We start from the raw sequence: 57,671 nt of genomic DNA, 5'->3' as shown, positions 1-57,671 counted from the left end.
CCACAGCATGCTGAGCGCCGGCAAGTACACGCTGGCCAACGACGGCCGCCCGGTGGTCGACATCGCGGTGATCTTCGCGGCGAACATCAACTTCAACACGACGACCCGCAAGGCGTACCTGTCGTTCAACCCGCAGGTGACGAACGTCCTGAACAACCGCGCGACGCAGATCAAACCCCTGCAGGACAAGGGCATCAAGGTCCTGCTCTCGATCCTCGGCAACCACCAGGGCGCCGGTTTCGCGAACTTCCCGGACCAGGCGTCCGCCGCGGCGTTCGCCCAGGAGCTGGCGAACGCGGTCTCCACCTACGGGCTGGACGGGATCGACTTCGACGACGAGTACGTCGAGTACGGGAACAACGGCACCGGCCAGCCGAACGCCTCCTCGTTCGTCTACCTGGTGCAGGCGCTGCGCCAGAAGCTGCCGGCCGGCAAGCTCATCACGCTGTACGACATCGGCCCGGCGTCGACGAAGCTGCAGTACAACGGCGTGAACCTCGCCAACGTCTTCGACTACGCCTGGCAGCCGTACTACGGCAGCTACTCGGCCAACCCGGCGTTCGCCAAGTCGAAGTACTCGCCCGCCGCCGTCAGCTACACCGCCACCAGCCAGGCCACCGCAGCCAGCTTCGCCCAGCGCACGGTGACCGACGGGTACGGCGTCTTCCTCACCTACAACCTCACCGAGGCGAACACCGCGACGTACATGTCCGCCTTCACCCAGAAGCTCTACGGCAAGAACACCGTCTACACGCCCTAGAGCCGGTACTCCCACCCCGGCCGCCAGTCGAACGGCTCGGTGATCAGCTTCGCCAACGGCGTCCCGCCGCCGAGCAGGTGGTCCAGCGACCACCGGTTCGCCGAATGGGCGACCACCAGTACGACGCTGCCGCCGTACCAGCGCTTGACGTCTTCGAGGAACGATCGCGTCAGTTCCATGACGTCGTCGTAGCTCTGGCCGCCGGGGAACGGCTTGTGGACGCGCTCGGCCTTCGGGCTGAGCGCGTCCGTCGGCGCGCCGTTGAGCTCGCCGTAGTTGCACTCGCGCAGCCGCCAGTCCTGCAGATGCGGTACGGCGAGGTCGGCCAGCTCGACCGTCTGGACCGCTCGACGCAGGTCCGAGCTGAACACCACGTCGACCCCGCGCCGCCGTACTCCGAGTTCTTCCGCCTCCTGCCGCCCGCGCGCTGACAGCTCGCCCGGGAGCCAGCCGCTCGCGATGCCGTTCTCGTTGTCGAGGGTTGTCGCGTGCGTCTCATAGATCAGCCTGGTAGCCACGCTGATCAGTCAATCCGCTTTGCCTTCATTACCGGCGGGTATATACTCAAGTTACTCGTGAGTAAACGTGCGAAGGGGACCTCCGTGAGTCACTACAAGTCGAATCTGCGGGACATCGAGTTCAATCTGCTCGAGGTGCTCGGCCGGGGCGAGGTGCTCGGGCAGGGACCGTACGCCGACATGGACGTCGACACCGCGCGTGAGGTCCTGGGCGAGATCGACCGGCTGGCCAAGAACGAGGTGGCCGCGTCGTTCGAGGACGCCGACCGGAACCCGCCGGTGTTCGACCCGGAGACGCACGAGGTGCGGATGCCGGAGTCGTTCAAGAAGAGCTACCACGCCTACATGGACGCCGAGTGGTTCAAGCTGGAGCTTCCGGCCGAGCTGGGCGGTCAGCCGACCCCGCCGTCGCTGCGCTGGGCCGCGGCCGAGATGATCCTGGGCGCGAACCCCGCCGTCCACATCTACGCCGCCGGGCCGAACTTCGCGCACGTGCTCTGGCGTAACGGCATCGACCGCGACAAGAAGATCGCGCAGCACATCATCCAGCGCGGCTGGGGCGCCACCATGGTGCTGACCGAGCCGGACGCCGGCTCCGACGTCGGCGCCGGGCGCGCGAAGGCGACGCTGCAGGACGACGGCAGCTGGCACATCGAGGGCGTCAAGCGGTTCATCACCTCGGGCGAGCAGGACATGACCGAGAACATCGTGCACCTGGTGCTGGCCCGCCCGCAGGGCATCGAGGGCGTCGGCGGTCCGGGGACGAAGGGGCTCAGCCTGTTCGTCGTACCGAAGCACCACTTCGACCTGGAGACCGGTGAGCTGACGGGTGAGCGCAACGGCGCCTTCGTCACGAACGTCGAGAAGAAGATGGGCATCAAGGTCTCCACGACCTGCGAGCTCACCTTCGGCGACGGCATCCCGGCCAAGGGCTGGCTGCTCGGCGAGGTGCACGACGGCATCGCCCAGATGTTCCAGGTGATCGAGTACGCGCGGATGATGGTCGGCACGAAGGCCATCGCGACGCTGTCCTCGGGCTACCTGAACGCGCTCGAGTACGCCAAGACGCGGGTCCAGGGTGCCGACCTGACCAACCCGGCCAAGGACGCGCCGCGGGTGACGATCACCCACCACCCCGACGTACGACGTTCACTGCTGACCCAGAAGGCCTATTCGGAGGCGCTCCGCGCGCTGGTGCTGTTCACGGCGACGTACCAGGACCGTGCCGAGCAGGCCCGGTACGCCGGTGAGCACGATGTGGTCGCCGAGGGCGTGAACGACCTGCTTCTGCCGCTGGTCAAGGGCTACGGCTCGGAGAAGTCGTGGACCCTGCTCGGGACCGAGTCGCTGCAGACCTTCGGTGGCTCCGGCTTCCTGCAGGACTACCCGATCGAGCAGTACGTCCGCGACGCCAAGATCGACACCCTCTACGAGGGCACGACCGCGATCCAGGGCCAGGACCTGTTCTTCCGCAAGATCATCAAGGACCAGGGCAAGGCGCTGGGTCACCTGGCCGAGCAGATCCAGGGTTTCGTCGCCTCCGAGGCCGGCAACGGCCGTCTCAAGGAGGAGCGTGGGCTGCTGGCCAAGGGTCTCGAGGACACTCAGAAGCTGCTGGGCATCATGGGCCAGGCCCTGATGGCGAGCAACCCGCAGGCCGAGAACGGCGACCCGCGCAACGTCTACAAGGTCGCGCTCAACACCTCGCGGCTGCTGTTCGTCCTCGGTGACGTCGTCTGCTCGTGGCTGATGCTGCGTCAGGCCGAGGTCGCCCTCGAGCGGCTGGGCGGCGACCTGTCCCCGGCCGACCAGGACTTCTACAGCGGCAAGGTCGCGGCCGCGCAGTGGTTCGTCCGGTCGACGATGCCGAGCGTCCGCGCCGAGCGGATCAAGGCCGAGCTGACCGATCTCGACATCATGGATCTGCCCGAGTCCGCCTTCTGATCGGCATGGTCTGAGGCTCCTCCGGCTCGGTCGCTTGCGCGGTCCGAGCCGGAGGTTTGTTTCCCCGTCAAGGGGCATGTCTCGACCGATCGATCTGCCCCGCCATCTGCCCTTCTCCTGAAGCGGTTCCGTGTAGCAGCGTTTCTGCCCGTGGCACCCGCGTCCCTGGCTTGGCTTCCCCTGTCCGAGCCAGGGCCGCGGTTGTCGGTAAGGAACCGCTGGTCCCACGGCTGCGTCTGTGCGGATGTGAATCCGTCAGGTGGTCGTAGGCTGTCCGCGATGTCCGCCCACCTCCGCCGCCTCGCCACGCTGCTCGCCGTTCTCGTGGCGCTGCCACTGCTCCCCGCCCAGGCGGCGACGCCCGCGCTTCCGGATCAGATCGCGTCCGGCTGGCGCACCGACCACCTGTATGTCGACGCCCGCCTCCGCCCGGCGATCCCGGACTCCGAGCTGGACCGGATCCGCACCGAGTCGGCCAAGGCGGGTTTCGCGGTGTACGTCGCGCTGGTCCCACGAACGCCGTACCTGCGGGAGAAGCTGTTCGACCTGCCGACGTTGCTGCAGGCGCGGGTCGGTCAACCAGGCCTGTACGTCGTCCGCGTCGTGACGGACGACTACTGGTCGGGTGTCGAGGAGCTGTTCCGGCCCGGCGGTCTCAAGGGTCGCGACCTCAACTCGGTGAAGTCCGACGACAAACAACGCCTGCAGATTCTCGACAACCGGCCCGCGCCGCAGACCGTCCGCATCATCCAGCAGGCCGAGACGGCGTACGACGGCCGCGCGTTGCCCGCGGCTCCGGCGACGGATCTGGAGCCGCCGCGACCGCCACACACCGAGTCGTCGACCGATAAGGAGGACCGAGCCGCCTTCATCGGGCTCGGCGCCGGCGGCTTGGCCGGCTTCGTCCTGACCTTGTGGCTGGTACTGCGCCGACGCGGTCGGCGACCGAGTGCACAGCCGAAGAGCGTCGAGCCGACGTCGCATCTGGTCGAGATCCGTCGGCAGGCCGACCAGGCGATCAAGCGTGCCGCCGTTTCGGTCCGACAGCTGGAGAAGCGGTCCGGCCTCTCGCTCGAACTGCTCGATCGCCGGGACGACGCGAACCACCGGCTGGACGCGGCCCGCACTCTGCGCGCGGATCAGCCGGACGACCTGCTCGCCGTCACCGGTGCGCTGGTGCTGGCCCGCCAGGCTCGGCAGGCCGCCGACGGCGCCGAGGTTCGGCCGCCCTGCTTCTTCGATCCGACGCACCGTGCCGGGACGACCCACGTCACCTGGTCCGACGGCATCGACGTACCGGCTTGTCGCCTGTGTGCCGAGCGACTGGCCAAGGGCAAGACGCCGTACGGGCTGCGGGTCCGCCGCAGCAGTGGACTGCTCGGCCGCAGTCAGGAAGTCGTCCCGTATTGGACACTGGACCCGAAGGACAGCCCGATGGTGGCGACCGGTTTCGGCGCGTTGACCGACGACCTGGCCGAGCGTGTCTCCGGCCGGCTGGACGACGTCCGATGAGGCGCGCCGTTATGTTGCTTGTAGCAACGATATTCGTGCTGGCCGTTCCGTCGGCGGCCATGGCCGCGGTCCCGACCGATGCCCGGATCACCGCCGCGACCAAGGCTTGGGCGAGCTCGCCCTTGTCCGTCGATCCCGACTACGCGTCGGTGGCCGACACCGAGGCGATGCTCGGCGAGATCCGGTCGGCGCCGGTGCCGGTGTACGTCGCCGTCGTACCGACTGGCACGTGGTTCCAGGAGAAGGGCGATACCGCTCTCCTGGCCGGGTGGCTCGCGCAGGCGAACGGGAAGCCGGGGGTGTACGTCGTGATGGACGAGAACACGACGTACGGGGTGGCGCACGAGCTCCACGCGTACGTCTCGCGGTCGACCTACTCGACCGGCAAACAGCCGATGAGCGGTCAGCTGTCGGACTACCTCGACACGGTGAAGGTGAACGACCGGTACGACGCCGAGCCGGCTCGGACGACGCCACTCCCGCCGGAAACGCCGTACCGGTCCGAGCCGGATCGGTTCACCGTCGGTGATGCGCTCCGGAACGGATTCGGCGCGGGAGTACTCGGGCTGATGGGCGGCGCGATTCTGGCCGGTGTGGTGCTGGGCGTGGCCGCACTGGTCGCCCCAAAACGTGGAGGACGCTCGTGAAGAAGCTGACCGCTCTGATGCTGACCTCGCTGGTCATGCTGCTGATGCTGACCACGACACCGGCTCAGGCTCATCCGACGCAGACGCCTGCCGAGCGTGCCCGCGAGATCGCGACGGCTCTGCGCAAAGACGCGCTGTACGTCGATCCGGCGTACAAGACTGCTGTGCCGGAGAACCTGTTGGCCGACGTGCGCACCAAGGCGAAGGCGCTCGGCTACCCGGTCTACTCGATCGTGCTGCCGCTGACCCCGAGCGACGCGTTCCAGGGCAAGGAACGCAACGTGCTCACGCTGGTGATCGACGCCCTCGCCGAACCCGGCCTGTACGTCGTGATCGACGGTGGCAGCCGGTTCCCCTGGTACGAGGCGCACAACCTGCCGCAGCTCACCGAAGACCGGCTCCAGGCGGTCCGGGAACGAGCGCTCGACGACACCGGGTACGACGCCGGGCCGACCGAGGTGCTCGCCCGGATGTACGAGCTATTGGCTTTGCCGGCGCTGCCTCCGGCCACCAAGACGACGAAGCCGATCAAGACTGCCAGTCCGGGCAATCGGGACTCGGACTCCGACGACTCGTCGTCGGGCGGGAAGGTCGCGCTGTTCGTCGTCCTCGGTCTGGTCGTGCTGGTGGCTCTCGGGCTGGTGATCGGACTGTCGCGTCGTCGGTCAGGCGGCAGCGCCAGCGGGCCGCGGCGGGAGAAGCCCTTCAGCATTCCGCCGCACGTCGCCGCGACCGTGGCGGCCGAACAGCGCCGACGGCTGACCCGGGAGACCATGCTCGAGCTGACCACCCTCGGCTCGCAGTTGGCCGCGCTGCCGACGTCGCAGGGTGGCGGGCTGTCGCATCAGCAGGCCGCACTCGACGCTCGGCAGGCGGCCGAGAAGGTGCTCGACTCGTCCGAAGACCTCGTGGACGTGGTCGGTGCGATGGTCCTGCTGGACAAGGCCAGGCGTGAGTACGACGCCGCGGTCGCGGTCGCCGCCGATCGCCCGGTCGACGTCGTACCGGATCTGTGTGCCTTCAACCCGCTGCACGGCAGGTCGTCCGGACAGCCGACCCAGGTGAAGTCCGACGGCGCCACGCTGACGCTGCCGCTCTGCGCCGCTTGCCGCCGCGCCCTGAAGCGTGGCGAGGCTCCGGCATCGTTGCCGGGCGCCGACGGTCCGTACTGGCACGACAAGGATCTGTGGGCACGGACCTTCTTCGGTGCCGTCGGCGACGACCTCGCGGGTCAGGTGGCGCGGGGCGCCCACCGCTCCTGACCCCTCCAGGGTTCCGCTCAGGGGTGCCAGGGGGTTCGGCTCGGGGGTCTGCCTGATCCGGCGTACGGCGTCGTCCACCTACGGTCGAGGCTGACACGCTGGGAGGCGGACGATGGAGAGCAGGCAGCTGGGGGTCGCGGTGCTGGTGATTGCGGCCGGTATCGGGTTGTGGCAGTTCGCGGGGAAGGACAGCGACGACGAGCACAAGGTCGAGGCGAAGATCGACACGGTCCAGCTGGCGGCGGACAACGCCGACATCAGCATCAAGGTCTCCGATGACGACACCACGTCGGTCACGGAGAAGCGGCACTACTGGTTCTTCAAGCACGGTGATGCGTACTCGGTGGACGGCAGCACCTTGAAGCTCGACGGCGACTGCGGCTGGAACTGCACCGCGGACTACGAGGTGACCGTGCCGCGCGGTACCAAGGTGGTCGGCGAGAACGGCAGCGGCGACCTGACGTTGACCGGGGTCGCCGGGATCGACGCCGACTCGGGCTCGGGCAAGGTCGAGCTCGCCGATGTGACCGGCGACGTGAAGCTCGACCTCACCTCCGGCGACGTCTCGATCCGCAACCTCGCCGGCCGGCTGCAGGTGAAGGGGAACTCGGGTGACATCGACGCCGAAGGTCTCCGCGGCGGCGCGGTCGAGGTCGAGACCTCCTCGGGTGACATCGGGCTGGACCTGGCCGAGGCGAACGACGTACAGGTCAAAGGCACCAGCGGCGACGTCGACATCACAGCGCCCGGCGGCTACCGGGTGACCACCGATACCCGCTCCGGCGACGTCGAGAACAACCTCGGCAACGACACCGCGGGCACCCACAGCCTGTCCGCGACGACCGTCAGCGGCGACATCGAGCTCGACCGCAACTGACGTTTGCTCACCGGGTACTGGTGGCGTGTCTGACAAGTGATGGATTAGGTCGCACGCACGGAGTAGCGTCGTACACACGCGCACTTCTTTGAGGAGGCTCGGATGAGCATCGGTGTCGGGATTTTCCTGATGGTGGTTGGCGCGATCTTCGCGTTCGCCGTCCGCGACAGCTGGGACGCGGTGAACCTGCAGGTCGTCGGCTACATCCTGCTGCTCGCCGGTCTCGCGGGGATCGCGCTGTCGTTCTACATCACCAACCGGCGGCGCCGGGTGGAGACGGACGCGATCGACCCCGCGATCGAAGAGGAATACCGCGTCGTCGAGCAGCACCACCGCGACGTCCAGGAGTAGGCCTCAGCCGCCTGACAGCACCAGCTGCAACTGTGCCGGTCCGTCCGCAGTGACGCGGACCGGCACTCCCCAGTCCTGACGATGCATGTGGCAGGCGGGGAACTCGACCGCGTCCGAGTCATCACAGGACGCGGCCTGCACCGCGACATGCAGTACGCCGTCGCCCACGCGCTCGTCGATGACCAACCGCCTGGTGAGGTCCGTCGAGTCGCCCGCACCTTCCTTCAGGAGGTTGTCCGGCGTCGAGGAGACCAGGAGCCGGGTCGAAGGACCGTAGCGGTTGTCCAGCTTCTGGCCCGGCGGCGGAGTGAAGACGACCTCGAGGATCACCTCGCCGGCCGCGATGTCCATCGGCGGTCGTTGGGTCCGGGTGCTGAACTCGGACGCCTTCGCGGAGGCACCGAGCGGGATCCTCGTGAGGCGGTGTGCGGCCGACTCGACCACCAGGAGTTCGTTGCCTACGACAACAGCTCCGCTGGGCTCGGCGAGATCAGTGGCCATGGTGTCGACCGTGTCGGTCTGCGGGTCATACCGCCGTACGGCGCCGTTGTAGGTATCCGCGATCGCCACCGAACCGTCGGGCAGCACGGTCACGCCAAGCGGGTGCTGGAGGAGCGCCTCACTCGCCTTGCCGTCCCGCAGCCCGAAGTCGAACAGACCGGTCCCGACGGCAGTGTGCACCTCGGTGTCGATCCAGCGGAGCGCGGAGATCTCCGAGTCCGCAAGCCACAGGCGGTCGCCGTCTGCGGCCAGACCGCTGGTCTGGGCGAACCAGGCCTCGCGTGGGTCGCCGTCCTTCAGACCCTCGTTGGTGGTGCCGGCGGCGACCTCGGTGGTCTTGGTGATCGGGTCATAGGTCCAGAGCTGATGAACGCCGGCCATCGCGATCCACACCTTGTCCTGCCACCACGCGACATCCCACGGCGAACTCAGTACGTCGGTTCCATCGCCGTCCATCCACTGCTTCCCCGTGCCAACGAGCGTGGTGACGACGTTGGTGGTCAGGTTGATCCCGCGCAACGCGTGGTTGACCGTGTCCGCGACGACGACGTCGTACCCGACCTCCTGTGCGATCTCTGGCGGCAGTTGGGTCAGGCCGTTGGGCTCGGAGAAGGTGGGTTGCGGCCCATCGGTGAAACCACGGTGGCCGGTACCAATTCGCCGTACCAGCGTCTGGGCGTCTGGCTCGAGCTCAGCGACGCTGTGGTTGCCGGCGTCGGCCACCAAAAGATTTCCGTTGTCTAGGGCAATGACCTTCGCCGGGAAGCGCAGTACCGACTCCTGCGGCTCCGGCGCCACGTACGGCGACTTCCCGCGCGTCAACGTGCCTGCCGCCTCATGCTCCGCGATCAACTCGGCCAACTGCGCATCAAGCGCGTGCGCGTGGCCCTCCCCCGAGTACTGCGCCACGATGTAGCCGTTGGGATCCACCAGCACCAGCGTTGGCCAAGCCCGAGCCGTGTAGTTCTGCCACGTCACAAGCTCCGGATCATCCAACACCGGATGCCCAACCTCATACCGCTCCACGGCCGCCTTCACCGCGGCCTCTTCCCCTTCATGCGCAAACTTCGGCGAATGCACACCAACGATCACCAGCGCATCGCCGTACTTCTCCTCCAACGGCCGCAACTCGTCCAACACATGCAGGCAGTTGATGCAACAAAACGTCCAAAAATCGAGCAGCAAGAAGCGGCCCCGGAAGTCGGCCAGCCCCAACTCCTGACCCCCGGTGTTCAACCACCCACGACCTCTAAGCTCCGGCGCGCGCACATGCATGCCCCCATTGTCCGCCCAGCCCCAACTCCCCCCGTACGCCGCCCGCCCCTCGGACCGCTCGCTCGGACGCGGCCGACGCTAAGGGACTCTGGTTGTCAGCGGGGGAGGATGAGGGTGTCGGTGAGGAGTTTGGCGGTTTTGCGGAGGGTGGCGGGGGATGAGGAGAGGTCGGCGGCGAGGGAGTAGGGGGTGAGGGTTTCGCCGGGGCCTACTAGGCAGTGGCGGTGGGCCAGGAGCCAGACGATGGCTCGGGGCCAGGTGGAGAGGCGGGCTTTGGCCAGGAGGTCTGGGGCTTCGCGGACCAGGCGTTCGGCGATGTCGAAGGCGTCGGGGGCGTAGGCGGTGCCTAGGGTTTCGCCGGCCATGAGCCAGGCATGGGGGGCCAGGACGGAGAGGGTGGCGGCTTGGGATTTGTCGAGGCCTTGAAGGTCTGGTTGGGGTGGGGAGCCTAGGCCGGAGAGGGCTCGGTAGGCGTCTTCCAGGTCGCTGGTGGTGTCGTCCAGGAAGACGCGTTCGCCGACCGGGTCGATGATGGCGGACGCTTCCAGCGCCGGGGTCCAGACGTCCACTGCGTCGACGGCTTCCTCGACGACGTCCATCGCGAGTTGGGTGCGGTCGCCGGCGTGAGTGAGCCAGGCTTTGACGACCGTGGGGACGGCGGCGAAGTAGGTGCTGTCGGCAAGGACTTTGCGGGGTAGCCAGTAGGCCAGGAAGAGTTCGACCAGTACGGCGCTGACGCGGAGCGGGCCGCCGACGGTGTGGTCGACGGCGTGGTCGATCCAGAGGCGGACGATGTCGGCCGCGTCGTCGGGGAGGCCGGAGGCGAACGGGGACTGGAGAAACTCGTCGACCAGTTGGTCGCGCTGGCGCGGCGACAGGAGTGGTCGGATGGGTGGCCGGATGGGGCGTTCCGGCAACTGGGTCAGGCGATTCACCAGCAGGGCCGAGAAGAACTCGAAGTCCTCGGTCACGGGCGGGTCGTCGTAGTCGTTGGTTTCGCCAAGAGCCTGCAGGATGATTCCGGCGGCGGTGGCGGGGCGGACGGTGCGGATCGTGACGCGGCCGCCGCGTTGGTAGGCGTCGAGGACGCGGTCGACGGGTGGGCCGACGAAGACGTCCTTGACGATCGCGCCGATGTTGTTGTCGATGAAGACGACGACGGTGTGCGGATGCTGCTCGTCGTCATAGTCCAGTACGACGCTCAGCCCGTCACCCGTGATGTCCTCGGACACGATCGCGCTGGTCAGCCGGAAGCCGGCGATGCGGGTCACCCAGTCCTGCACCTCGTCCTCGGTGCGTAACCGGGACAAGTGGGCGCGTTGCAAGGGAAGACGTCCGGCCGGACCGACTGTGCGGGCGAGTGAGGTGAGGAGCTGGAAGGACTCCGGGTCGCGGCGTTCGCCGAGGACGCGAGCGGCGTCGGCCCAGAAGAAGCGTTCGACCTCACCGATTTCGTCGGGGCGGCCGGCCGGCCAGAGCTGGTCGGCGAGCATCGCGGCGGACCGGGCCACGGAGGCTTCGGCGATCACCGGGTGCAGGCTGCGCGGGGCGGCGGCGAGGTCGAGGGTCAGGGTTTCGAGCAGGGTTTCGAGCACGGCGACACTCGGCGTGGTGTCGACGTCGACGCCCGCCGTGGGTGCCTGGGTGGGATCAGGGGTGGAATCGACGAGGCGCAGGTGATTGCGCCGTCCGTCTCGCCCTCGGGGTGACTTGGTCACCTTCGTGAGGTTACCGCCCGCGCCCAGCCCTCCGCAGGCCTCTGCGCGCGTCCTGTGGACAACTGTTAGGACACGCCGTGATCACAAGACAACAGCCTGTACATCCCGAGGCTGCCGGGATGCACAGGCCGTGACCGACGATCAGCCCTTGAGGGCTCCGGCCATCAGTCCGCCGATGAACCAGCGGCCGAGCACGATGTAGACGATCAGCGTCGGGAAGGACGTGATCAGGGCGCCCGCCATACTGGCGGCGTAGTCGACCTTCTGGCCGCCCGACAGGGCCGCGAGCCCGAGGGTGACCGGGCCGTTGTTCTGCTGGGTGAGGAACAACGCGAACAGGAAGTCGTTCCAGACCGAGGTGAACTGCCAGATCAGCGTCACCACGAAACCGGAGATGGAGATCGGCAGGATGATCCGCGCGTAGGTCTGGATCAGTCCGGCGCCGTCCACCCGGGCCGACTCGATGATCTCCATCGGGACGACGGTCGCGTAGTAGTTGCGGAAGATCAGCGTGCAGATCGGGATGCCGTAGATGCAGTGCGCGATGATCAGCGTCGGCACTCCCCGGGTGACGTCCAGTTCGGTGAACGTCGTCCGCAGCGGCAGCATCACCGCCTGGTAGGGGATGAACATCCCGAACAGGATGAACGCGAAGACCAGGTTCGCGCCGGGGAACCGCCAGCGGGCCAGCACGAACCCGTTGGCCGAGCCGATCAGCGAGGAGATGATCGCGGCCGGGATCGCCAGTGTCAGCGAGCGGATCATGTACGGCTGCAGGACGTCCCACGCCTTGCGCCACGGCTCGAGGGTCCACGTGTGCGGCAGTGACCACTGTGCCGCCGCGGTGGTGTCCTGCGACGTCTTGAAGCTGGTCACGATCACGACGTACACCGGCGTGAGCACGAACAACAGGAACAGGATCAGCAGGATGTACCGGACGGTCCGGCTCTTGCGCGTGGAACCGTCCGCGATCACGCCACGGCTCTTCGGCGTACGACGGATCGCTGCCGCAGCCGAGCCGGTCGCATCGGTAACAGCAGCTGGCGCGCTCACTCTTCGGCCTCCTGTCGGACGGTGTAAGCCACATAAGGAATCACCAGCACGGCAACCACAGCCAGCAGCACGATCGCGATCGCGGCCGCCTTGGCCATGTCACTGCGGAGCAAGGTGTTCCACATGTAGACCGAAGGCACTTCGGTGCGGAACTGGTTCGGCCCGGTGATCGCGTAGATCAGGTCGAACAGCTTCAGCGACATGTGCCCCAGGATGATCAGCGCCGAGAGCGCGATCGGGGACAGCTGCGGGAACAGCACGTGCCGGTAGAGCTTGAACTCCGAGGCGCCGTCCACCCGGGCCGCCTCGCGCAGCTCGCCCGGGATCCCCCGGAAGCCGGCCAGGAACAGCGCCATGATGTAGCCCGACAACTGCCAGACAGCAGGCAGCGCGATCGACGCCATCGTGGTCCACCGCCCGCCGGCCGTCCACCACGGATTCTCCAGCGCACCCAGATGGAGGATCGAGAACAGCCGGTTCAGGCCGCGCGCGTCGTCACCCTGGGACGGGTTCAGCAACCAGCTCCAGACCACTCCCGAGGCGATCATCGAGACCGCCATCGGGAACAGGAAGACCGACCGGAAGATGCCCTCGCCCGGGACGCCCTTCTCCAGCAGCAGCGCCCAGAGCACGCCGAAGATCAGCGTGCCCACGATGAACGCCACCGTGAGCACGCCGAGGTTCTTCAGCGAGTTGAGGAACCGTTCCTCACCGAACAGGTGCGCGTAGTTCTCGAAGCCGACGTAGTCGGCCGGGCCCTTGCGGGCCGTGTGCCGATCGGTCAGCGACGTGTTGAACGACCACGCGATCAGGCCGTACACGAAGTACCCGAGCAGCAGCACGGTCGGCAACAGCACCAGGGCGCCGGGGCCCCAGGTTCGGATCCTTCCGTGCATGATCAGATCCCCAACTCGCAGGCCATCAGCTCGTCTTCATCGCGGCGCCGAGCCCGGTCTGCAGCTTCGCGACGTCCTGGGCACCGCTGAACTGGCTCAGCGCGGACAGGATGTCGTTGTTCTGCCCGGCGGAGCAGGCCGAACCGTGCGCGCAGGACGGGGCGATCTTGTCCTTCTTCCAGTCGGCCATCGCGGCCTGCTGGTACTTCGGGTAGTCGGCCGGGTTGGCGTCCGAGCGCGCCGGGATCGAACCCTTCTTGGTGTTGAACGCCTTCTGGCCCTCGGCCGAACCGACGGTCTTCAGCCAGCACTTGGCGCCGTCGGGGTCCGCGCCGTTGGTCGGCAGCGTGAAGGAGTCCGACAGGAACTGGAAGGTGCCCGCGGTTCCCGGGGACGGCCAGTAGGTGTACGCCGTGTCCGGCACCTTGTCGGCCAACTGCTGCGCGGCGACCCAGTCACCCATCAGCGTGTAGCCGGCCTGGCCCTTGTTCACGTACTGCAGCGCGTCCGGCCAGTCGATCGACTCGCGGTCGACGTTGGTGAAGCTCAGCAGCGTCTTGTACTTGTTCAGGGCGGCGGTCACGTTCGCACCGGCCCAGTCGGTCTTGCCGTCCCACAGCCCGTTGAACGTGTCGGTGCCCAGCTCGCCGAGCAGCACGGCCTCGACCAGCATCTCCTGGGCGAAGCCCTTCGAGATGGCCAGCGGCGCCTTGACGCCGGCGTTCTTCAGCTTGGTCAGGTCCGCGATCCACGCGTCGACCGTGGCCGGCGCCTTGGTCGCGTCGATGCTGCCCTTCTTCAGGACCGTCGGGTTCGTCCACACCACGTTCGCGCGGTGGACGTTGGCCGGGATCGAGTAGATCTTGCCGTCGACGGTCAGCTGGTCGATCAGGTTCTTCGGGAAGGCCGTGTCCAGGCCATAGTCCTTGTAGAGCCCGCTCACGTCGTCGACCTGACCGGCGTTGATGTAGTCCTTCAGCTCGGCGCCGGCGTGCGCCTGGAAGGTGGACGGCGGCTTGCCGGCCTGCAAGTCGTTGGCCAGTACCTGCTTCGCGTTCGAACCGGCGCCACCGGCGACCGCGGAGTTGACGAACTTGTAGTCCTTGCAGTCGGTGTTGAACACCGACACCAGACCGTCGAGACCGGCCTTCTCGCCGCCGTCGGCCCACCAGGTGAAGACGGTGACGTCCTTGCTGGCCGTGTCTCCGCTGCCCCCGTCGCCGCTGTTACCGCAGGCGCTCACCGCGAGAAGACCCGCCGCGCTCAGCACCGCGAAGGTCTTGCTCAGACCACCACGCATGTTCCACTCTCCGATCAAGCAGGTTGTGGCGCCGTTGACAACGATGCCCCCTTGACACCGCCCCACTCTGGGCATGCCGGACCCCGGTGTCAACGCTGTGCGCGAGCGCGTTGCGCAACCGACATCGCACCGCGCATCGCGGATGAGAGCGCGCACATATGAGCGGTTACGAGCGTTTATGTGTGTTAGTGGCTGACCACTGAGCGTTACGGACGCAGCAGAACCTTGATCGCACGGCGTTCGTGCATGGCCTTGTAACCGTCGGCGACCTCCGCCAGCGGCAGCTCCAGGTCGAAGACCTTGCCCGGGTTGATCTCCCCGTCCAGTACGGCGGCCATCAGCTCGGGCAGGTAGGCCCGGACCGGCGCCATCCCGCCGGCCAGTCCGATGTTGCGCTGGAACATCGTCCGGATCGGGACCTCGACCCCATGCGGTACGCCGACGAACCCGACCGTGGCGCCCGCCCGGGCGACGTCGAACGCGGTCTCCATCGACTGCCCGGTCCCGACGCACTCGAGCACCGCGTCCGCACCGACACCACCGGTCAACTCCAGTACGGCGTCGCGCGCCTCGTCACCGCGTTCCGAGACGATGTCCGTCGCGCCGAACTCGACCGCCAACTGCTGTCGCGACTCGTGCCGGGACAGCGCGATCACCCGCTCGGCCCCCATCCGCGCAGCAGCCAGTACGCCGGACAGTCCGACCGCACCATCACCGACCACCACCACCGTGTCACCCGCCTTCACGCGAGCGGCCCGGGCGGCGTGCCAGCCGGTCCCCATCACGTCGGACAGCGACAGCAGCGACGGGATCATCGCCTCGTCCGGCACCTCGGGAGTGGCGACCAGCGTGCCATCGGCGTACGGGAGTTTCACGTACTCACCCTGCCCACCGTCGGCGCGGCTGCTGCCGTAGCCGACCAGGTTCTGGCAGGCGGTCTGGAACCCGGCCCGGCAGTGCGGGCAGGTGCCGTCGCTGACCACGAACGGCGCGACCACGAAGTCACCCGGCTTGACCGTCCGGACGTCGGCGCCGATCTCCTCGACGATCCCGACGAACTCGTGCCCGATCCGGCTGCCCGGCTTGATCTTGTTCTCGCCCCGATAGGGCCACAGGTCCGACCCACAGATGCAGGAGGCAACGACCCGGACGAGCGCGTCGGTCGGCCCGTCGATCTTCGGGTCCGGTACGTCGCTCAGCTGGATGTCGTACGGCGCGTGGATCGTGGTGGCTCGCATAGCCACCAGCTTAGATCGTGGCGTACCGCCCGCGACGATGAACCAGCGCTGGTACGTCGTCCGCCGCCAGCTCGACGTGGACGATCTCCAACTGCACCTGGACGGCCCAGCCGACCTCAGGCGGGTCGGGAGTGGTCAGGGTGCAGCCGGCCCAGGCGCTGACTCCGACCGGGGCCGGGCCCCACTCGGTCTCGGTCCAGTCGATCATCCGGAACGGCCCGCCGGGCGCCGGAGCGACGTACCCGAAGGCATCGGCGAGCTGGCGATGCGGCTCGCCGAGCAACGCCACCACCGCAGTCCTTGCCTTGAGCAACATCTCGCACAGGTCCGAGTCCGGGTCGAGCAGCCCGATCACGGCCCCGGGATCGCCGTCGGCGACGAGCATCGACGACACCGTCAGCCCGGCCCGCTTGCCGTCGTACCCGGTGGTCCACAGGCCGACCGGCGACGGCAACCGGCCGCGCAACCGGCGGACCGGGCTCCGGTCGGACTCCGGCGGCAGGAACGGATGGTCGCCGTGGATCGTCATGGTCCGACCGTACTCGCCGCCGGTTTGGCCAGTGGCGAACGCCGGTTTTCACCAGCGGCGAAAGGCTGTCGCCACCCAACCGCGCTCTCTACTCTCAGCGCTCCGAGCAATCGATTGCCCACCCTCCGGAGGCCCCCATGCACCGCACTCTGACGTACATCCTGTCCGTCGCGGCCCTGTCCACAGCCGCGGCAGGTCTGGCCGGCACCGCCTCAGCCGCGCCCGCCTCGACCGGCCTGACCTTCTGCGACTTCACCGTCCGCGCCGACCAGACCCCGGCGTACTTCCAGGCCGACGCGTCCTCCAAGGTCGTCGCGGTCTCGGCAGCCGGCCGCGTCGTCCAGCTGAACGCCGCCGCCCGGAATGGCTTCCTGGTCGGAGCGTTCTCTCCGGAGTACACCTACGGCTGGATCCGGCAGTCCGCCGTCCAGGTCGTCGACGGGAGCTGCAAGACCTACTGAGCGACCGTCACCCGGTCGGGCAGCGCGAACTTCTCGACGGGCTGCATCGACAACCCGCTGGACCCACGGATCGACTCGACAGCGCCGTCCGGACCGAAGGTGAAGGCGTACGCCTCGCCGTACGCGCCGTAGCCGGATCCGCTGGTGACGCGCAGCTTGTCGCCGTCGACCTCCAGCGTCTGCGGCTCGGCGGCCGGGTCGGCGTTGGTCGGGTCGATCACGTACAGCCGGCCGCCGAGGACCGCGAAGTCCGTGACCCCCCACAGGCTCGCGTAGCGGCCGGCGAAGCGGTCGAGGCCGGTCGCTTCGCCGCGCTCCTTCGACCCGGCGAGGTCGATCAGCTTCAGACCACCCTCGGCGAGCTGGGTGGCCGGGCCGTCGATGGCGTTGGTGAGGACCGAGATCGCCAACCGGCGCTCGCCGTCGGTGAACGTCTTGGTGATGTGGCCCGGATACCCGCCGGCGTGGCCGAAGTACTCCCGGTCGCCGATCTTCGTGACCTGCAGGCCGAGCCCGTACCGCGGCCCGTCCGCCTCTCCCGTCGTCCAGAGCGGATGCTGCATCTCGCGCTTCGAGCGGTCGGACAGCAGCCGCTCGTCACCAGGGAAATGCGCGGAGAAGTAGCTGACCAGGTCCCGGGCGTTCCCGAAGAACCCGGTCGCGGCGGCCAGCGCCCGCGTGTCCACGTGGTCGATCGGCACCCGCACATCGGCGTACGAGAGCGCGCTGTAGCCACCGGCGTACTCACCGAGCCGGTTCGGATCGAGCTCCGGCCCCAGCCCGGTCAGGCCGAGCTTGTCGACGATCCCGGTCTGCACGAACGCGTTGTACGACGTACCGGTCGCGGCCTCGATGATGAGACCGAGCAGGCCGTAGCCGATGTTCGAGTACTTGAAGCGGTCGTTCTCCGGGAGCACCGCGGAGCCGGAGTCCCGCAGTACGGCGAGCAGTTGCGAGCGATCCGGGAAGAGGGTCCACAGCTGCCACCAGTCGGCGTCGGCGCTGTCCCGCGTGATCCCACCGGCGTGCGCGAGCAACTCGCGGACCGTGCGCTCGCCGAGCGGCGTACCGACCAGCTCGGTGACATGCTGGGCGGCCGTGTCGTCGAGCCGCACCCGGCCCTGCTCGACCAGCTGGAAGATCGCCGTCGCGGTGAAGGTCTTCGAGTGCGAGGCGATCCGGAACAGGTGCTGTTCGGTCAGCGGTACGGCGTTCTCGACGTCGGCGAGACCGTACGCCGCCCCGAACGCCACGCCGTCGTCGACGTACAGGGCGGCCTGCACCCCCGGCACCCGCTGGTAGCGCTGATTGAACGCTAGCCAGCGGTCGTAGTAGGCAAGAGCTTCGCGGAGGGTGGCGGCATCGAGAGCTTCAGGCATGACGCCTAGATTGAATGACCCGGAAGCGACTCGCAACGTATGCGCCGTCGGTATAGGTCGAATTCGCCGCCGGGTTGGCTCCGGTGCCGTGAAAATCACTGAACGCAGCCGACTGGTTCACGAAGACGGGTCCGGTCAGGTTCTCCGACAACGCGACGCCGGCGTCGAGCGCGGCCTCGCGGGCCTGGTCGAGGACACCGGCAGCGGTCGAGTAGATCCCCGCGGTCATCGCGCCACCCTCGGTGACGGTCTGCTGGAACAGCGCGATCGACTCCGCGGTGTCGGCGGTCTTGATCAGGAACGAGACCGGGCCGAAGCACTCACGCCCGAACACGTCGGTGTCCTTGGCGTCGAGCGCGACCAGCAGCGGCGTCCGGACCTTGGCCTCAGGGAAGGCCGGGTGCTTGATCTCCCGCGACTCCAGTACGACGTCGCCGTACTCGCCGGCCAGGTCGAGGCGACTGATCACGGCCTGGTTGACGATGCCGCCGAGGATCTCGACCGCGCGGGCGTCGTCGCCGAGCAGCTTGCTCATCGCACCGGCGATCCCGGCCCCGACCTCCTCGAACGACTTGTGCCCCTCGTCGGTCTCGATCCCGCCGGCCGGGATGAAGATGTTCTGGGTGGTGGTGCACATCTGGCCGGAGTACAGCGCGAGCGTGAAGGCGAGGTTCCCGGTCAGCGCCTTGAAGGCGTCGGTGGAGTCGATGATGACCGCGTTCACGCCGGCCTTCTCGGTGAAGACCGTGGCCTGGGTCGCGTTCTGCTCGAGCCAGTCGCCGAACTCGGTGCCGCCGGTGAAGTCGATCAGCTTCACCTCGGGGCGGGTGGCCAGCGGCTTGGCCAGGCCGTCACCGGCCTTCTCGACGGCCAGGGTGACCAGGTTCGGGTCGAAGCCGGCTTCGCCGAGGACCTCGCGGCAGACCTCGACGGTGATCGCCAGCGGCAGCACGGCCAGCGGGTGCGGCTTCACGACGACCGCGTTGCCGGTGACGAGCGAGGCGAACAGCCCGGGCCAGGAGTTCCAGGTCGGGAAGGTGTTGCAGCCGATCACCAGCGCGACGCCGCGGCCGGTGACGGTGAAGTTCTTCTGCATCCGGATCGGGTCGCCCTTGGCCGGCTTCTCCCAGAGCGCCTCGGCCGGGTAGCGGCTCATCTCCTCGTGCGCGTAGGCGACCGCCTCCAGCGCGCGGTCCAGCGCGTGCGCGCCACCGGCCTGGAAGGCCATCACGAACGCCTGACCGCTGGTGTGCTGGACGGCGTTGGCGAGCTCGAACACCCGCTTGTGCAGCCGGTCCAGGATCTCCAGTACGACGCCGGTGCGGCCGTCGGCTCCGGCGTTACGCCAGCCGGTCAGCCCCTTGCGTGACGCCTCGAGCAGCTCGTCCAGACCCGCCTCGACCGTCCGCGGGTAGGACACGTCCAGCTTGATCCCGAACGGCGACTCCTCGGTCACCACGGTCCCGCGCGCTCCGGGGGTCTCCACGGCGTACGTCGTACCGAGGTGGGCCTCGAACGCGGCCTGGCCGTCGGCGGCCGCCGTCTCGCCGTACACCCGCGGGCTGGGGGACTCCGGGAACGCGGAGTGGTAGCCGCGACTGTGGATCGCGGTCAGAGCGGCGTCGAGACGGTCACGGTGGGCTGCGAGCAGGTCCGAGGTCATGACGATGATGTTACAGTCAATGTCGTAATCGGGGCTAGGGTGTAACAAACCCGTCCCGAAAGCGCACCGTACGAAGGGGCACTTGGGCATGGGCGACGACCTGGCGAACCGCGTGGCCGCGGCGATGTGGGCGGAGGATTCCGCCTCCGCCGGGCTCGGCATGCGCCTGGTCGAGGTCGCGGAAGGTATGGCCTCGGTCGAGATGACGATCCGCGACGACATGGCGAACGGCCACGGCATGGCGCACGGCGGCTTCATCTTCTGCCTGGCCGACTCGGCCTTCGCCTTCGCCTGCAACTCCCGGAACCAGGTCACCGTCGCGCAGGCCTGCGACATCGTCTTCGTCGCCCCCGCCCACCGCGGCGACCTGCTCACCGCCACCGCCACCGAGCGCACGAGCTTCGGCCGCAACGCGGTCTATGACGTGACCGTCCGCCGGGGCGACGATGTGATCGCCGAGTTCCGCGGCCGTAGTCGTCAGTTGTCCGGAACCATCGTGGAGGAGCAGGCATGACGCGTGCGGCGTTTCTCGTGGACGGCGTCCGGACCCCGATCGGCCGGTACGGCGGCGCGCTCGCGACCGTCCGCCCGGATGACCTGGCCGCGCACGCCATCTCGGCGCTGCTCGCCCGGCACGCCACGCTCGACCCGGCCCTGATCGACGACGTCATCCTCGGCTGCGCCAACCAGGCCGGCGAGGACAACCGCAACGTCGCCCGGATGGCGGTCCTGCTCTCCGGTCTGCCGGTCGAGGTCCCCGGGACGACGATCAACCGGCTCTGCGGCTCCGGCCTGGACGCTCTCGCCTACGCCGCCCGGTCGATCATTGCCGGTGACAACGACGTACTGATCGCCGGTGGCGTCGAATCGATGTCCCGGGCACCTTTTGTGATGCCCAAGGCAACGACCGCGTTCTCCCGGCAGGCCGAGGTCTTCGACACCACGATCGGCTGGCGGTTCGTGAACCCGGTGCTGCAGCAGCAGTACGGGATCGACTCGATGCCGGAGACCGCGGAGAACGTTGCCGCCGACTACAACATCTCCCGCGCGGACCAGGACCTGTTCGCGCTGCACAGTCAGCAGCGCGCGGCCAAGGCCCAGGCGAACGGCCGGCTGGCCGAGGAGATCGTGCCGGTCGAGGTGCCGGGCAAACGCGGCGCGGTGACCGTCGTCGACACCGATGAGCACCCGCGCGAGACCACACTCGAAGCGCTAGCCGGGCTCAAGACGCCGTTCCGCACTCCTGGCACTGTCACCGCCGGCAACGCGTCCGGCGTGAACGACGGCGCGGCCGCCCTGCTTGTGATGAGCGGCGAGATGGTTGAGCGCCTGGGCGTCACGCCACTGGCCCGGATCGTCGGTACGGCGACCGCCGGCGTACCGCCGCGGATCATGGGGATCGGACCCGCGCCCGCCACCCGCAAGCTTCTCGCCCGCACCGGTGTCTCGCTGGACGACATCGGTGCGATCGAGCTGAACGAGGCCTTCGCCGCACAGTCCTTGGCAGTCCTGCGCGACCTCGGTCTCCCCGACGATGCCGAGCACGTCAATCCGAACGGCGGCGCCATCGCCCTGGGCCACCCCCTGGGGATGTCCGGCGCCCGTCTCGCCCTCACCGCCGCCCTGGAGCTTCGCCACCGCGATGCCGGGTATGCGCTGGCCACCATGTGTATCGGCGTCGGACAGGGCATCGCGACCCTGCTGGCCCGTCCCTAGGAGTTGTCTCATGCTCGGTGATGCCTGCCCCGAGGAGTTGCTGGACGCCGGTGAACGGCTGTCGCTCGACGAGCTGCGGGCGCGGCAGTTGTCGTTGCTCCAGGCAACAGTGCGAACGACGTACGAGAACGTGCCGCACTACCGGAAGGCACTGGACTCGGCAGGTTTCGCGCCGGGTGATCTGAAGGAGCTGTCCGATCTCGGCCGGTTGCCGTTCACCACGAAGAAGGATCTGCGCGACAACTACCCGTTCGGCATGTTCGCCGTACCGCGGACGTCGGTCGCGCGGGTGCACGCGTCGTCGGGTACGACGGGGCAGCCGACGGTGGTCGGCTACACGCAGCAGGACATCGACACCTGGGCCGACCTGATGGCGCGCTCGATCCGGGCAGCCGGCGGCCGCGCGGGCGACGTCTGCCACGTCTCCTACGGCTACGGCCTGTTCACCGGCGGCCTCGGCGCGCACTACGGAGCCGAGCGGCTCGGCTGCACCGTCGTACCGGTCTCGGGCGGGATGACCGAGCGGCAGGTCGATCTGATCCGCGACTTCGGTGCCCGCATCATCATGGTCACCCCGTCGTACTTCCTGTCGATCATCGACGAGCTGGAGCGGCGCGGGATGGACCCGCGCGACACCCAACTGCGGATCGGCATCTTCGGCGCCGAGCCGTGGACCGAGCAGATGCGCGCCGAGGTCGAGCAGCGCACCGGCATGCACGCCGTCGACATCTACGGCCTGTCCGAGGTGATGGGCCCCGGCGTCGCCCAGGAGTGCGTCGAGTCCAAGGACGGCCTGCACATCTGGGAGGACCACTTCTACCCGGAGATCATCGACCCGGTCACCGGCGAGGTCCTCCCCGACGGCTCCGAAGGCGAACTGGTCTTCACCTCCCTGACCAAGCAGGCCTTCCCGGTCCTGCGCTACCGCACCCGCGACCTGACCAAACTGCTCCCCGGTACGGCGCGCCCGAGCCTGCGCCGGATGGAGAAGATCACCGGCCGCACCGACGACATGATGATCGTCCGCGGCGTCAACGTCTTTCCCACCCAGATCGAAGAACAGATCCTCCTGGTCGAAGGCCTCACCCCGCACTACCTCTGCGTCCTCACCCGCCCCGGCCGCATGGACGAACTCACCGTCCAGGTCGAAGCAGCCCCCGACCTCACCGACCGCGCCACCGCCGCCGCCAAGCTGTCCCGCCGCATCAAGGACCGCGTCGGTGTCACCGCCAAGGTCGAGATCGTCGACCCGCACGCCCTGGAACGCTCGCTGGGCAAGGCGAAACGCATCAAGGACAACCGCTAGATCAAGGGGTCCTGGCTCGCGGCGGCCTGGGCTCTGCGGAAGGCCGGGGGCCGGATGTGCGGGCGGACGAGGGCTTCGACTTCGAAGTCCTCGAGGTCGAACTTGGCCGCGATCTCCCGGTACGACGCTCCGGTGCGAACGCGGTCGAGGACGTCCTCGACGCGGACGCCGGAGCCGGCCAGGACGGGCTGACCGCGGTACTGCGCCGGGTCCACGACCACGTCGATGTCGGAGTAGATCACGAGTCGCAGGGTGGCGGCGTACCGGTCGTCGGCCCAGCCGATGGCGGCCGAGCCGCGGCGGAGGACGCCGGGGAGACCGCCTTGGCTGTCGCGGATGCGTTCCCAGCCGGCCTCGCGGCCTTCGGCGGCGATCTCGATCAGCAGGTCGCGACCGTCGTTAGCGAGCCCTGACCAGGCCAGCGGATACTGCCGTCCGGCCCGTGATCGCAACGCCAACGCTGCCTCGCCGATCGCCTGCAACGACAAGCCGGTACGGCGGAGCTCCCGCAGCATGTGGGTCTCGACGAGCCCGGCGAAGGTCATCGTCGGTTCTCCGCGGCCGCCGGAGCCGGCTTCCAGGGCGCCTGCGCGCAGCCAGTCGCCGAGCGTCGTCGCCGGCAGCCCGAGATGTAACGCCACCTCGGCGCGCGTGTAGAGCGGCCGGTCAAACCGTGGATCCACGTCGAACCCCTTCACGCGGTGCGGGCGCAATGCCCCCAGCCTGCCAGAAATGTGTTTGCCACCGTGGGACGGCGGTGGCTACGGTGCAGCTCTACGCGGAAGGAGGTGAGTGCGATGTTGTGCCGAACCGTCGCGCTGCCCGTCCGCCGTACCTGCGGCTGAGGCCGGGCAGCTCCCAGCACTTTGGAGCTTCGCATGACCGCTGTACCACGTCCGCCACTGACTGCCCCCGAGCGCGAACAGCTGATCGGGTGGCTGGATCACCAGCGTTCGTTCGTGCGGATGAAATGCACCGGACTGTCCGAAGAAGATGCCCACCGCAACGTCGTACCGACGTCGCCCTTGATGACCCCGGCCGGTCTCGTCGCCCACCTGCGGTGGAACGAGTACGGCTGGTTCCAGCTCAGTCTGCTCGGCGTCCCTGACACCGGCCAGACCCCATGGACCGAGGGCGGCCATCCCGACGCGGAGATGCTCGTCGACGACGTACCGATCGCCCAACTGCTCGACGAGTACGACGCCGAGTGTGCGCGCTCGAACGCGGCGATCGCCGACCTTCCGCTCGACACGCTCGAACGGGGCACGGACGCCGCGCACGGCGACCCTGCGTCGCTGCGGTACGTGCTCTGCCACCTGATCGAGGAGACCGCCCGTCATGTCGGACACCTCGACATCATTCGTGAACTGATCGACGGCCGTACTGGCTACACCGAACTTTCCAAGGAGACCCTGTGAGACCACCCCTGGCCGGCGACGAGCGCGAACAGCTCGTCGGCTGGCTCGACCACCTGCGTTCGCTCGTCCGCGTGAAATGCGAAGGACTGAGCGAAGTCGACGCCCATCGCGTGGTGCTGCCGACCTCGCCCCTCACCAACGTTGCCGCTCTGGTCGCGCACCTGCGCTGGGTGGAGTACAGCTGGTTCCAGCAGAACCTCGGCGGCGTTCCCGACACGGGACAGACCCCGTGGACGCCCGACGGTCATCCCGATGCCGAGATGCTCGTGGACGACGTACCGCTCGCGCAGTTGCTCGACGAGTACGAGGCCGAGAACGCGCGGTCCAATGCGGTCGTCGCCGCAATGGACCTCGGCGACCTCGAGAAGGCCGTCGTCCGGGACAGCGGACAGGCGTCTGTGCGGTACGTCCTGTGTCACCTGATCGAGGAGACGGCCCGGCATCTCGGGCACCTCGACATCGTCCGCGAACTGCTCGACGGCGGGGTCGGCTACGAGTCGATGAGCTGACCGATTGCGAACCGGTGGGCCGGTCGTCGTGGCGTGCGTCGGCACGACGACCGGCACCGGTACCGGTGCCGCCAAGGGGTGGATAGGATGTCCGGGATCTGGCACGGGGTAGCCGACAAGAGGTGCAATGAGGGAACCCTCCGTACGCCGTTATTCCGGGCGATCGGTCGAGGAGTGGAAGGCTGCGCGCCGGGAGCGATTGCTGGCCGCGGCATTGGAGTTGTTCGGGACCGAAGGGTATCCGGCGACATCGGTGGAACGCCTGTGTACACAGGCGAAAGTGTCCACTCGGCACTTCTACCACGAGTTTCAGAACAAGGAAGCCGTGCTGCTCGCGGTGCACGCGCAGGTGATCGAGCTGACCGTGCGGAACACCGGGGACGCGATCCGGTCGACCGACGGCCGGCCGGTCCGGGAGCGGATCACCGCGGCGGTCGACAGCTACCTGAAAACCATCATGGCCGACCTGCGCCGGGCGCGGATCTCGTTCGTCGAGGTGGTCGGGACCAGCCCGGCCGTCGAGGAGCAACGGATCGCGTTCCGGGACCTGCTGATCGCGAGTGTGCGGGACGTCGGGGACAGTGCGGCGGCCAAGGGTGAGATCGAGCGCCGGGACTTCCGGTTCGCCGGTCTGAGTTTCTTCGGGGCGGTGAACGCGGTCGTCTACGACTGGATGCTCGCCGACCCGCGGCCGCCCGAGCAGAAGGTGCAGAAATCCCTGCGGGACCTGGCGATTCAGCTCATGACGAGCTGAACCGCTTGCGCAGTTCGGCGAGGGCGTCGTCCCGCGTCATCGCCGCGGCAGCGCCGTACGCCGTCTCGAATCCGTCGCCACCCAGCAGCTCCCGCAGCTGCTCGGTGGCGGCGCGGACGTCGGCGTCCGGCACGCTGCGCATCCCGCGCAGCGCGGCCGCCAGACCGAGGGTCCGGGTTCCGGCCTCCGCTTCACCGAACGCGAGGTCGATCTCGGCGGCGGTGTCGACGATCGTCGCGGTGATCGGCATGTCCGAGCTGCCCAGCGCGACCTCGACCGCCCGGCGGTTCAGCTCGCGCGCCGACTCCAGCTCGCCACGGCGCAACGCGATCCGGCCGGACTGTGCGAGCAACATCGCCCGACCGTGCGGAGCCGTCTGGTCCCAGAGGTCGCCCATCATTGTCTCGGCGCGATCGATCAGCGCCTTCGCCTCGTCCAGCCGGCCGGCCCGCAACTCGATCCGCGAGAAGCCGAACAGCGACATCGCCTCGCCCTCGCGGGAGCCGTTCTCCTCCGCGATCCGCAACGCCTGTTGCTGATCCGCCCGGGCTCCGTCGAGGTCCCCGATCTCGAGCCGGCTGATCGCGGACGCGCCGAGCAGCTGGCCGATGCCTTCCGTCGTACCGAGCTCGGCGAACAGCTTCATCGACTCGTCGAGTGAGTCCAGCGCAGCCTGGTGTTCACCGCGGGCGGCCTGGAGGCTGGCCAGTCCGCGCAGTGCCATCGAGGTGCCCCAGCGATCGCCGAGCTCCCGGAAGCCTTCGAGCGCGACTCCCAGATCGGCGTCCATCTGGACTGGTTCGCCTTCGTTGTCGCGGAACATCGCCAGCAGCAACGCGGCCATGTGCCGGGTCCACGGTTCCGGGTGGTCCCGCGCGGCCTCGAGCTCGCGGAACGCCGTCGCGGTGTCGCGCCGCAGCGCTGCCCACATCGCGTTCACGAACCGGCCGACGGCCGAGTCCCGGACGATCTGGTGCTGCCGCGACAACAGCCGGACCTGGGCGAGCGCCCGCAGCGCCTTCGGAATCATCGCCGCCTGGTCGTCCTCGGCGGACATGGTGCCGAAGGCAAGCATCATCAAGGTGATGGCCCGCTCGACCGGCACGCTCGGGCCCGGTACGGCGAGCGCTGCGCGCATCCAGCCGACCGCCTCGGACGGGCGGCCGCTCATGTTCCAGAGCTCGGCGAGCACGGAGACCATCTGCACCGAGTTCCGCGCCGAGCCGGAGTCGATCGCACTGCGCAGGGCGTCGGTCAGGTTGTCGTGGTCCGCCTTCAACCGAGCGATCCACTCGACCTGCGCCCGGGTCCGGAGATTGGGCGCGGCCTGGCGCAGCAACCGGCGGAAGTACTCGGTGTGCGCCTGCCGGAACCGATCGCGCTCACCGGCCGCCGTGAGCTGCTCGGCGCCGTACGCCCGCACCGTCTCCAGCATCCGGTAGCGCACCGACCGCTCACCGGAGACAGCCTCGACGAGCGATTTGTCGACAAGAGAAGCCAGTACGCCGAGCACCGCCTCCGCCGGGAGGTTGTCATCACTGCACACGCGCTCAGCCGCTTCCAGCGTCGCGCCACCGGAGAACAACGAGAGCCGCCGAGCGACCGCCTGCTCGTCGCTGTCGAGCAGATCCCAGCTCCACTCGACGACGGCGCGCAGGGTCTGATGCCTGGGCAGTGCGGTCCGTGAACCGCTGGTGAGCAAGCGGAATCGGTCGGTGAGCCGATCGACGATCAGCTCCGGGGTCATCGCCCGCAGTCTGGCCGCGGCGAGCTCGATCGCCAGTGGCATCCCGTCCAGCCGCCGGCAGATCTCGGCGACTGCGACGCGGTTGCCATCGGTCAGCGCGAAGTCCGGGCGGACGGCGCGCGCCCGGTCGACGAAGAGCTGGATCGCGGCGTACTCATCGCTGGAGGCATCGATCGGCGGCAACCCCAACGGCCCGACGGGATGCAGGTGTTCACCCGGAATGCTGAGCGGCTCGCGACTAGTCGTCAGCACGCGCAGTCGCGGACAGGCGGCGAGCAGGGAGTCGACCAGCCCGGCAACCTCCTGAACCAAGTGTTCGCAGTTGTCGAGCACCAGCAGGATCCGGCGGTCCGCGATCACCTCGACGAGCCGGTCGGTCGCCGCCCGGCTGGCCCGCAACTGCTTGGGCACGAGACCGGACGTGGGTACGACGTCGACGTACTCACTCGCGCCAAGAGCCGACAGTACGGCGGGCGCCACGTCGGCCGCGTCACCGAGTGGCGCGAGCTCGACGAACCAGATGCCGTCACCGCTCTGCTCCACCAGCGTCCGGCCGGTCTCGGTCGCCAAGCGAGTCTTGCCTGCGCCGCCAGGTCCGACCATCGTGACCAGGCGCGTGCCGTTGCTCAGCAGGCGGCTCAGCTCGGCGACGTCCTCACGACGGCCGACGAAGCTCGTCATCGGTGCGCGCAGGTTGCTCCGCGGCTCGGCCGGCATCGGCGCCGGGCTGGCGGCCGCGACCGGGTCGACCGCATCGCCACGCAGGACCGCGACATGGAGGTCACGAAGGCGTGCACCCGGGTCCGCGCCCAGTTCGTCGGCGAGCGTCGTACGGACTCGCTCGTAGGCCGAGAGGGCCTCGGCTTGGCGGCCATCGGCGTACAGGGCTCTGATGAGGAGCTCGTGGAGGCGCTCGCGGAGGGGATGGGTGGCGGCGAGGCGCTCGAGTTCGGTGGTCAGGTCACGGGCGCGGCCGCAGGCGACCGCGGCTTCGGCGAGGTCCTCGGCCGCGCCGAGCCGGAGCTCGGTCAGCCGGTCCGCCTCGATCGCGGCGAACGGGAGGTCGCGCAGGTCGGCGAGGGCCTCACCGCGCCAGAGCTTGTCGGCCTGGGAGAGCAGCGCGTGGGCTTGCTCCGGTTCGGAGCTGAGCCGGGCGCGGCCGCGTCGTACCAGGTCTTCGAACTGCTGGGCGTCGACGCAGTCCGGGCCGATGGTCAGCGTGTACCCGGCCGGACCGGACTGGATCGAGATGCTCGACTCGGTCACCGGAAGGCTCGAGCGCAACCGGGAGACGAGCGACTGCAGCGCGTTGGCGCTGGGCGCTCCGGTCCCCCACAGACCGTCGACCAGGGTCTCGACGCTGACCGGCTTCCCCGCGCTCAGCGCGAGCCTGGCCAGCAGCCCGCGCAGGCGAACTCCGCGGACGTCGAGCGGAGTCCCGTCGGCCGCCCACATCGCGAGAGGACCGAGCACCGCTATGCGCACCACACCAGCCTCGCACATCCCGCGGTCCGAGGACTCTGCCTTTTGTCATCTCGCTCGCTTATTGTCGACTGTCGTGACCGAACTCGCTGCGCAGACGCAGACCGCCCTCACCCAACTCGTCGCCGAACGCCAGGCCAAGGGCCGCGTCCCCTCCGTGGTGGGCGCCGTCGCTCGCGCCGGGTCGCTGGCCTGGTCGCACGGCGCCGGCTCCGCCGATCTGGCCACTCCAGGAGTCCCGCCGACCGCGGATTCGCAGTTCCTGATCGCCTCGCAGAGCAAGACGCTGACCGCGGTCGCGATCCTCGCGCTGCGCGACGAGGGGAAGCTCAGCCTCGACGACTCGCTCGAGACGCACGTACCGGAGAGCAAGCACGGCGGCGTCACCATCCGGCAGATGCTCAGCCACGCGAGCGGCATGCAGCGCGAACCCGTGGGCGACGTCTGGGACCTGATGAAGTTCCCCGACCGTGACGAGCTGGTCGCCGGCTGGAACGACGCCGACCGGATCGGCAAGCCACACCACCGGTTCCACTACTCGAACCTGGTCTACGCACTGCTCGGCGAGGTCGTCGCCCGCCTCGACGGCAAGCCCTGGTACGACGCCGTCAAGACCCGGATCCTCGATCCGCTGGAGATGCGCCGTACGACGGTCGGCATGGACGGTGGTCCGGCCGCGACCGGCTACTACGTGCCGCCGTTCTCCGACGTACCGGTGCAGGAACCGCTGCTCGACATCAAGGCGATGGCGGCCTGCGGCGGTCTGGCCAGTACGGCGGAGGACCTCGCCAAGTGGGCCATGTTCATCGCGAACCCGGTCTCCGAGGTGCTGTCGGCCGACACCCTGGAAGAGATGTGCCAGGTCCAGATCATGGCCGACACCGCCCGCTGGCAACTCGCCTTCGGCCTCGGGTTCATGCTCTTCCGTCAGGGCAACGAGCTGTACGTCGGTCACGACGGTGGCATGCCCGGTCACATCACCTCGACCTTCGTGCACCGCGCCTCCGGCACCGCCGGCATCTGCCTGCAAAGCTCCACCTCGGCCCCCGCGCCCTCGGCTCTCGCCATCAGCCTGATCGACAAGGTCCTCGAGACCGACCCGCTCCCCGTCGACCCCTGGCTCCCCGGCACTCCGGTCCCCGCCGAACTCACCGGCGTACTCGGCACCTGGTTCACCGAAGGCTCCCCGTTCACCTTCACCGTGAAGGAAGGCGTCCTGCACGGTAAGTCCCCCGCGGCGGCCGACTGGCAGGCCCCCGCCGTCTTCGAGAAGATCGCCGACGACACCTACCGCACCGTCTCCGGCCGCGAGACCGGCGAGCTCCTCACCATCACCCGCGACGCCGGCGGCACCCCGGTGAAGTTGCACTGGGCAACATACCTCTGCACCCGGGAGCCGCTGGCGTTCGCCGACATTCCGCACTGAGCCTCAGGTACGGCGGCGGTAGGCGCGGATGGCCAGTGGGGCGAAGATGGCGACCAGGCCGACCATCCAGGCGAGGGTGATCAGGAGTGGTTTCTGGATCGCGCCGCCGCCCATCAGGGCGCGTTCCAGGTCCACGAGGTGGGAGATCGGGGTGTACCTCGCGAACGTCTGGAGGAAGGCCGGCATGGTGCTGGTCGGCGCGAAGATGTTGCTGCCGAAGGTGAGCGGGAACATCACCAGGAAGGCGATGCCCTGGACGCCCTGGGCGGTCTTCATGGTCAGGCCCAGCCAGACCCAGATCCAGCACATGGACAGGGCGAAGCCGAGGACCATGACGAGTCCTAGCAGGCCGTAGCCGATGCCGTTGTCGAAACGGAAGCCGAGGGCGAAACCGGTGGCCATCAGGATCACGATCGAGAGCATGTAGCGGACGGCGTCACCGAGTACGGCGCCGATCAGCGGGGAGATGCGGGCGATCGGGAGACTGCGGAAGCGGTCGAAGACGCCTTTGGCGAAGTCGTCGTTCAGGCCGACGCCGGTTCCCATCGTGGAGAAGACGACGGTCTGGACGAGCAGGCCGGGGAGCAGCCAGGGCAGGTAGCCCTGCCAGCCCTGCCCCTGGCTCATCGCGCCGCCGAAGACGAACAGGAACAGCGTGAGGAAGATGATCGGCTGGAACGTCACGTCGGCCAGGGCCTCGGGGTTCTGCCGGATCCGGACGATGTTGCGCCAGGCAAGGGTCAGGCTCTGCTGGACCCAGGCGAACGGGCGGGACCGGTGTTCCACCGGCGGGATGTGCTCCAGTGTTGCGGTGGTCATCGGCCCACTCCTTCCAGTACGGCGGGCTGCTCCTCGGCGGCGTGACCGGTCAGGGCGAGGAAGACCTCGTCCAGGCTGGGCAACCGTAGTGACAGTTCGGTGACGGCGATCCCGGCTTCGTCGAGCCGGCGGACGACGACCGGCATCGACGTACCGTCGGTGACCGGTGCGCTGACCAGTGCGTTCACGACGTCGACGCTCGGCCGGACGCCGACGGCCTCGGCGACGATCGCGGCGACGCGTTCGAGGTGGGCAGGCTCGGACGGCCGTACGTCGAGAGTCTGCTTACCTGCTTGGGCTTTCAGCTCGGCGGGACGGCCGGACGCGACCACCCGGCCCTTGTCGAACACCATCAGCGAGTCGGCCAACGCGTCGGCCTCCTCGAGGTACTGCGTGGTGAGCAGCACGGTGGTCCCGTCGAGAACGAGGTCGCGGATCGTCTCCCAGACGCCGTTGCGGGCGTGCGGGTCCAGACCTGTGGTGGGCTCGTCGAGATACAGGATGCGGGGGTTGCCGACCAAGCTCGCGGCCAGGTCGAGCCGGCGCCGCATACCGCCGGAGTAGGTCTTCGCGATCCGCTCACCGGCGTCGGTCAGCTCGAACCGCTCGAGCAGCTTGTCCGCGCGGTCGCGGGAAGCCGTCCGGGACATCCCGAGCAGCCGGCCGATCATGACCAGGTTGCGGCGGCCCGACATGTCTTCGTCGACCGAGGCGTACTGCCCGGTCAGCCCGATGATGCCGCGCACCTTGGCGGCGTCGCGGACGACGTCGTACCCGCCGACCGTCGCGTGGCCGGCGTCGGGGCGCAGCAGCGTGCCGAGGATCCGGACCGCCGTCGTCTTGCCCGCGCCGTTCGGCCCGAGCACCCCCAGTACCGTCCCGGTCGGGACGGTCAGGTCGACCCCGGCCAGCGCAGTCGTGGTTCCGTACTTCTTGACCAAGCCGACCGCCTCGATGGCGACCTGGTTCGATGTGGTCATCGATTCCTCCCAGTGGTGTTGCTTCTCACTGGGATTACCTTGCGCCTGGTCGCTGTCACGGGCCTGGCATCGCTCTGGCAGGCCCGCGACAGCTGGTGTCAGCCCTGACTGTCAGCCCTGACTGTCAGCCCTGGATGGGGACGACCTTGTTGGCGAGCAGCGCCTGGTACGCCTCCGGGTTGTAGCGGGCCAGGTGGCCACGCGCCCGGCGGCGGTACTTGAGGATCTGCCGGATGCCGATCGCCCACAGCACGTACTGGAAGGCCAGCGCGTACTTGAAGTCACCGATCGTCTGCGGAGCTCCACCGGACGAGGCGTCCAGCAGGATCCCGACCATGCCGATGCAGATCAGCGTGGCGATGAAACCGCCGGTGTTCACCATGCCGTTGGCCGCCCCGAACCGGGTGCTCGGGTTAAAGGTCCGTGCGTAGTCCAATCCGAGCATCGACCCGGGTCCACCAGCCGCCTGGACCACGATCAGCAGCAGGAGAACCGGCATCGGGGCCCGACCCGGCCAGAGCAGGACGACGGTCCACATCAGCACCGAGCCCGCGACAACCGCCAGCACGATCCAGGACCGGTAGAACGGGAACTTGGCGGCGTACCGGCCGACCAGCGGTCCGTAGCAGAGTCCCGCGAGCACGGGGAGGATCAGCATCGCCGCCGCGGTCCCGGGCGCGACCCCCTGTCCCTGCACGAGGAACGGGTAGCCCCAGAGCAGGCCGAACGTGCTGCCGGAGAAGCTGGTGGTGAAGTGCGTCCACAGGCCCAGCCGGGTCCCCGGCTCCTTCCAGGCCCGACGCAGGTTGCTGCGGACCTCTGTCATCGACTGCTTGGTACGGCGGAGCGGTTCGTCGTACGGGCTGTTCTTGAGCAGCAAGAGGACGGCGAGACCGGCCACCAGACTCAGAACGCTCGCACCGGCGAACGTGGGCGTCCAACCGAATGCGTGGAACGCAGCGGCCATCGGAGCGGTCGAGACGATCGCACCGATACCGCCGAGCATTCCGGTCGCTTGTGACATGACTGGCTGCCGCAGTGCGGGGAACCAGGCCATGACGACGCGCAGCACGCTGATGAAGACCAGCGCGTCTCCAACGCCCAGTACGGCGCGCGCAGCGAGCGCAGCCGGGTACGAGTCGACCATGCTGAACGCGGACTGCGCGGCGAACAACAGTCCGGATGCAACGATCAGCAGCCGCTTGGAGCCGTATCGATCGAGCAGTACGCCGACCGGCACCTGCATGGCGGCGTAGACAGTCAGCTGTACGACGGTGAAGCTGGCCAACGCGGACGCGGAGATGTGGAAGCGTTCTGCGGCCTGCAGCCCCGCCACACTCATCGAACCGCGGTGCAGCACGGTGACCAGGTAGGTGAAGACAGCAGTGGCCCACACCGCCCAGGCGCGCCGTCCGCCCAGGGGGAAGAGGAGTTCGGTCACCGAATGCCCCGCAGGTCCGCCGCGGCGGAATCGATGTGGGCGACAACGAGCTCACGGAACCGCTTGGCGCTGTTCCCGCCGAGCGCCAGGATCATCTCCTGGTGCGCGATGATCGACTTGTCCATCCGGGCCGGCTGCACCTCGATGCCGGGCACACCCATCCGCACCTGGCGGTCGCGCAGACTGTTGTAGAGCTTGGCGAGAATCTCGTTGCCCGCGGCACCGACGATCGCCTCGTGGAAGGCCCGGTCGGCCTCCAGGAAGCTCTTCGCGTCACCGGCCTTGCGGTGCGCGCGCATCTCGTCGACGCGCGCCGACAGACTCTCGATCAGCTGCTTGCGGCGCGGCCAGACCTTGGCGGCCGCGTGCGTCTCGATCAGCTCACGTGCCTCGAGCACGTCGTTGATCTCCTGCGGCAGCACCGGCAGCACCAGCGCGCCCTTCTTCGGGTACAGCTTGACCAGGCCGGACTCCTCCAGCCGCAGCAACGCCTCCCGGACCGGAGTGCGGGAGACGCCGACCGCGGTGGCCAGCTCGCCCTCCGTCAGCAGCTCCCCACCGGGGTAGACCCGGTCCAGGATGGCTGCCTTCACATACGCGTACACCCGCTCAGCGGCCGGGATCTTGTCCACACCCGGCGCCGACTCGACGACCACCCGAGCGATCTCGGCGGTTTCTTCCCCCAGTTCGAACTGCAACTACCTCACCCAACGACTAGCTGTGCCAAAACATACGGTCGGTATCTCTGTTGTATCTATCCTACACCCACCAGCGGGATCCACAGCTGGCCACCGCTCGTCCCCAACTTCTCCACGAGTTATCCACAGGGTGATCCACATGATGTGGGTACTGAGCGTGAACCGCCGCACGATCGGTAGTGACAAACGCAGGGTTTCCCCTGTCTTGTGGATGAACCAGACCACTTGCCGGTCCGGGGATTTAGAGTCACCAGTGATTGCGCCTGGACCCGTCCGCTCCAGGCCCCGCCATCCTGGAGGCAGCGTGACCAGTTCTTCCCGCCCGCGCCGGTTGTCCGCCGGCCTGGCCGCCGCAGCGCTCGTGCTGACCACACTCGGCGCAGCCACCGCCGCGAGCGCCGTACCGGCCCCGACGGCTGCTGCCGAGCCTGGCCCGCTGATGAACTACGTGGTGAACACCAAGGCCTCTCCCGGTCACGTCCGGAAGGTCGAGAAGGCCGTCAAGGCCGCCGGCGGCACCGTCCTGGTCTCCTACGGGCAGATCGGCGTCGTCGTCGCCCAGTCGACCAACCCCGACTTCAAGACCGCTCTGAAGTCCGGCCGCGACGGCCGAGAGGTCCAGTCCGTCGGCGCCACCCGGACGGCGGCCGTCACCGACGGCACTACCGCGGCCTCCGCCGCGGCCCCGGCCGGTGTGGCCTCCGACCTCGAGGCGGCGGCGACCCCGGTCCCCGACCCTCGTGAGGGCGAGCAGTGGGACCTGACCCAGATGAAGGCGGACCAGGCCCACGCGATCACGGACGGCTCCCGCAAGGTCCTGGTCGGCATCAACGACAGCGGGGTGGACGACGCCCACCCTGACCTCGCGCCGAACTTCGACGCCAAGGACTCGGTGAACTGCACGACGAACGGCGTACCGGACCGGACTGTCGGCGCCTGGCGCCCGACCACCAGCGACCACGGCACGCACGTCGCCGGCACGGTCGCCGCTGCCCGCAACGGTATCGGCATCGTCGGCGTCGCACCCGGTGTCCGGATCGCCTCGGTCAAGGTGGTGAACGACAGCGGCTTCATCTACCCGGAGTACGCGATCTGCGGCTTCATCTGGTCGGCCGAGCGGCACATGGACGTCACCAACCACAGCTACTTCATCGACCCGTACGAGTACTGGTGCAAGGACGGTGCCGACCAGGGCGCGGTCCAGGAAGCAGTACGGCGGGCCGTGGCGTACGCGACCGGTCGTGGCGTGCTCGCGGTCGCAGCGGCCGGTAACTCGAACTACGACCTGGCCAACAAGACCACCGACACCGGCAGCCCGAACGACACGACCCCGGTCAGCCGGACGATCAACAACGACTGCCTGAACATGCCGACCGAGCTGCCGCACGTGATCACCGTGGCCTCCACCGTCCAGGGTGGCGCCCGCAGCGGCTTCTCGAACTTCGGCCTGAACAAGATCGACGTCGCCGCTCCCGGTAGCTCGATCCTGTCCACCATCCCCGGCGGTGGCTACGGCAAGAAGAGCGGTACGTCGATGGCCTCGCCGCACGTCACCGGCGTGGTCGCACTGATGAAGTCGGCCCACCCGTGGTGGGGCCCGCTGCAGCTTGAGGCCGCCCTGCGTAAGCAGGCCGACGACACCGCCTGCCCGGCTGTGCCGGACGCGCGCTGCACCGGCACCACGCAGAACAACGCCTTCTTCGGTGAAGGCAGCGCCGACGCACTGGACGCGGTCAAGCGCGGCTGGTGACACCCTGATCGGAGTGGGGGTCTCCCGCCCGGGACCCCCACTCACTCATAACGTCCGAAGATCCGTAGTACGTGGTCGGCGTGTTTTCGGACGTTAGTGAATTAGTCGAGGCTGATCAGCACGATGCCGGCGACGACGACGGCGGCCGCGATCGCGCGGCGCGGGCCGAAGCGCTCGCCGAAGAACACGGCGCCGATGATCGCGCCGAAGATGATGCTCGTCTCCCGCAGCGCCGCGATCGCGGCCAGGGTGCCCCGGGTCTGTGCCCACAACACCAGCCCGTAAGCCACCATTGACACGGCTCCGCCGCCCAGCCCGGACAGCACAGCAGCCCGCGGCAGCCGCAGTACGGCGGTCCCTCGCCAAGCGACGATCGCCACTGGCATCACGAACCCCTGCAGCATGAAGACCCACCCCAGGTAGGTCAGCACCGGCATCTTGTGCACCGCCAGCCCGTCGACCACCGTGTACGCCGCGATCATCACCCCGGTCCCCGTGGCCGCTGCCAACGCCGGCACCTGTCGCCGCCCGGGCCGCCCGATGAACACCAGCGCTATCAGCCCGGCCGACACCAGCAACACACCTGCCAGCACTGCAGGCGCCAGCGTCTGCTGCAGAACCACGACCGAGACCACAGCCACCACCCAGGGCGACGTACCGCGGGCCAACGGATACATCTGGCTGAACTGCCCCAGCTGGTACGACGCCAGCAACCCACCGAAGTACACCAGGTGCAGCACCGTGGATCCGACGATGTACGACCAGGTTCCCGCCGGAGGCAGTCCCTGCACGAGCACGATCCCCAGCCCGATGATCCCCGTGGCCAACGCCATCCACGCCACCCCGGCCGACCGATCGACCGCTCCGTGCGCCATCGCGTTCCACGTCGCGTGCAACACCGCAGCGCCCAGCACCACCAGGATGACCACCACTGCTTCACCCTCTCACGAGGGCAATTGGTCCGGACCCGCCATGTATCCCTGCAATCTGTACGCCGCAGCCAGCCGCTCCAGGACGTCGTCCCTACTCGCGTGGCCTGCGCGCCAGGCACCCGCTCGCCAGATCACGGTGCCGATCGCCCGGTGCAGTAACAACGTCGGCAGCGCGTCCTCCTCGGCAGCCGACAACGTCGTACCGACGCCGTAGCCCGCTCGGAAGGCAGCCACCTGATCTGGATCGAGCTCCTCAGTCGACTGGTAGAGGCCGGCCGCCAGATCGGCGGCGCGCAGGTCCAGTCCGGCGACCTCGAAGTCCAGCACTGCTGTGACCTGGCCGTCCGCCACCAGCAGATTGCCGAGCGCGAAGTCGCCGTGCACGATCTGAGCCGGCAGCGTTCGCCGTAGCTCCTCCGCTGCCGCATCGATCTCCGGCAGCCGTTCGGCGAACCATGCCGTCACAGCTCCAGGTAGCTCACGCTGAAGCTCCCGGCACAGCGCACCGAGATCAGTGATCTCCGGGCGAATCGTCGCGAGCGGACGGCGCCAATCGACAGGTGCCAACTCGTGCGGCAACTCGGCCAGTGCGGCATCGAGTTCACCGAGCGCACGTCCGGCCTGCTCCAGCTCGGCCAACGAGCGCGCTGGGTGCGCGCCCGGGAGCTGCCGGCTCAGCGTCGCCAGCCCGTACGGCGTCTCCGCGGTCGTCGCGCCGTCTGTGGTCGAAAGGGCAGCCGGTACGTCGAATGACAGGCCGCAGCGACCGAGCTCGGACAGCAGGCGTTGTTCCGCAGCCACCCGGAGCGGATCGGCGTTGCGTTGCAGGCGGTAGACGTAGGTGTCGACTCCGAAACGCACGAAGCGGACCCAGTTGTTCGACCCATGTTCGGGTGCCGAGACCGCATCGGGTTCGCCCAGACCCCAGGGCGTCAGGTCGAGTGCCACGCCGTCGAGTGTTGCCGACGGCGTGGCTTGCGGCGAACGATTTTCAGCTGCAGGTGACCTCGGGGTCGAGCCAGTCGGCGTGGTCGTAGTCGACCGAGCCGGCCGAGTCGAGGCGCAGCTCCAGCGTGGTGACGTTGGCGAGGTCAGCGGTCAGCGGTACGGCGGGGCCGGCGCCGGTGGCGTCGGCCTGGGCCAGCCGGGTGCTGTCGCCCCAGACCTCGAAGTGAACCTGACCGCGGTCGGCGACCTCGTCATCGATGCCGACGGCAACAGTCAGCGTGGAGCAACGCTTGCCCAGGTGGAAGGCGATCGAGCCGTTGGCGTGCGCGCCCAGGCCGGAGGGGTAAACGGTGCCGGCCACGGTGAGCGGCTGGCCGTCACCCGCAGGCTGCTCGCCGTTCGAGCGGTTGCGCTCCACAGGTCCCCAGCCGTTGGTCATAGCGGTCCAGGGCCGGTCGCCCAGCTTGGACTTGCCCGCAGGCGGCGGCGTACCGACGCAGGTGAGCTCAGGAGCCAGCCAGTCGGCGTGGTCGAAGTCAGGAGAGCCCTTCGGGTCGACGACGAGCTCCACGACCTGTACGCCGGTCAGGTTGGCGTTGAGCGTGACAGCGCCACCAGCACCGGTTGCAGTGGCTTGCGTGAGCCGGGTGCCGTCAGCCCAGATCTCGAACTGCACCTCACCCTTGTCACCCACCTCGTCGTCGATACCCGCCTTGGTGGTCAGCGTGGTGCACTGCGCGTCCAGGAAGTACCCGACGCGTCCAGGTGCGTGTACACCAAGGCCCTTCGGGTACACCGTGCCCGCAACGGTCAACGGCTTACCGTCACCGGCCGCCTGCTCGCCGACACTCATGTTGTGCTCCACAGGTCCCCAGCCGTTGTCGGCGTAGACCCAGGTCCCGTCGGAGAGCGTCGTACGGCCCAGCGCCGGTGGATTGGCCACCACGAACCTGCCGGCTCCGGAGCCGTTCTGTGAGCTACCGTTCCACGTCCAGCTCGCACTGGTAGCCAGAGCGACCGGACCGAGTGCAGGGTTGTTCGCAGCGAGGTGCCAGGTGACCGAACCGGTCTGACCGGCACCGACAGTGCCCAGCTGCGTCGAGCCGTCCGGAGTCGCTGTCCAGGCAGCCGGTGCGGTCAGGGAGATCTGCGCACCGCTCACCGCGGTCGGACCGTCGTTGTGCAACTGCGTCTGTACGTCGACCCGTCCCGCGGTCGACACGTAAGCCTTCGCCGGAACCGCCTCGGGGACAACCATCGGCGCCACCTCCGCCGCAGCTCCCGGCGTCACGCGGAACATTGCAGCGTCGTGTGAGCCGACCTGTGCCCGCACGTTACCCACAGAGGCCCGTACGGCGTTGCTCCACAGGTCTTTCACCGTGTACGCCGATGACGCGGGCAGTCCGAGCGCGGAGGCCGTCGTACTGATGGTGGCAGTGTTCGGTGAGCGGTTGAGCAGGACAACCGCTGCACCACCGTCGGACAACTTCTTCGACCACACCTCGACGTCACCGTCGTCGCGGAGCTTGGCACCCTGCCGACCGGCCCAGTCCTGGTTGACTGCGACCACGTCGGGATCGGTGAGCAGGTCACGCGTGGACGCGGGCATGGAGCGCAAGTCGTTGCCTGCAACGAGAGGCGCGTTCATGATCGACCAGAGGCTCATGTGCGCGCGGCTCTCGGCGTACGTGAGGCCGCTGTTGCCGACCTCGAGCATGTCGGGGTCGTTCCAGGCGTTGGGGCCGGAGTACTGCTCCAGTCCGACCTGCTGGTCCAGCAGGGACATCACACTCGACCAGTTGTTGGCGATGTCGCCAGTGGTGCGCCACATGTGACCGCCGGCGTTGGCCGCCCACAGCCATGGCTGGTTCTGACCCCACTCGCAGATGCTGTAGAGGATCGGGCGACCAGTGGCCTGCAGAGCATCAGCCATGGTCTTGTACCGCGTGGTGGCCGGGATGCCGTTCTGCTCACCACAGTTGTCGTACTTGAGCAGGTCGACTCCCCAGTTCGCCCACGACTGCGCGTCCACCGTCTCGTGGCCAAGGCTGGCCGGCAGCCCTTGGCAGGTGTAGGAACCCGCCGACGAGTAGATGCCGAGCTTCAGCCCGCGCGCGTGCACGTAGTCGGCGACCGCCTTGATACCGCTCGGGAAACGGCCCGGGTCCGCCTGCAGCCGTCCGCTCCCGTCCCGCTGCGGTGCCATCCAGCAGTCGTCGATGTTCACGTACTTGTAGCCGGCCGCCGCCATACCGGACGAGACCATCGCGTCGGCGGTGTCGCGGATCAGACCCTCGTTGATGTTGCAGCCGAAGGTGTTCCAGCTGTTCCACCCCATCGGTGGAGTGGACGCGATATCCGGTTTGGCTTGTACGGCGGCCTGTGCCGCGCTCGGGACGAGGGTCGCGGACAGGACCAGCCCGAGCAGGGAGGCGAGCAGATGTCGGCGCATGAGGGGACTCCATCTGTGGGTGGGGCGGCACTCACTGCGATGGAAGCTACACGCGTCGTGATGAGGCGACAAGACATGAAGCCCCAGAAACCAACAACTTCCGTCAGGATCGAATGGCCTCACCACGAAGGCCCCGGTAACCAACCAGATGGTTACCGGGGCCTCGCGGGCAGATCAGCTCAGGTTCAGGCTCGTGTCGTCAACGACGAACGAGGTCTGCAGCGAGCTGTCTTCGGTACCGGTGAAGGTGATGGTGGACGTCGTGCCCGCGAGGGCCGAGACGTCGAAGGACCGCAGGGTGTAACCCGTGGCCTTGTTGAGGTTGGAGTAGGTGGCCACCGTGGTGGCGCCCGCCTTCACCGTCAGCTTGTCGTACTGGACCGTGGTGGTGGTCTCAGCCGAGTCGATGTGCAGGTAGAAGGACAGGGTGCCGTGGCAGCCGGCCGGGATGGTGACGGACTGGCTCAGCGTGTCGGTGTGAGTCGTTCCGTAGCCGTCGAGCCACGCCTTCTTCGTACCACCGTGAGCCGGCTGACCGGTCGAGGCGTCGATCACGCCCGCCGAGGCAGTCCACGGTGCCGCGCTGGCGGACTCGAAGCCCGGGTTACCGAGCACCTGGCCGGAGCAGCCCCCGCCGCCACCGGTGATGGTGAAGGTGAAGGAGGTGCTACCGGACCCGCCGGCACTCGCGGTCGCCGTGGCGGTGACGTTGAAGGTGCCTGCGGCGGTCGGCGTACCGGAGATGGTGCCGGTCGACGAGCCGATCGTGATGCCACCCGGGAGGCCGGTGGCCGACCAGGTGTACGGCGCGGTGCCGCCGGTGGCCGACAGCGTGAACGACGCGATCGCCGTACCGACGACGCCGGACTTGTTGCCCGGGTTGCCGACGGTGACGCCACCGGTGCTGCCACAGGTCGGGTCAGCCGTCTGCGCCGGAACGCTCACCGCGTCCCACGCCGCCTTGACGGTGTTGAACTCGGTGCAGCTGCCCGGGAACAGGTTCTTGGCCGCGGTCAGCGTCCAGGTGCGGTACTTCAGGTACGAGCTGCTGCTCGTCTTCATCAGCATCGCGTTGTACATGATCTTGATGGCCTTCTGGATGCCCAGACCGGTCACCGTCGAACTGTTGCAGGTCGGCACGTTCGGGCTGCCGCCGCTGCCCTGGGACAGCAGCGTGAACCAGTGGTTGCCGGGTCCGGCCGCCGCGTGCACCTCGGTGCCCGGGATCGAGCTCGAGTAGCAGTTGGGGTCGCCGAGCGCCGACGGGTTGTACATGTTCCGGATCGGGCCGCTGCCGACCAGGTTGACCTCTTCGCCGACCAGGAAGTCCGGCGGGTCGTACGACGCGCCCTGGTTGCTGTAGAACTCGGTGGCCGCACCGAACGTGTCGGCGACGAACTCCTGGGTCCCCGATCCCGAGATACCACCCGGGGTGTGGTCGTCGATGCCGTGGCCCATCTCGTGCGCCAGGACGTCGATCGAACCGATCCAGGCACCGGCGGTGTTCTTGCCGATCTGGACCTGCGAACCGTCGTAGTACGCGTTCTGGTCGTTCAGGCCGACGCGGATCGGCCAGGCGCCGCCGTTGCCGTCCATGCCGTTGCGGCCGAGCCAGTCGGTGAGCATCTTCTTCTCGGTCTGTGCGGCGAAGAGCGCGTCGACACAGCCCGTCTCACGGCTGGTCCCGACCCCGTTGCCCCAGACGTCGTCCGGGCCGCTGAAGGTCGTGTTGTTCGCCGCGTCCTGGCAGGACAGGTTCGTGGTGCCCGGGTCCTTCATGGAGTAGGTGCTGCCGGACTGCGTAGTTGCCAGGGGCAACGGAGCGGGCCCGCTGTAGACACCGGTGCCGGTGCCGGCCATCACGTGCTCCTTGGTACCGAGCACCTTGCCGTTGGCCGCGTCGACGTACACCGACAAGCTCGAGGGCTGCTTGCCGTTGCTGCCGCTGACGCGGGACTGCCAGGCCAGCTTCGGCGTGCCGTCGAGTGCGTACACGGCGAGCGTCGGCGTGGTGCTGGCGGTGACCACCTTGAGTTGCTTGGTCGCGGTCGCCTTGGCGGTCGCGGCGCTGATGCCGGACTTCGTCGCGAGTTCGGGGATCGCGGCGGTCTGCGAGACCGAGGTGGCCTTGACGGCGCCTTGCGCGTCGGTGACCACGACGAAGTCACCGCCGATGACCGGCAGACCCTTGAACGTGCGCTCGTAGGGGACGTACTGCAGCCCGGACGGATCCGAGATGACCGGCTTGGCGACGAAGGCGTCGCTCTTGCCGGCATGGAGTCCGGCGGGACGGTCCGCCACCAGCGACGACGCGGACTGGGCCGCGAACGTCTTCGACTGGGCCTGTGACGGCTTGGGCGGGGGTGCCGCACTCGGCGCGGCGCTGGAGACGGTGGTCCCCAGCGCAGCAGCGGTGGCTACTGACAGGCCGAGGATCGCGAGAGCGGTGGCGGGCTTACGGGAATGCTGCAACAAGACCATCGTGTGGTCCCTTCGCGAAAATGGTGCTGGGCGGATCGCGCAACGCCGGGCCTGCAGACAGGAGCACCAATTCCCGCCTGGAACGCTCCGGCTCCCCAACCGACGTCCTACCCCTCCAACTTTCATTCATCGCCGATGGAGCGCGCGGACGGACACTATGCCTGCGCATATTCCCCGGCAAGGCGCGGAAATGCCGCTGACACCAACACGCCAAGTGGCGACGTTGTCACCCTCCGGACATCGCTTTCCCACCCCTATTGGACAGGACATACCCCGCCCAAAAAGCAGTCGGCGCGACCACGGGGGTGGTCGCGCCGAAGGCGCTCGAAGGAACTGTCGCCGCTAGAAGAGCATGGCGCGGGCGGGGTCTTCGAGGAGGCCGGCTACGTCGGCGAGGAAGGTGGAACCTTTCTCGCCGTCGATGAGGCGGTGGTCGAAGGAGAGCGCCAGGGTGGTGATCCAGCGCGGGACGATCTCGTCGTTGACGACCCAGGGCTGTTTGCGGACGGCACCGAAGGCGAGGATCGCGGATTCGCCGGGGTTGATGATCGGCGTGCCCGCGTCGACGCCGAAGACGCCGACGTTGGTGATGGTGAAGGTACCGCCGGCCTGGTCGGCCGGTGCCGTCTTGCCTTCGCGGGCGGTGGCGACCAGGTTGCCCAGGGCGGCGCACAGCTCAGGCAGGGTGAGCGAGTCGGCGTTCTTGATGTTCGGAACGATCAGCCCCCGCGGGGTGGCCGCGGCGATGCCGAGGTTGACCGCGCCCTTGTAGACGATCTCCTGGGCCTGCTCGTCGAGCACCGCGTTGATGATCGGCGTCCGGCGGGCTGCCAGCGTGACCGCCTTGGCAACGATCAGCAACGGCGATACCCGCAGGTCGCGGAACGCCTTGTCCGCCTTGAGTCTGTCGACCAGCTCCATGGTGGCGCTGACGTCCACAGTGATCCACTCGGTCACGTGCGGCGCCGTGAAGGCGCTGGCCACCATCGCCTGCGACATCACCTTCTGCACGCCCTTGACCGGCACCCGGCTGTCCCCAAGCCCACTGGCAACAGGAGCCGCCGTGTACGCCGGCGCCGCCGGCGCGGCCACGTGGTTCTCCACATCAGCCCGAGTGACGATCCCCCCAGGCCCACTCGCCGTCACCGACGCCAGGTCGATCCCCAGATCCTTCGCCAACTTCCGCACCGGCGGCTTCGCCAGCACATGAGCCGACACCCCGTTGCCCACGGCAACTGGTGGTTCGGGGGCGAGAGGCGCCGGCGGAGCAGCTGGGGCGGGTGCTTGGGCTGCCGGAGCGGCGGGAGCCGGCGGCGAGCCGGCGGACGCCGCGGAACCCTTGCGGGCCCGGCGCTTGGCTTCGGTCGTCCGCGGTCCGTAGCCGACCAGTACGGCGGTGCGACCGCCGTCGGCCGGCTCATCCGGCGCGGCGGCCGGTTCGGGTGCATCCGTCAGTACGGCGATGATCGGCGTACCGACGTCGACCGTCTCGCCCTCAGGAACCAGCAACTCGTGCACGGTGCCGGCGAACGGGACGGGGAGCTCCACCAGGGACTTCGCGGTCTCGATCTCGACGATGGTGTCGTTGAGCTTGACCACGTCGCCGGGCTTGACCTTCCAGCTGACGATCTCGGCCTCGACGAGGCCCTCACCGACGTCGGGCAGGTTGAAGCGCTGAATGGCCATCAGTACCCCATCACCCGATCGATGCCGTCCAGGACGCGGTCCAGGTCCGGCAGGTACTCCTCCTCCATCCGCGACGGCGGGTAGGGGGTGTCGTACCCGGTGACGCGCAGGACCGGCGCCTCCAGGTGGTAGAAGCACTCCTCGGTCACGCGCGCGGCGATCTCCGAGCCCGGTCCGAACGAGAACGTGGCCTCGTGCACCACGACCGCGCGCCGCGTCTTCTTCACCGAGGCGAAGATCGTCTCCAGGTCGAACGGCGAGATGGTCCGCAGGTCGACGACCTCGAGGTTGCGCCCGTCCTCGGCCGCGGCCTCGGCGGCCTGCAGGCAGGTCTTCACCATCGGGCCGTAGCAGAACAGCGTGGCGTCGGTGCCCTCGCGGACCACCTTCGCCTGGTGCAGCTTGAGCGCCGGCGGGACGGACTCGTCCAGCTCGGCCTTCTCGTGGTACCGCCGCTTCGGCTCGAAGAAGATCACCGGGTCGTCGGAGGCGATCGCCTGCTGGATCATCCAGTAGGCGTCGACCGGGTCGCCGGCCGTCACCACCTTGAGGCCGTTCACATGCGCGAACAACGTCTCGGGCGACTCCGAGTGGTGCTCGACCGCGCCGATGCCACCGCCGTACGGGATCCGGATCACGACGGGCATCTTGATCTTGCCGCCGGACCGGTAGTGCATCTTGGCGACCTGGTTGATGATCTGGTCGTAGGCCGGGAAGACGAATCCGTCGAACTGGATCTCACAGACCGGCCGGTACCCGCGCATCGCGAGCCCGACGGCGGTGCCGATGATGCCCGACTCGGCCAGCGGGGTGTCGATGACGCGATCCTCGCCGAAGTCCTTCTGCAGGCCCTCGGTGATGCGGAAGACGCCACCGAGCTTGCCGATGTCCTCGCCCATCATGATGACCTTGGGGTCGGCCTCCATCGCGGCCCGCAGACCGGCGTTGATGGCCTTGCCGAGAGTGGTCTTCGCCATCGCTCAGCCCTCCCCTTCGAACGACGCCGCGTAGGCGGCGTACTGGTCACGCTGCTGGGCCAGCTGCGGCGTCTCCTCGACGTACACATGCTGGAAGAAGTCGGTCAGCTGCGGATCCGGCAGCGCCAGGCAGCCGGCCCGGAGTTCGGCCGCGACCTTGTCGGCCTCCGCCTCGACCTCTTCGAAGAAGTCGTGCTCGACGCCCGCGTGCCGGGTCAGGTACGCGTGCACCCGCTCGATCGGATCCTTGAGCTTCCAGTGCTCGAGGTCCTCGGACAGCCGGTACTTCGTCGGGTCGTCGGAGGTGGTGTGCGCACCCATCCGGTACGTGTACGCCTCGATCAGCGTCGGCCCGCTGCCCTCGCGGGCCCGCTTCAGCGCCTGCTGGGTGACCGCATAGGTCGCCAGTACGTCGTTGCCGTCGACCCGGACACCGGGGAAACCGAAGCCGGCGGCGCGCTGGTACAGCGGGATCCGGGACTGCCGCTCGATCGGCTCCGAGATCGCCCACTGGTTGTTCTGGCAGAAGAAGACGACGGGTGCGTTGAACACTGAGGCGTAGATGAAGGCCTCGTTCACGTCACCCTGGCTGCTCGCGCCGTCACCGAAGTACGCGATCGTCGCCTCGCCGGTGTCAGCATCGCCGACGGCGTGGTCGCGCTGCTGACCCATCGCGTACCCGGTCGCGTGCAGCGTCTGGGCGCCGATGACGATCGTGTACAGCGCGAAGTTGTTGTCCTTCGGGTCCCAGGCGCCCTGGTCGACACCGCGGAACAGACCGAGCAGGTTCAGCGGGTTGACGCCCTGACAGAAGGCCACACCGTGCTCACGGTAGGTCGGGAAGACCATGTCCTTCTTGTTCAGCGCGCGGCCGGAACCGATCTGCGCGGCCTCCTGGCCGAGCAGCGACGCCCACAGGCCGAGCTCACCCTGACGCTGCAGGGCGGTCGCCTCGGCGTCGATCCGGCGGACCACGGTCATATCCCGGTAGAACCCCTTGATCGCCTCGTCGTCGAGCTCGAAGGCGTAGTCCGGGTTCTCGACGCGCTCACCCTCGGGCGTCAGGAGCTGGACGTACTCGACCTCTTCGGGAGGCTGGGAAGGACTGACCGGCACCTCGACGGGTGCGAACACTTCCGGGGGAGTCCCCGGGACAGACTCACTCAACATGCACTCCTCGGGTTCGAGCGCGGGATCGCCGCGACCGCAACGTTGCACGGGCCCGGCCTTTCCGCCGGGTGAGGCTTCGCAGGCAGGACCGCATGGATCCAGGGGTTGATGCACACCACTTGCGGCACACCGTACCGAGCAGTTGCCTGATGCGCTAACAGTCTGGACGCTCGCGGGTACGCCGGTACCGAAATCGGTCTCGACACGAGACACCAGTCCACCCACTGGTCAGGTTTTTCGCCTGCTCGCACCGCGCGTGAGCGTCGAACCGCCCGGTGTGACATGCGCCACCCGTCGATTGACCCCTGGCAGGAAAACCCTTGCGTCGCATAACGTAAGCACCATCATGCATGAACACTCCTGACGCCCGCCGGGTACACAGAGTGCACGACTGCGAGGAGGCTCGGATGGCCGCTCCTACCCCGACCACTGTCCCGGCGGCGGCCGGCAGCTCCGCCGGCGCGTCCACGGCGATGATCTGGTCGGCGCTCGCGATCGTGTACGTCGTCTGGGGTTCGACGTACCTGGGGATCCGGGTCGTGGTCGAGGCCGAGATGCCGCCGATGCTGAGCATGGCGGGCCGCTTCCTCGTGGCCGGCACCCTCCTCGCGCTGATCCTCGGCCTCAAGTCCGGCTGGCGCCGACTCCGGATCACCCGCCACGAGGCGGTCGGTGCCGCCGTCGTCGGTCTCCTCTTACTTGCCTTCGGCAACGGCGCGGTCGCCATCGCCGAACAGACAGTGCCGTCCGGACTGGCCGCACTCCTGGTTGCCGCGACACCGCTGTGGCTGATGGCACTCCGGGTCGGCGGCGGCGAGCGCCCGCGCGCCCTGACCTGGCTCGGCGTCCTGATCGGGTTCGCGGGCGTCGCCGTACTGGCGTTGTCCGGCGGTGACACGAGCGCGAAGCCGCTGTCGATCGCGCTCATCGTGTTCGGAACGATCTCGTGGGCGACCGGCTCGCGCTTCTCGCCGCGACTCGGCCTGCCGAAGGACCCGCTCGTGACCGCGCTCTACGAGATGCTCTTCGGCGGTACGGCGATGGTCGTGCTCGGCGTCGTTCGCGGCGAGCCCGGGCGCCTGCACCTCGATCGCATCCACGGCAGCGGCTGGATCGCGCTCGGCTACCTGGTGCTCTTCGGGTCGCTGCTGGCCTATTCGGCGTACTCCTACTTACTGGCGAACGCGCCGATCTCGCTGATCGGGACCTACGCCTATGTGAACCCGGCGGTCGCCGTACTGCTCGGGTGGCTGATCCTGAACGAACCGCTGACCTGGAAGATCCTGGCCGGCGGCGCGGTGATCATCTGCGGGGTCGCCCTGGTGGTCACCGCCGAGCGCCGGCCGCGGGCCGCCGCGAAGTAGGTGGGAGGAAGGAAAAACCCGGGCCCCCTAGAGGACCCGGGTCTCCCACCGCTGCCGATGCGCGCGGCAGCGGGCCAAAGTGCCGGGTCGGCGCGCCCTGCCCCGAAAAAACACGGCGCGAAACTCCGGCAATGGTTCCGACGATTCCGATTCATCGTGGTATTGCCGGTTCGACGGCCACCGAGCCCATCGACAACAATCTTCCGAATCACCGAACTTTTCCGTCACCCGCGCTGACTCAACGACGCACCACCGCGCCGGTTACGGATTCCCCCGCTACAACTTCCACACGGTCCCGCAACACTCCATCGACGGGCAAACTGCCTGGTCAGACAGGGGTTAGCTGCCCCGTCAAGGAACTCATCACCGCTCGGCTATGGGGTCCGGCGCGATTTCCGCCTCGATGTCAATAGCTGACAAAAAAGTTTGTAACCGGGCATAGCAGGCGTCGTTACTCCCTAAGACGATCCCGTCAAACCCGAAAGGAAACCTGGCACAATGCAGGTAACTCGTAAGATCGCCGCCGCCGCGGCCGTGGCGACTGTCGCCACCCTCGGCCTGGCCACCGTTGTCAGCGCCAACATGCTGGACGGCGCGAAGCAGGGCACCGACCTGGCCGACCAGGTCTCGTCCGCTTCCAAGGGCTACACCAAGGGCGGCGCGAAGCACTGGTACTGGGTCCAGCGCGACGGTGGCCTCGTTGGCATCGACGGCAACAACGTCGGCCCGTTCCAGGCGTGCCACAACCAGGCTGCCGGCTCCGTCATCGGTGGCGCCGGAACCGCTGACGACGTCCTGGCCATCATCGGCTTCGACAACAACAGCAACTCCGCCACTGCCGTCAAGACCTGCGAGCAGGGCACCAAGCAGAACAACAACAGCAAGTGGTACCGCGTGAGCGACGACCTGGTCTCGGTCTCCGGGAACAACGTCGGCCCGTTCCAGGCCTGCCACAACGACCTCGCGCTGAACGGCATCGGCGTTGCCGGTTCGGTCGGCACGCTGGCCGGCGTCCTGGGCTTCGACAACAACGACAACGCCCTGGACTCGCTGAAGACCTGCGAGCAGGCCACGTCGCAGAACAACTGACCCTCCCTGGTCAGTGATGCAGGACCCGAACGAGCCACCTCGGTGGGGTGACTGATTCGGACAGCAGTATCAGCGGTGCCGGGAGCAAGCCTCACTCCTCCCGGCACCGCACTTCTTTCCCGGCTCTCGTCCCAGCGAGGGCCGGTTTTCTTTGGGCTACTTCCAGCTGCAGGCGACCTTGAGGAACAGGTCGTTCGCCTCGCGCTCACCGATGCTGACCCGGACGCCGTCACCCGGGAACGGGCGGATCGACACGCCCTCGGCCTGAACCGCCGCGGTGAAGTCCAGGGTCGCCTCGCCCAGGTCCAGCCAGACGAAGTTCGTCTGGGTGTCCGGAACCCGCCAGCCCGCGGCGCGCAGCGCCTCGACCACGCGAGTCCGCTCGGTGACCAGGTCCTCGACCCGGGCGAGCAGCTCGTCCTCAGCCTGCAGCGAGGCGAGGGCCGCAGCCTGCGCGACGTAGCTGACCCCGAACGGCAGCGCACACTTGCGGATCGCGGTGACCACCGGCTGATGACCGATCGCGTACCCGATCCGGAAGCCGGCCAGGCCGTAGGCCTTCGAGAACGTCCGCAGGACGACGACGTTGGGGTGGTCGCGGTAGACCTCGACCCCGTCCACGACCTCCGGGTCCCGGACGAACTCCCGGTACGCCTCGTCCAGCACGATCAGCACGTTGGACGGCACCGCCTCGACGAACGCGAGCAGCTCGTCGCGGTGCACCACCGGTCCGGTCGGATTGTTCGGCGTACAGACCAGGACGACCTTCGTCCGGTCGGTGATCGCCGCCTCCATCGCCTTGAAGTCGTGCCGGGCGTCCTCGGTCAGCGGGACCTGGACGGACGTCGCTCCGGTGAGCTGGACCGCGATCGGGTAGGCCTCGAACGAGCGCCAGGCGTAGACCACCTCGTCACCAGCGGTGACCGCGGCCTGGAGCAGGTGGTAGAGCAGCGCTACGGATCCGGTGGCGACGGCAAAGTCGTCGGCCGGCACCTTGAACCGCTCCGACAGCGTCTCCAGCAGCTCGCCCGCACCCATGTCCGGGTAGCGGTTCATGTGCTGCGCGGCGTCGGTCGCCGCGGCCAGCACGCCGGGCAGCGGGGGGTACGGGTTCTCGTTACTGGACAACTTGTACGACGGTTTGCCGTCGGAGGCCGCCGGCGGACGACCGGGCTTGTAAGCCGCGACATCGTCCAGACAACCGCGGAAGCGCACGCCCGGGGGGAGTCCTTGGTCAGGAGTCATAGCGGCAGGTTAGTCCTGACACCACGCTCCGGCCAGACCCTGCCGGGCGGTGTGACATGCGCCCTGCCGGGCTGTGTTGCGCGGACGGAAAGTTGGCTGCACACTGACTGATTGTCGGACAATCAGGAAATCCTGGAGGGGATCATGGGTCAGCCGCTGGAGTGGGGTCGCCGCTATCTGATGGTCCGTCCGGACCATTTCCGGATCGACTACGTGATCAATCCGTACATGTCGACGCAGGACCAGCCGGACCCCGAGCTCACGCTCAAGCAGTGGGACGCGCTGCGGCAGGCGATCGTCGACGCCGGCGGCGAGGTCGAGGTGCTCGCCCAGCGGCAGGACTCCCCCGACATGGTCTACGCGATGAACCTCGGCCTGGCCACGGCCGACCGCCGGGCGATGCTCTCGCACATGCGGTTCGAGCCCCGGCGCAAGGAGTCCCTGACCGCGGCCGACTGGTTCGTCGGCCACGGGTTCGACCTCGGCCGGACCGGTAGCGACGACGTCGGGCCGCACTTCGAGTCCGGGGACGCGTTCGTCTTCGGGGACAGCCTGGTCGTCGGCTACGGCCCGCGGACCGAGGCCGACGCGCTCAAGCAGCTGGCGACGCAGTGGGACGTCCGGGTCCGCGGGCTACGGATCACCCACGAGGGGATGTACCACCTCGACCTGCCGTTCTGCCCGGTCGACAGCACGCACGCGCTGATCTACCCGCCGGCCTTCGACGCCGCGAGCCAGGCCGACCTGGCCGGGATCGTGCCGGACCCGATCGTGCTCACCGACGAGGAGGCCTTCGCCTTCAGCGGCAACTCGCTCGTGGTGAACGAGACGATCATCATGCCGGCCTGCTCACCGCGGCTGCACGAGATCCTCACCGGCCTCGGGCTGCGCGTCGTACTGGTGGATCTGAGCGAGTTCCACAAGGGCGGCGGGTCGGCCCGGTGCCTGACCAACCCACTCGACTTCCCGCTCACCGCCATCGGCGCTCCCGGCGGCGAGCTGCACCTGCCGGCGGCCGACTGACTACTTGGTGCTACTGGTCGTGTAGATGATGTCCAGGGTGGCGGGATCCGTCCCGTCCTCCCGGATCCACTCCAGGGCCAGCTCCTTGCCCTTCGCGGTCCAGGTGTCGACGGTCACCGAGATCGCCTCGGGGTTCTTCGGGTCGGACTTCGAGGTCGTGCGGTTCACCTCGAAACCGGGACCGATGTACGGCAGCCGCTTGATGATCGGGTACTTCTGCACGAGTCGCCGCTGGCCCTCGTCGTACTGGCGGCCCGCCTCGGCCTCCAGCTCGTGCTCCTGCTCCGGGTTGTTCTTGGCCCATTCCCGGCCCTCGGCGCTGTTCGCGTACAGGTACATCTTGACCTTGAGCGCGTCGCCGCTGCCGGCCCGGAACGTCGTCGAGTAGGTCTGGAAACCGCGGCGCTCACCGGTCAGCGTGTGGGTGCCGGACTTGACCTTGATCTCGCCGTTGGCGTCGACCGGCCGGCCGTCGACGGACAGGGTGAGGTCGTTCGGGATCGAGGTCACGCTCACCACCGCGCCCCGGTCCCGGAACAGCAGGAAGCCGCCGATCAGCACGACGACGACCCCGAGCACGACAGCGCTGATCAACAGCGGCCGCCGGTTCTCGTCTTCCATCTGCTGCTCCTCCTCAGGCCTTCGGTTCCGTAGTGGGTTGCGGCGCGTTCTTCAGCCGGAACACCGTGAACTGGACGCCGACCTTGTACAGGTGTCCGGCCTCGGGGACGTGGCCGTACAGCGACGCGGCAGCCGAGTCGAAGCCCTGCCCCTTCGCGCCCCACGGACCGACGTACAGGTAGGTGTGGCCGGGGCCGTTCAGGATGTCGCCGGGTTTCATCCCGCCCGGTGGGGTTCCGAACCAGGAATCGTACTTCCCGGAGGTCTTCATGTAGTCGAACTGCACTCCGGTCGACACCTGCGGGAACTTCGGGTCCGCACCGCTCATGTGCATCACGGTGGCGACGAACCGCCCGCAGTCGGTGTAGGCGCGCTCACCGTTGGGGTCGTTGTACTTCTTCATCGCCGCCACGTACTCCGGCTTGGCGACGGTCGCGTCCGACGCGTTCGTCCCGAGACCGTTGTGACCCGAGGTCTCCCAGGCCAGGTTCTTCGCGACCTCGGCGATGTTGCCGCTGCCCGCCGCACACGCGGTGGCCGGGCCCGATCCCGGGACACCGGTGCCACCGGCGTACAGGTCGAACACCTTGCGGGCCGAGGTCCGGCGCAGCGCGTACGTCGGGGCGTTCGGATTCTCGTGGCCGCCGAACCGCTCGTACTTGTCGGCGAAGATCACGGCGGCCTCTTCGACCGTCTTGGCCGCGCGCAGGGCGTCACCGGCCACCTTCTCCGAGGAGGGGGTCTCGCCGATGAGCTGGCGGCGCAGGAAGTCGAGCTGGTAGGCCAGCGTCTCGATCGTCTCGTACGGGACGCCGGCGTTGCGCGAGTTCGTGATGATCTTGCCGGCCGGCGTCCATTGGACGATGCCCCAGCCGAGGGAACTGTTCTCCGCGTCCCGGGCATGCGTGATGTCCGTCGCCTGCGTGTTCTGCAGGATCATCGGGTGGACGCCCCGGGACTCCTCGATCATGTTGCCGACGATGCCGGCCGCCTGCTCCTTGGTGTAGCCGTTGGAGACCAGGTAGTTGAAGGCCTGCTGCTGCTCGTTGCTGCCGACCAGCGGGCCGCCGCCGCAGCCGCAGCCGCCACCCCCGGAAGGCGCCGGCGTCTCGCCGAACGACTCCTCCTTGGGGTCGGTGTTGACGAGCTTGCCGTCACCCTTCTGGTCGACCCAGAGCTCGAAGTGCAGGTGCTCGCCGCTGAGCCCCTCCTCCTCGTCACCGGATCCGGAGGTACCGATCTGCTGGCCGCGGGCAACCTTGTCGCCGACGTTGACCGACAGCGTGTGGAAGTACTGGTAGTGGAACTCGACGGCCTTCTCGTGCCGGATCCAGATCTGGTTGTCGGCGACCTTGATCACCTCACCGCTGTCGACGGCGACGACCGGGGTCTCCTCGTCGACGTCGAAGTCGACGCCCTGGTGCTCGTCGCTCCAGTCCTCGTCGACCTCCTTGCGGTCGGTCGGCCAGGTGAACGGCTTGACCTCACCGCCGCTCGGGCCGCCGCAGTCGGCCGCCTCCGCGTCCGGCAGGCTCATCAGGCTGCCGATGATCAGGGCCACCACGATGATGATCGGCAGGAAGACGACCATCAACGCGCCACCGAGGAGCAGGGGCGCCTTGTTCTCCATCCTGTTCTCCTCGCAGCGTGTCGGGGCGGCAACTACACAGCAGATCTTCCCCCAGATCGAGGTCATTGTGTCGTGAGTTATCCACAGGTTGGCTCCGGCACCGCGCCGCACGCGACAACGGCGGCGGATTGGAAGAGAATCTTTCTATGTACGAACGGCTGCGGGTAGACCGCTCGACCACCGTGGACCGGGTGGTCGACGCGCTGCGCTCCGCACTGTTCGCCGGTGACCTCGAACCCGGTACGCCGTTGCGCGAGCAGCCGCTGGCCGAAGCGCTCGGGGTCGCCCGCAGTACCGTCCGCGAAGCGATGACGATGCTGGTCACCGAGGGACTCGCGATCCGCGAGCCGAACAAGGGCGTCAGCGTCGCGATCCTGCACCCGGCCGCGGTGGCCGACATCTGCAAGGCCCGGTTCGTCCTCGAGTCGGCCGGAATCCGCGCCTGGTTCGACGCCGACGACCTGGCCCGGGAGCGGGTCCGCAAAGCGATGCGCACCTTCGCCTCGACCGCCCAGGACGGCGCCGACCCGGAGGCGATGACCGAGACGCACCTGGCGATCCACCGCAGCCTGGTCGCCCTGACCGGCAGCGAGCGCCTGATCGCCACCCAGGACTCGATCACCGGAGAAGCCCGACTCGCGCTGGCCCGGGTCGACGCGCTCCGCCAAGACGCCCGCCAACAGGTCGCCTCCCACCGCAAGCTGATCCGCCTGCTCGAACGCGGCGAGCTCGACGAATGCGTCGAGGAGCTCCGCCGCCACCTGGCCGGCGCCGAGGAGTCCCTCCTCGAAGCCATCGCAACACCTCCCGCCACCTAGGCCCAGTCGGTGTTGGGGAGCAGCGGGTACCAATCCGGCCGGGCCGGGTCTCGGTCGTACGGGTAGTTGCCGAGCTCGCGGTAGAGCTCGGCGTACTGGGCGAGTTTGTCCCGGTCGAGCTCGACGCCGAGCCCGGGTCCATCCGGTACGGCGATGGCACCGTCGACGTACGGGAGCTTGCCTCCGGCAACGATGTCGTCGCGCAGGTGATGGTAGTGCGCGTCCGCGGCGAAGGCCAGGTTCGGTACGACGGCGCCCAGGTGCAGCATCGTTGCCAGCTGGATGCCGAGTTCGCCGGACGAGTGCACGGCGATGCCGAGCTGGAAGGTCTCACAGACGCCGGCTGCCTTCACACACGCGCGGATGCCGCCCCAGAACGTGGTGTCGAGCAGGATCACATCGACCGCAGGGTTGAGGATGTTGGCGGCGAGCTGCTCGAAGTTCACCACAACGGTGTTGGTGGACAGGGGGATCCGGGTGTTCGCGCGGACGCGGCGCATACCGTTCAGACCCCAGGTAGGGTCCTCGAGGTAGTCGTTGTCGAGGTCCTCGATCCCGCGCGCGAAACGGATCGCCTCCTCGACACTGAACGCGCCGTTCGGGTCGAAGCGCACGCGGTGCCCCGGGAACGCTTCGGCGAGCGCGCGGAAACAGTCCCGCTCGTAGTCCGGTGCGAAGACGCCGCCTTTGAGCTTGTGCACGCGGAAGCCGTGCTGATCGACCAACTGTTGTGCGTGGGCGACCAACTGGTCAGCAGTCCGGATCTCGCCCGTACCGTCGTCGTTGGGGTGTCTGAAGAACAGGTAGCTAGCGAACGGCACCCGGTCGCGCACCTTGCCGCCCAACAGCTCGTGCACCGGTACGCCGAGCGCCCGGCCCTGCAGGTCGAGACAGGCGAACTCAATCGCCGCCAGCAGCTGCGTGCGGTTGTTGTAGAGACTCGCGGTCGGGTTGGCGATCATCCAGCGCAACGCCTCGGTCCGCGCCGGGTCATGGCCAACCAGGTAGGGCTTCAGCCCGGTGATGGCGTCCTCTGCACTCTGTCCACCACCGCCTAGCTCACCCAGACCGATCAGTCCGTTGTCCGCCTCCACCTCGACCACCGTTCGGACGAACCGCCCCCAGTGCGCACCGTTGCTGTGCCGCAGTGGCGCTTCCAGCGGGACGGTGACCGTGGTCGCCCGGATGTCAACGATCCGCACGGAGGACCTCCAGAACGCCTTCCAGGTGAGCCCGGGTCAACTGCTCAGCCAGTACGGCGTCGCCGGCGCGGACCGCGGTCAGAATCGCTCGGTGTTCGGCCAGGTCGGTCTCACGATCACCGTGGATCAGCTGGATCTGTAGCTGCTCGCGGACGTTCACCACGGTCACCGACTCGACCACCTCGGCCAGCGTCGCGTTTCCGGACGCCTGGGCCAGGGCGCGATGGAAGTCCATGTTGACCTCGGCCAACCGGTCGTGGTCGCGCGCGGCGATCAGCTCGGCCGCTTTGCCGAGGTCCGCTTCCATCTGAGCCAGTGCGGCTTCGCTGCGAGTGTGGGCGGCCAGTGCGGCGATCGGTGGCTCGATCAGTGCTCTCGCCTGCACCAGCTCGACCAGCCTCTCGGCTGTCGGCTTGAGCGCGAGCGGGTTGGCCAGAACGAGCCTTCCGACGTTAGGACCGACGTACACGCCGGAACCGTGCCGGAGCACCACCGCTCCGGTCGCCTCGAGCCGGCGCAGCGCTTCCCGCACAGTCGGTACGGCGACCTGGAACCGCGCGGCAAGTGCACGGACTGACTCGAACGGGTCGCCGGGAGCGAGTTTCCGATCGGCCATCAACTCCAGCATCGAGGCGGCGAGGTCGTCGAGAAGGCTGCGGCGGATCACGGCTGGCACGTCATTGATCTGATCACTTGGTCATTTTCGTGTCAAGAGTTCAGGGTCCGGTCAGGGCGTGTACGGAGCGTGCGGCAACCAGGTGGGTGGAAGGATCAAGCCATGAAGAATCTGATCATCAGGCTGCTCGCCAACGCGGTCGCTCTGGCGATCGCCGCCTGGCTCGTCGGCGGGATCACCCTGCAGGGCGCCACCACCGGCCGCCGGGTCCTGACACTGCTGATCGTCGCGGCGATCTTCGGCATCGTGAACGCGATCGTGAAGCCGGTCGTCAAGCTGGTCTCGCTACCGCTGCTGATCCTCACCCTGGGGCTGCTGACCTTCGTCATCAACGCGGCGATGCTGGCGCTCACCTCGTGGATCACCGGCAAGCTCGACGTCCAGTTCCACGTCGACGGCTTCTGGTCCGCGCTCCTCGGCGCCCTGATCATCAGCGTCGTCGGCATGATCATCAACGCCGTCCTGCCGGACAAAGCGGAGATCCGCTGATCTTGCGGCACGTGGAGGTGGTGTGCACCGGCAACATCTGCCGGTCACCCATCGGTGAGGTCGTCCTGCGCGCCAAGCTCGCCGAGGCCGGGATCTCCGACGTCGTCGTGACCAGCTCAGGTACGGGCGGCTGGCACGAAGGCGACCCAATGGATCCGCGAGCGGCTGCAGCTCTACGACGACACGGGTACGACGGTCGCGCACACCGAGCCCGGGCGTTCGACCGCGCCTGGTTCGACGAGCGCGACCTAGTACTCGCCATGGACGCCGGCCACCTGGCCGCACTCACCCGCCAAGCGCGCGGCCGCACCGACGTACCGATCTCACTCTTCGCCGACGCCGACGTACCGGACCCCTACTACGGCCCCGACGCCGGCTTCGACGCGGTCCTGCTGCAGATCGCGAAGGCGGCCGACGAGTGGGTCGCCCGCCTCCGCACCTAATTCACTGCCCCACGCCCGCCACTCCGCCTGCGGCAAGGCCGGCACGACGAGCATGGTTGCCCGCCACTCCAACCCCGGGCCAGCCGGTACGGCGAGCATGGTTGCCCGCCACTCCAACTGCGGCCGGGGGGTGTGGGTTTGTGGTTGCTCGCCGCTCCAACTGCGGCCGGGCATGCTGCCTGTGGTTCCTCGCCGCTGCGGCCGGCTTACAGTGACGCGTGGCTGGCGTCCGGCGCGTGGCTGAGGGAGATGGATCCGTCAGCGACCACAGTTCCCGTCGCCTGAGCTTCCGGGCTTCGGTTGCCGCCAGTAGCGAGCATGCCTGCAAAGTGACCCACCGTGCCGAACACCCCCACAAGCCCTCACCCCTGATCCCCATTTGATGGGTTAACCCATCAAATTGTGGGTTCTGCACCCGCATACGAGTCCAGAACCCACCACCTCACGGGCTAACCCACCAAATGGCGACCCCAGGGATCGCCGGGAGTACCCCCG

Annotated in this window: 50 protein-coding genes (1 of these 50 running past the window's edge); 22 read left to right on the top strand and 28 right to left on the bottom strand. The window is 68.2% G+C overall.

The features are described from left to right. A protein-coding gene (locus ACIA49_RS06410) for an endo-beta-N-acetylglucosaminidase H (RefSeq protein WP_396376087.1) crosses the window boundary here: on the top strand, window positions 1-760 show its 3' portion. 143 nt of this gene lie to the left of the window's left edge; 760 of the gene's 903 nt are visible here — the last part of the coding sequence; its start codon lies beyond the left edge, outside the window; it ends in the stop codon at window positions 758-760. On the opposite strand, the gene ACIA49_RS06405 is transcribed toward ACIA49_RS06410, so the two are convergent. Then, window positions 757-1,278 (bottom strand): histidine phosphatase family protein, encoded by a 522-nt coding sequence (locus ACIA49_RS06405; protein WP_396376086.1) that lies wholly within the window; start codon window positions 1,276-1,278, stop codon window positions 757-759. The genes ACIA49_RS06410 and ACIA49_RS06405 overlap by 4 nt on opposite strands. A gap of 84 nt (window positions 1,279-1,362) precedes the next feature. Between ACIA49_RS06405 and ACIA49_RS06400 the strand changes: the two genes are divergently transcribed. From ACIA49_RS06400 to ACIA49_RS06375, 6 genes are all read left to right on the top strand, one after another. Continuing rightward, complete coding sequence (locus ACIA49_RS06400) at window positions 1,363-3,222, top strand: acyl-CoA dehydrogenase (protein WP_396376085.1); 1,860 nt, start codon at window positions 1,363-1,365, stop codon at window positions 3,220-3,222. Between the two features lie 279 nt (window positions 3,223-3,501). Then, window positions 3,502-4,734: a hypothetical protein gene (locus tag ACIA49_RS06395; protein ID WP_396376084.1), complete on the top strand. Its 1,233-nt coding sequence runs from the start codon at window positions 3,502-3,504 to the stop codon at window positions 4,732-4,734. A 35-nt stretch (window positions 4,735-4,769) separates the two neighbouring features. Continuing rightward, a complete protein-coding gene (locus tag ACIA49_RS06390; RefSeq protein ID WP_396376083.1) occupies window positions 4,770-5,381 on the top strand; it encodes a hypothetical protein in 612 nt (203 codons plus the stop codon). Next, window positions 5,378-6,643, top strand: coding sequence for a hypothetical protein (locus tag ACIA49_RS06385; RefSeq protein ID WP_396376082.1), 1,266 nt, complete (start codon window positions 5,378-5,380; stop codon window positions 6,641-6,643). The genes ACIA49_RS06390 and ACIA49_RS06385 overlap by 4 nt, the downstream gene beginning before the upstream one ends. Window positions 6,644-6,755: 112 nt before the next feature. Continuing rightward, window positions 6,756-7,520: a DUF4097 family beta strand repeat-containing protein gene (locus ACIA49_RS06380; RefSeq protein WP_396376081.1), complete on the top strand. Its 765-nt coding sequence runs from the start codon at window positions 6,756-6,758 to the stop codon at window positions 7,518-7,520. Between the two features lie 102 nt (window positions 7,521-7,622). Further along, on the top strand, window positions 7,623-7,871 hold the full coding sequence (locus ACIA49_RS06375) for a DUF6458 family protein (protein ID WP_396376080.1): 249 nt from the start codon (window positions 7,623-7,625) through the stop codon (window positions 7,869-7,871). Between the two features lie 3 nt (window positions 7,872-7,874). On the opposite strand, the gene ACIA49_RS06370 is transcribed toward ACIA49_RS06375, so the two are convergent. The 7 genes from ACIA49_RS06370 to ACIA49_RS06340 all read right to left on the bottom strand — a co-directional run bounded on the left by ACIA49_RS06370 (window position 7,875) and on the right by ACIA49_RS06340 (window position 16,381). Next, window positions 7,875-9,647 (bottom strand): NHL domain-containing thioredoxin family protein, encoded by a 1,773-nt coding sequence (locus tag ACIA49_RS06370; protein WP_396376079.1) that lies wholly within the window; start codon window positions 9,645-9,647, stop codon window positions 7,875-7,877. Window positions 9,648-9,742: 95 nt separating this feature from the next. Continuing rightward, window positions 9,743-11,365 carry a hypothetical protein gene (locus tag ACIA49_RS06365; protein WP_396376078.1) on the bottom strand — a complete coding sequence of 541 codons (1,623 nt, stop codon included), beginning with the start codon at window positions 11,363-11,365 and terminating at the stop codon, window positions 9,743-9,745. A gap of 141 nt (window positions 11,366-11,506) precedes the next feature. Next, complete coding sequence (locus tag ACIA49_RS06360) at window positions 11,507-12,367, bottom strand: carbohydrate ABC transporter permease (RefSeq protein WP_396377164.1); 861 nt, start codon at window positions 12,365-12,367, stop codon at window positions 11,507-11,509. Between the two features lie 47 nt (window positions 12,368-12,414). Further along, complete coding sequence (locus ACIA49_RS06355; protein WP_396376077.1) at window positions 12,415-13,314, bottom strand: carbohydrate ABC transporter permease; 900 nt, start codon at window positions 13,312-13,314, stop codon at window positions 12,415-12,417. 25 nt (window positions 13,315-13,339) lie between these two features. Beyond that, window positions 13,340-14,614: an ABC transporter substrate-binding protein gene (locus tag ACIA49_RS06350; protein ID WP_396376076.1), complete on the bottom strand. Its 1,275-nt coding sequence runs from the start codon at window positions 14,612-14,614 to the stop codon at window positions 13,340-13,342. A gap of 206 nt (window positions 14,615-14,820) precedes the next feature. After that, on the bottom strand, window positions 14,821-15,852 hold the full coding sequence (locus ACIA49_RS06345; protein WP_396376075.1) for a zinc-dependent alcohol dehydrogenase family protein: 1,032 nt from the start codon (window positions 15,850-15,852) through the stop codon (window positions 14,821-14,823). A gap of 10 nt (window positions 15,853-15,862) precedes the next feature. Next, complete coding sequence (locus ACIA49_RS06340; protein WP_396376074.1) at window positions 15,863-16,381, bottom strand: flavin reductase family protein; 519 nt, start codon at window positions 16,379-16,381, stop codon at window positions 15,863-15,865. 137 nt (window positions 16,382-16,518) lie between these two features. On the opposite strand from ACIA49_RS06340, the gene ACIA49_RS06335 reads away from it, so the two are divergent. After that, window positions 16,519-16,842 carry a hypothetical protein gene (locus ACIA49_RS06335; RefSeq protein ID WP_396376073.1) on the top strand — a complete coding sequence of 108 codons (324 nt, stop codon included), beginning with the start codon at window positions 16,519-16,521 and terminating at the stop codon, window positions 16,840-16,842. On the opposite strand, the gene ACIA49_RS06330 is transcribed toward ACIA49_RS06335, so the two are convergent. Together ACIA49_RS06330 and paaN are read right to left on the bottom strand one after the other, a co-directional pair. Beyond that, the gene (locus ACIA49_RS06330) at window positions 16,836-18,221 is read right to left on the bottom strand and encodes a serine hydrolase domain-containing protein (RefSeq protein WP_396376072.1); all 1,386 of its coding nucleotides are present in this window, start codon (window positions 18,219-18,221) and stop codon (window positions 16,836-16,838) included. The two genes, ACIA49_RS06335 and ACIA49_RS06330, sit on opposite strands and share 7 nt — an antisense overlap. Further along, entirely contained in the window at window positions 18,214-19,884 is a 1,671-nt protein-coding gene (gene paaN, locus ACIA49_RS06325) for a phenylacetic acid degradation protein PaaN (protein ID WP_396376071.1), read from the bottom strand. The genes ACIA49_RS06330 and paaN overlap by 8 nt, the downstream gene beginning before the upstream one ends. An 88-nt stretch (window positions 19,885-19,972) precedes the next feature. On the opposite strand from paaN, the gene paaI reads away from it, so the two are divergent. Genes paaI through paaK form a run of 3 tightly spaced genes read left to right on the top strand, consistent with a single transcriptional unit; the run spans window position 19,973 to window position 22,906 of the window. After that, entirely contained in the window at window positions 19,973-20,398 is a 426-nt protein-coding gene (gene paaI / locus ACIA49_RS06320; protein ID WP_396376070.1) for a hydroxyphenylacetyl-CoA thioesterase PaaI, read from the top strand. Beyond that, entirely contained in the window at window positions 20,395-21,600 is a 1,206-nt protein-coding gene (pcaF, locus tag ACIA49_RS06315; RefSeq protein ID WP_396376069.1) for a 3-oxoadipyl-CoA thiolase, read from the top strand. The genes paaI and pcaF overlap by 4 nt, the downstream gene beginning before the upstream one ends. 10 nt (window positions 21,601-21,610) lie before the next feature. Next, a complete protein-coding gene (gene paaK / locus ACIA49_RS06310) occupies window positions 21,611-22,906 on the top strand; it encodes a phenylacetate--CoA ligase PaaK (protein ID WP_396376068.1) in 1,296 nt (431 codons plus the stop codon). Here the strand turns inward: paaK and ACIA49_RS06305 are convergent. Beyond that, entirely contained in the window at window positions 22,903-23,589 is a 687-nt protein-coding gene (locus ACIA49_RS06305; RefSeq protein WP_396376067.1) for a DUF433 domain-containing protein, read from the bottom strand. The two genes, paaK and ACIA49_RS06305, sit on opposite strands and share 4 nt — an antisense overlap. A gap of 195 nt (window positions 23,590-23,784) precedes the next feature. Between ACIA49_RS06305 and ACIA49_RS06300 the strand changes: the two genes are divergently transcribed. From ACIA49_RS06300 to ACIA49_RS06290, 3 genes are all read left to right on the top strand, one after another. Then, complete coding sequence (locus ACIA49_RS06300; protein WP_396376066.1) at window positions 23,785-24,324, top strand: DinB family protein; 540 nt, start codon at window positions 23,785-23,787, stop codon at window positions 24,322-24,324. Continuing rightward, window positions 24,321-24,833, top strand: coding sequence for a DinB family protein (locus ACIA49_RS06295; RefSeq protein ID WP_396376065.1), 513 nt, complete (start codon window positions 24,321-24,323; stop codon window positions 24,831-24,833). The genes ACIA49_RS06300 and ACIA49_RS06295 overlap by 4 nt, the downstream gene beginning before the upstream one ends. Window positions 24,834-24,960: 127 nt before the next feature. Next, window positions 24,961-25,587 (top strand): TetR/AcrR family transcriptional regulator, encoded by a 627-nt coding sequence (locus tag ACIA49_RS06290; protein ID WP_396376064.1) that lies wholly within the window; start codon window positions 24,961-24,963, stop codon window positions 25,585-25,587. Here the strand turns inward: ACIA49_RS06290 and ACIA49_RS06285 are convergent. Next, on the bottom strand, window positions 25,574-28,819 hold the full coding sequence (locus tag ACIA49_RS06285) for an ATP-binding protein (RefSeq protein WP_396376063.1): 3,246 nt from the start codon (window positions 28,817-28,819) through the stop codon (window positions 25,574-25,576). The two genes, ACIA49_RS06290 and ACIA49_RS06285, sit on opposite strands and share 14 nt — an antisense overlap. Before the next feature lie 73 nt (window positions 28,820-28,892). Here ACIA49_RS06285 and ACIA49_RS06280 point away from each other — a divergent pair, with 73 nt between their 5' ends. Next, complete coding sequence (locus ACIA49_RS06280; protein WP_396376062.1) at window positions 28,893-30,242, top strand: serine hydrolase domain-containing protein; 1,350 nt, start codon at window positions 28,893-28,895, stop codon at window positions 30,240-30,242. Window positions 30,243-30,245: 3 nt separating this feature from the next. On the opposite strand, the gene ACIA49_RS06275 is transcribed toward ACIA49_RS06280, so the two are convergent. The 4 genes from ACIA49_RS06275 to ACIA49_RS06260 all read right to left on the bottom strand — a co-directional run bounded on the left by ACIA49_RS06275 (window position 30,246) and on the right by ACIA49_RS06260 (window position 34,180). Continuing rightward, complete coding sequence (locus tag ACIA49_RS06275) at window positions 30,246-31,061, bottom strand: ABC transporter permease (protein ID WP_396376061.1); 816 nt, start codon at window positions 31,059-31,061, stop codon at window positions 30,246-30,248. Further along, window positions 31,058-32,041 carry an ATP-binding cassette domain-containing protein gene (locus ACIA49_RS06270; RefSeq protein WP_396376060.1) on the bottom strand — a complete coding sequence of 328 codons (984 nt, stop codon included), beginning with the start codon at window positions 32,039-32,041 and terminating at the stop codon, window positions 31,058-31,060. The genes ACIA49_RS06275 and ACIA49_RS06270 overlap by 4 nt, the downstream gene beginning before the upstream one ends. A 124-nt stretch (window positions 32,042-32,165) precedes the next feature. Next, a complete protein-coding gene (locus ACIA49_RS06265) occupies window positions 32,166-33,482 on the bottom strand; it encodes a nitrate/nitrite transporter (RefSeq protein ID WP_396376059.1) in 1,317 nt (438 codons plus the stop codon). Further along, on the bottom strand, window positions 33,479-34,180 hold the full coding sequence (locus ACIA49_RS06260) for a GntR family transcriptional regulator (RefSeq protein WP_396376058.1): 702 nt from the start codon (window positions 34,178-34,180) through the stop codon (window positions 33,479-33,481). The genes ACIA49_RS06265 and ACIA49_RS06260 overlap by 4 nt, the downstream gene beginning before the upstream one ends. A 304-nt stretch (window positions 34,181-34,484) precedes the next feature. On the opposite strand from ACIA49_RS06260, the gene ACIA49_RS06255 reads away from it, so the two are divergent. Continuing rightward, a complete protein-coding gene (locus ACIA49_RS06255; RefSeq protein WP_396376057.1) occupies window positions 34,485-35,930 on the top strand; it encodes a S8 family peptidase in 1,446 nt (481 codons plus the stop codon). 101 nt (window positions 35,931-36,031) lie between these two features. On the opposite strand, the gene ACIA49_RS06250 is transcribed toward ACIA49_RS06255, so the two are convergent. The 7 genes from ACIA49_RS06250 to pdhA all read right to left on the bottom strand — a co-directional run bounded on the left by ACIA49_RS06250 (window position 36,032) and on the right by pdhA (window position 46,576). Further along, window positions 36,032-36,862, bottom strand: a complete 831-nt coding sequence (locus ACIA49_RS06250; protein ID WP_396376056.1) for an EamA family transporter — start codon at window positions 36,860-36,862, stop codon at window positions 36,032-36,034. Between the two features lie 12 nt (window positions 36,863-36,874). Then, window positions 36,875-37,810 (bottom strand): phosphotransferase enzyme family protein, encoded by a 936-nt coding sequence (locus ACIA49_RS06245; RefSeq protein WP_396376055.1) that lies wholly within the window; start codon window positions 37,808-37,810, stop codon window positions 36,875-36,877. A gap of 43 nt (window positions 37,811-37,853) precedes the next feature. After that, window positions 37,854-40,262, bottom strand: coding sequence for an NPCBM/NEW2 domain-containing protein (locus ACIA49_RS06240; RefSeq protein ID WP_396376054.1), 2,409 nt, complete (start codon window positions 40,260-40,262; stop codon window positions 37,854-37,856). 174 nt (window positions 40,263-40,436) lie between these two features. Further along, window positions 40,437-42,743 carry a M4 family metallopeptidase gene (locus ACIA49_RS06235; protein ID WP_396376053.1) on the bottom strand — a complete coding sequence of 769 codons (2,307 nt, stop codon included), beginning with the start codon at window positions 42,741-42,743 and terminating at the stop codon, window positions 40,437-40,439. Window positions 42,744-43,085: 342 nt separating this feature from the next. Then, a complete protein-coding gene (locus ACIA49_RS06230; protein ID WP_396376052.1) occupies window positions 43,086-44,429 on the bottom strand; it encodes a dihydrolipoamide acetyltransferase family protein in 1,344 nt (447 codons plus the stop codon). Further along, window positions 44,429-45,406, bottom strand: coding sequence for an alpha-ketoacid dehydrogenase subunit beta (locus ACIA49_RS06225; RefSeq protein WP_396376051.1), 978 nt, complete (start codon window positions 45,404-45,406; stop codon window positions 44,429-44,431). Before ACIA49_RS06225 ends, ACIA49_RS06230 begins: the two co-directional genes overlap by 1 nt. Window positions 45,407-45,409: 3 nt before the next feature. Continuing rightward, entirely contained in the window at window positions 45,410-46,576 is a 1,167-nt protein-coding gene (gene pdhA, locus ACIA49_RS06220; protein ID WP_396376050.1) for a pyruvate dehydrogenase (acetyl-transferring) E1 component subunit alpha, read from the bottom strand. Between the two features lie 407 nt (window positions 46,577-46,983). Here pdhA and ACIA49_RS06215 point away from each other — a divergent pair, with 407 nt between their 5' ends. Further along, complete coding sequence (locus ACIA49_RS06215; RefSeq protein ID WP_396376049.1) at window positions 46,984-47,940, top strand: EamA family transporter; 957 nt, start codon at window positions 46,984-46,986, stop codon at window positions 47,938-47,940. A 498-nt stretch (window positions 47,941-48,438) separates the two neighbouring features. Beyond that, a complete protein-coding gene (locus ACIA49_RS06210) occupies window positions 48,439-49,029 on the top strand; it encodes a hypothetical protein (RefSeq protein ID WP_396376048.1) in 591 nt (196 codons plus the stop codon). Window positions 49,030-49,185: 156 nt separating this feature from the next. On the opposite strand, the gene hisC is transcribed toward ACIA49_RS06210, so the two are convergent. After that, a complete protein-coding gene (hisC, locus tag ACIA49_RS06205; RefSeq protein WP_396376047.1) occupies window positions 49,186-50,274 on the bottom strand; it encodes a histidinol-phosphate transaminase in 1,089 nt (362 codons plus the stop codon). Between the two features lie 111 nt (window positions 50,275-50,385). On the opposite strand from hisC, the gene ACIA49_RS06200 reads away from it, so the two are divergent. Continuing rightward, a complete protein-coding gene (locus ACIA49_RS06200; RefSeq protein ID WP_396376046.1) occupies window positions 50,386-51,297 on the top strand; it encodes a dimethylarginine dimethylaminohydrolase family protein in 912 nt (303 codons plus the stop codon). On the opposite strand, the gene ACIA49_RS06195 is transcribed toward ACIA49_RS06200, so the two are convergent. Continuing rightward, on the bottom strand, window positions 51,298-51,918 hold the full coding sequence (locus ACIA49_RS06195) for a PEGA domain-containing protein (protein WP_396376045.1): 621 nt from the start codon (window positions 51,916-51,918) through the stop codon (window positions 51,298-51,300). 13 nt (window positions 51,919-51,931) lie between these two features. Beyond that, window positions 51,932-53,548 (bottom strand): phage tail tip lysozyme, encoded by a 1,617-nt coding sequence (locus ACIA49_RS06190; protein WP_396376044.1) that lies wholly within the window; start codon window positions 53,546-53,548, stop codon window positions 51,932-51,934. A gap of 146 nt (window positions 53,549-53,694) precedes the next feature. On the opposite strand from ACIA49_RS06190, the gene ACIA49_RS06185 reads away from it, so the two are divergent. Next, window positions 53,695-54,366, top strand: coding sequence for a GntR family transcriptional regulator (locus tag ACIA49_RS06185; protein ID WP_391543905.1), 672 nt, complete (start codon window positions 53,695-53,697; stop codon window positions 54,364-54,366). Here the strand turns inward: ACIA49_RS06185 and ACIA49_RS06180 are convergent. Further along, complete coding sequence (locus ACIA49_RS06180; RefSeq protein ID WP_396376043.1) at window positions 54,363-55,568, bottom strand: enolase C-terminal domain-like protein; 1,206 nt, start codon at window positions 55,566-55,568, stop codon at window positions 54,363-54,365. The two genes, ACIA49_RS06185 and ACIA49_RS06180, sit on opposite strands and share 4 nt — an antisense overlap. Continuing rightward, window positions 55,555-56,235: a FadR/GntR family transcriptional regulator gene (locus ACIA49_RS06175; RefSeq protein WP_396376042.1), complete on the bottom strand. Its 681-nt coding sequence runs from the start codon at window positions 56,233-56,235 to the stop codon at window positions 55,555-55,557. The genes ACIA49_RS06180 and ACIA49_RS06175 overlap by 14 nt, the downstream gene beginning before the upstream one ends. A gap of 111 nt (window positions 56,236-56,346) precedes the next feature. On the opposite strand from ACIA49_RS06175, the gene ACIA49_RS06170 reads away from it, so the two are divergent. Both ACIA49_RS06170 and ACIA49_RS06165 read left to right on the top strand, forming a co-directional pair. Beyond that, window positions 56,347-56,733: a phage holin family protein gene (locus tag ACIA49_RS06170; protein WP_396376041.1), complete on the top strand. Its 387-nt coding sequence runs from the start codon at window positions 56,347-56,349 to the stop codon at window positions 56,731-56,733. An 11-nt stretch (window positions 56,734-56,744) separates the two neighbouring features. After that, complete coding sequence (locus tag ACIA49_RS06165) at window positions 56,745-57,176, top strand: low molecular weight protein-tyrosine-phosphatase (RefSeq protein WP_396376040.1); 432 nt, start codon at window positions 56,745-56,747, stop codon at window positions 57,174-57,176. The last annotated feature ends 495 nt before the right edge of the window (window positions 57,177-57,671 follow it).

The organism is Kribbella sp. NPDC051587 (genome assembly GCF_044453945.1).
In the GTDB taxonomy this organism is placed as follows: domain Bacteria; phylum Actinomycetota; class Actinomycetes; order Propionibacteriales; family Kribbellaceae; genus Kribbella.
This window is presented reverse-complemented; position numbering and strand designations above follow the sequence as displayed.

Bases quoted from the DNA above. Each gene is read 5' to 3' on its own strand.
- ACIA49_RS06380 (WP_396376081.1), top strand. From the start codon at position 6,756: ATGGAGAGCAGGCAGCTGGGGGTCGCGGTGCTGGTGATTGCGGCCGGT.
- ACIA49_RS06290 (WP_396376064.1), top strand. From the start codon at position 24,961: ATGAGGGAACCCTCCGTACGCCGTTATTCCGGGCGATCGGTCGAGGAG.
- ACIA49_RS06240 (WP_396376054.1), bottom strand. From the start codon at position 40,262: ATGCGCCGACATCTGCTCGCCTCCCTGCTCGGGCTGGTCCTGTCCGCG.
- ACIA49_RS06340 (WP_396376074.1), bottom strand. From the start codon at position 16,381: ATGACGATCCACGGCGACCATCCGTTCCTGCCGCCGGAGTCCGACCGG.
- ACIA49_RS06395 (WP_396376084.1), top strand. From the start codon at position 3,502: ATGTCCGCCCACCTCCGCCGCCTCGCCACGCTGCTCGCCGTTCTCGTG.
- ACIA49_RS06210 (WP_396376048.1), top strand. From the start codon at position 48,439: ATGCAGGTAACTCGTAAGATCGCCGCCGCCGCGGCCGTGGCGACTGTC.
- ACIA49_RS06170 (WP_396376041.1), top strand. From the start codon at position 56,347: ATGAAGAATCTGATCATCAGGCTGCTCGCCAACGCGGTCGCTCTGGCG.
- ACIA49_RS06375 (WP_396376080.1), top strand. From the start codon at position 7,623: ATGAGCATCGGTGTCGGGATTTTCCTGATGGTGGTTGGCGCGATCTTC.
- ACIA49_RS06235 (WP_396376053.1), bottom strand. From the start codon at position 42,743: ATGGTCTTGTTGCAGCATTCCCGTAAGCCCGCCACCGCTCTCGCGATC.
- ACIA49_RS06185 (WP_391543905.1), top strand. From the start codon at position 53,695: ATGTACGAACGGCTGCGGGTAGACCGCTCGACCACCGTGGACCGGGTG.
- ACIA49_RS06345 (WP_396376075.1), bottom strand. From the start codon at position 15,852: ATGCGAGCCACCACGATCCACGCGCCGTACGACATCCAGCTGAGCGAC.
- ACIA49_RS06230 (WP_396376052.1), bottom strand. From the start codon at position 44,429: ATGGCCATTCAGCGCTTCAACCTGCCCGACGTCGGTGAGGGCCTCGTC.
- ACIA49_RS06190 (WP_396376044.1), bottom strand. From the start codon at position 53,548: ATGGAGAACAAGGCGCCCCTGCTCCTCGGTGGCGCGTTGATGGTCGTC.
- paaK (WP_396376068.1), top strand. From the start codon at position 21,611: ATGCTCGGTGATGCCTGCCCCGAGGAGTTGCTGGACGCCGGTGAACGG.
- pcaF (WP_396376069.1), top strand. From the start codon at position 20,395: ATGACGCGTGCGGCGTTTCTCGTGGACGGCGTCCGGACCCCGATCGGC.
- ACIA49_RS06195 (WP_396376045.1), bottom strand. From the start codon at position 51,918: ATGGAAGACGAGAACCGGCGGCCGCTGTTGATCAGCGCTGTCGTGCTC.
- ACIA49_RS06270 (WP_396376060.1), bottom strand. From the start codon at position 32,041: ATGACCACATCGAACCAGGTCGCCATCGAGGCGGTCGGCTTGGTCAAG.
- ACIA49_RS06350 (WP_396376076.1), bottom strand. From the start codon at position 14,614: ATGCGTGGTGGTCTGAGCAAGACCTTCGCGGTGCTGAGCGCGGCGGGT.
- ACIA49_RS06330 (WP_396376072.1), bottom strand. From the start codon at position 18,221: ATGCCTGAAGCTCTCGATGCCGCCACCCTCCGCGAAGCTCTTGCCTAC.
- ACIA49_RS06355 (WP_396376077.1), bottom strand. From the start codon at position 13,314: ATGCACGGAAGGATCCGAACCTGGGGCCCCGGCGCCCTGGTGCTGTTG.
- pdhA (WP_396376050.1), bottom strand. From the start codon at position 46,576: ATGTTGAGTGAGTCTGTCCCGGGGACTCCCCCGGAAGTGTTCGCACCC.
- ACIA49_RS06225 (WP_396376051.1), bottom strand. From the start codon at position 45,406: ATGGCGAAGACCACTCTCGGCAAGGCCATCAACGCCGGTCTGCGGGCC.
- ACIA49_RS06370 (WP_396376079.1), bottom strand. From the start codon at position 9,647: ATGCATGTGCGCGCGCCGGAGCTTAGAGGTCGTGGGTGGTTGAACACC.
- ACIA49_RS06335 (WP_396376073.1), top strand. From the start codon at position 16,519: ATGCACCGCACTCTGACGTACATCCTGTCCGTCGCGGCCCTGTCCACA.
- hisC (WP_396376047.1), bottom strand. From the start codon at position 50,274: ATGACTCCTGACCAAGGACTCCCCCCGGGCGTGCGCTTCCGCGGTTGT.
- paaI (WP_396376070.1), top strand. From the start codon at position 19,973: ATGGGCGACGACCTGGCGAACCGCGTGGCCGCGGCGATGTGGGCGGAG.
- ACIA49_RS06215 (WP_396376049.1), top strand. From the start codon at position 46,984: ATGGCCGCTCCTACCCCGACCACTGTCCCGGCGGCGGCCGGCAGCTCC.
- ACIA49_RS06275 (WP_396376061.1), bottom strand. From the start codon at position 31,061: ATGACCACCGCAACACTGGAGCACATCCCGCCGGTGGAACACCGGTCC.
- ACIA49_RS06300 (WP_396376066.1), top strand. From the start codon at position 23,785: ATGACCGCTGTACCACGTCCGCCACTGACTGCCCCCGAGCGCGAACAG.
- paaN (WP_396376071.1), bottom strand. From the start codon at position 19,884: ATGACCTCGGACCTGCTCGCAGCCCACCGTGACCGTCTCGACGCCGCT.